The organism is Peribacillus sp. TH16 (assembly GCF_016651095.1).
Classification (GTDB): Bacteria; Bacillota; Bacilli; order Bacillales; family DSM-1321; genus Peribacillus; species Peribacillus butanolivorans.
On sequence record NZ_JAEKEM010000002.1, the window covers coordinates 2,076,175 to 2,133,845 of the forward strand.

General features: G+C 36.5%; 47 protein-coding genes, 2 pseudogenes and 2 riboswitches (2 of these 51 only partly in view). Of the genes and pseudogenes, 7 read left to right on the plus strand and 42 right to left on the minus strand.

Annotated elements, in window-relative coordinates:
* The 9 genes from JFV29_RS10035 to JFV29_RS10075 all read right to left on the minus strand — a co-directional run.
* A protein-coding gene (locus JFV29_RS10035; protein WP_201182928.1) for a non-ribosomal peptide synthetase crosses the window boundary here: on the minus strand, positions 1–4,942 show its 5' portion. It extends 2,597 nt beyond the left edge of the window; 4,942 of the gene's 7,539 nt are visible here — the first part of the coding sequence; it begins with the start codon at positions 4,940–4,942; its stop codon lies off the left edge, out of view.
* An 18-nt stretch (positions 4,943–4,960) separates the two neighbouring features.
* Positions 4,961–5,620, minus strand: coding sequence for a hypothetical protein (locus JFV29_RS10040; RefSeq protein ID WP_201182930.1), 660 nt, complete (start codon positions 5,618–5,620; stop codon positions 4,961–4,963).
* Between the two features lie 14 nt (positions 5,621–5,634).
* Positions 5,635–6,324 (minus strand): 4'-phosphopantetheinyl transferase family protein, encoded by a 690-nt coding sequence (locus JFV29_RS10045; RefSeq protein WP_201182939.1) that lies wholly within the window; start codon positions 6,322–6,324, stop codon positions 5,635–5,637.
* A 480-nt stretch (positions 6,325–6,804) separates the two neighbouring features.
* The gene (locus JFV29_RS10050) at positions 6,805–7,092 is read right to left on the minus strand and encodes a transposase (protein WP_201182941.1); all 288 of its coding nucleotides are present in this window, start codon (positions 7,090–7,092) and stop codon (positions 6,805–6,807) included.
* A 93-nt stretch (positions 7,093–7,185) separates the two neighbouring features.
* On the minus strand, positions 7,186–8,778 hold the full coding sequence (locus JFV29_RS10055) for a hypothetical protein (RefSeq protein WP_201182943.1): 1,593 nt from the start codon (positions 8,776–8,778) through the stop codon (positions 7,186–7,188).
* A complete protein-coding gene (locus JFV29_RS10060; RefSeq protein ID WP_201182945.1) occupies positions 8,753–9,469 on the minus strand; it encodes an ABC transporter ATP-binding protein in 717 nt (238 codons plus the stop codon). Before JFV29_RS10060 ends, JFV29_RS10055 begins: the two co-directional genes overlap by 26 nt.
* Positions 9,470–9,518: 49 nt before the next feature.
* Positions 9,519–10,307, minus strand: a complete 789-nt coding sequence (locus JFV29_RS10065; RefSeq protein ID WP_201182947.1) for an ABC transporter permease — start codon at positions 10,305–10,307, stop codon at positions 9,519–9,521.
* A complete protein-coding gene (locus JFV29_RS10070) occupies positions 10,304–11,209 on the minus strand; it encodes an ABC transporter ATP-binding protein (RefSeq protein WP_201182949.1) in 906 nt (301 codons plus the stop codon). Before JFV29_RS10070 ends, JFV29_RS10065 begins: the two co-directional genes overlap by 4 nt.
* Positions 11,206–11,445 carry a PLD nuclease N-terminal domain-containing protein gene (locus tag JFV29_RS10075; RefSeq protein WP_201182951.1) on the minus strand — a complete coding sequence of 80 codons (240 nt, stop codon included), beginning with the start codon at positions 11,443–11,445 and terminating at the stop codon, positions 11,206–11,208. Before JFV29_RS10075 ends, JFV29_RS10070 begins: the two co-directional genes overlap by 4 nt.
* A gap of 490 nt (positions 11,446–11,935) precedes the next feature.
* Here JFV29_RS10075 and JFV29_RS10080 point away from each other — a divergent pair, with 490 nt between their 5' ends.
* Positions 11,936–12,481, plus strand: coding sequence for a helix-turn-helix domain-containing protein (locus JFV29_RS10080; RefSeq protein WP_201182953.1), 546 nt, complete (start codon positions 11,936–11,938; stop codon positions 12,479–12,481).
* Between the two features lie 227 nt (positions 12,482–12,708).
* On the opposite strand, the gene JFV29_RS10085 is transcribed toward JFV29_RS10080, so the two are convergent.
* The 18 genes and pseudogenes from JFV29_RS10085 to JFV29_RS10170 form a co-directional block, all read right to left on the minus strand.
* Entirely contained in the window at positions 12,709–13,269 is a 561-nt protein-coding gene (locus JFV29_RS10085; protein WP_201182955.1) for a thioredoxin family protein, read from the minus strand.
* A 416-nt stretch (positions 13,270–13,685) separates the two neighbouring features.
* Positions 13,686–15,029 carry an LLM class flavin-dependent oxidoreductase gene (locus JFV29_RS10090; RefSeq protein ID WP_201182957.1) on the minus strand — a complete coding sequence of 448 codons (1,344 nt, stop codon included), beginning with the start codon at positions 15,027–15,029 and terminating at the stop codon, positions 13,686–13,688.
* A 12-nt stretch (positions 15,030–15,041) separates the two neighbouring features.
* The gene (locus JFV29_RS10095) at positions 15,042–15,893 is read right to left on the minus strand and encodes a MetQ/NlpA family ABC transporter substrate-binding protein (RefSeq protein WP_201182959.1); all 852 of its coding nucleotides are present in this window, start codon (positions 15,891–15,893) and stop codon (positions 15,042–15,044) included.
* Positions 15,894–15,928: 35 nt separating this feature from the next.
* Positions 15,929–16,579 carry a methionine ABC transporter permease gene (locus JFV29_RS10100; RefSeq protein WP_053344412.1) on the minus strand — a complete coding sequence of 217 codons (651 nt, stop codon included), beginning with the start codon at positions 16,577–16,579 and terminating at the stop codon, positions 15,929–15,931.
* Entirely contained in the window at positions 16,521–17,600 is a 1,080-nt protein-coding gene (locus JFV29_RS10105) for a methionine ABC transporter ATP-binding protein (RefSeq protein WP_201182961.1), read from the minus strand. Before JFV29_RS10105 ends, JFV29_RS10100 begins: the two co-directional genes overlap by 59 nt.
* Before the next feature lie 50 nt (positions 17,601–17,650).
* A complete protein-coding gene (locus tag JFV29_RS10110) occupies positions 17,651–18,484 on the minus strand; it encodes a MetQ/NlpA family ABC transporter substrate-binding protein (RefSeq protein WP_201182962.1) in 834 nt (277 codons plus the stop codon).
* 66 nt (positions 18,485–18,550) lie between these two features.
* Positions 18,551–19,585, minus strand: coding sequence for an LLM class flavin-dependent oxidoreductase (locus JFV29_RS10115; protein WP_201182965.1), 1,035 nt, complete (start codon positions 19,583–19,585; stop codon positions 18,551–18,553).
* A 589-nt stretch (positions 19,586–20,174) separates the two neighbouring features.
* Positions 20,175–21,317: an amidohydrolase gene (locus JFV29_RS10120; RefSeq protein ID WP_201182967.1), complete on the minus strand. Its 1,143-nt coding sequence runs from the start codon at positions 21,315–21,317 to the stop codon at positions 20,175–20,177.
* A gap of 14 nt (positions 21,318–21,331) precedes the next feature.
* Entirely contained in the window at positions 21,332–21,841 is a 510-nt protein-coding gene (locus tag JFV29_RS10125) for a GNAT family N-acetyltransferase (protein ID WP_201182969.1), read from the minus strand.
* Between the two features lie 16 nt (positions 21,842–21,857).
* Complete coding sequence (locus tag JFV29_RS10130) at positions 21,858–22,628, minus strand: amino acid ABC transporter ATP-binding protein (protein ID WP_201182971.1); 771 nt, start codon at positions 22,626–22,628, stop codon at positions 21,858–21,860.
* Positions 22,625–23,335 (minus strand): amino acid ABC transporter permease, encoded by a 711-nt coding sequence (locus JFV29_RS10135; RefSeq protein WP_201182972.1) that lies wholly within the window; start codon positions 23,333–23,335, stop codon positions 22,625–22,627. Before JFV29_RS10135 ends, JFV29_RS10130 begins: the two co-directional genes overlap by 4 nt.
* Before the next feature lie 20 nt (positions 23,336–23,355).
* A complete protein-coding gene (locus JFV29_RS10140) occupies positions 23,356–24,063 on the minus strand; it encodes an amino acid ABC transporter permease (RefSeq protein WP_201182975.1) in 708 nt (235 codons plus the stop codon).
* A gap of 32 nt (positions 24,064–24,095) precedes the next feature.
* Positions 24,096–24,920 (minus strand): amino acid ABC transporter substrate-binding protein, encoded by an 825-nt coding sequence (locus tag JFV29_RS10145; RefSeq protein ID WP_201182977.1) that lies wholly within the window; start codon positions 24,918–24,920, stop codon positions 24,096–24,098.
* A gap of 61 nt (positions 24,921–24,981) precedes the next feature.
* A pseudogene (locus JFV29_RS10150) lies at positions 24,982–25,476 on the minus strand (GNAT family N-acetyltransferase).
* Between the two features lie 150 nt (positions 25,477–25,626).
* Complete coding sequence (locus JFV29_RS10155; protein ID WP_056522413.1) at positions 25,627–25,887, minus strand: glutaredoxin family protein; 261 nt, start codon at positions 25,885–25,887, stop codon at positions 25,627–25,629.
* A gap of 38 nt (positions 25,888–25,925) precedes the next feature.
* A complete protein-coding gene (locus JFV29_RS10160) occupies positions 25,926–27,260 on the minus strand; it encodes an LLM class flavin-dependent oxidoreductase (protein WP_201182979.1) in 1,335 nt (444 codons plus the stop codon).
* A 74-nt stretch (positions 27,261–27,334) separates the two neighbouring features.
* Positions 27,335–28,363: an LLM class flavin-dependent oxidoreductase gene (locus tag JFV29_RS10165; RefSeq protein WP_201182982.1), complete on the minus strand. Its 1,029-nt coding sequence runs from the start codon at positions 28,361–28,363 to the stop codon at positions 27,335–27,337.
* A gap of 142 nt (positions 28,364–28,505) precedes the next feature.
* Positions 28,506–29,399, minus strand: coding sequence for a LysR family transcriptional regulator (locus JFV29_RS10170; protein WP_201182984.1), 894 nt, complete (start codon positions 29,397–29,399; stop codon positions 28,506–28,508).
* Between the two features lie 655 nt (positions 29,400–30,054).
* Here JFV29_RS10170 and JFV29_RS10175 point away from each other — a divergent pair.
* Entirely contained in the window at positions 30,055–30,267 is a 213-nt protein-coding gene (locus tag JFV29_RS10175; RefSeq protein ID WP_053344397.1) for a hypothetical protein, read from the plus strand.
* 94 nt (positions 30,268–30,361) lie between these two features.
* Here the strand turns inward: JFV29_RS10175 and JFV29_RS10180 are convergent, their stop codons facing one another.
* Positions 30,362–31,738 (minus strand): FAD-binding oxidoreductase, encoded by a 1,377-nt coding sequence (locus JFV29_RS10180; RefSeq protein WP_201182986.1) that lies wholly within the window; start codon positions 31,736–31,738, stop codon positions 30,362–30,364.
* A gap of 372 nt (positions 31,739–32,110) precedes the next feature.
* On the opposite strand from JFV29_RS10180, the gene JFV29_RS10185 reads away from it, so the two are divergent.
* Complete coding sequence (locus tag JFV29_RS10185) at positions 32,111–32,794, plus strand: adenine nucleotide alpha hydrolase (protein ID WP_201182988.1); 684 nt, start codon at positions 32,111–32,113, stop codon at positions 32,792–32,794.
* Positions 32,795–33,148: 354 nt separating this feature from the next.
* Here the strand turns inward: JFV29_RS10185 and JFV29_RS10190 are convergent, their stop codons facing one another.
* The 3 genes from JFV29_RS10190 to JFV29_RS10200 form a co-directional block, all read right to left on the minus strand.
* A complete protein-coding gene (locus JFV29_RS10190; RefSeq protein WP_056522429.1) occupies positions 33,149–34,741 on the minus strand; it encodes an APC family permease in 1,593 nt (530 codons plus the stop codon).
* A 54-nt stretch (positions 34,742–34,795) separates the two neighbouring features.
* Positions 34,796–34,874, minus strand: a riboswitch (ZMP/ZTP riboswitch).
* Positions 34,875–35,568: 694 nt separating this feature from the next.
* The gene (locus tag JFV29_RS10195; RefSeq protein WP_116821393.1) at positions 35,569–36,957 is read right to left on the minus strand and encodes an amino acid permease; all 1,389 of its coding nucleotides are present in this window, start codon (positions 36,955–36,957) and stop codon (positions 35,569–35,571) included.
* Between the two features lie 436 nt (positions 36,958–37,393).
* On the minus strand, positions 37,394–38,320 hold the full coding sequence (locus JFV29_RS10200) for a ketopantoate reductase family protein (protein WP_201182990.1): 927 nt from the start codon (positions 38,318–38,320) through the stop codon (positions 37,394–37,396).
* A 555-nt stretch (positions 38,321–38,875) separates the two neighbouring features.
* Positions 38,876–38,954, plus strand: a riboswitch (glycine riboswitch).
* A 179-nt stretch (positions 38,955–39,133) separates the two neighbouring features.
* Between JFV29_RS10200 and JFV29_RS10205 the strand changes: the two genes are divergently transcribed.
* The 3 genes from JFV29_RS10205 (at position 39,134) to JFV29_RS10215 (ending at position 42,326) form a co-directional block, all read left to right on the plus strand.
* Positions 39,134–40,474, plus strand: a complete 1,341-nt coding sequence (locus JFV29_RS10205) for an amino acid permease (protein ID WP_201182992.1) — start codon at positions 39,134–39,136, stop codon at positions 40,472–40,474.
* Positions 40,475–40,662: 188 nt separating this feature from the next.
* Positions 40,663–40,863: a DUF3311 domain-containing protein gene (locus JFV29_RS10210; RefSeq protein ID WP_053344391.1), complete on the plus strand. Its 201-nt coding sequence runs from the start codon at positions 40,663–40,665 to the stop codon at positions 40,861–40,863.
* Positions 40,860–42,326, plus strand: coding sequence for a sodium:solute symporter family protein (locus tag JFV29_RS10215; protein ID WP_201182993.1), 1,467 nt, complete (start codon positions 40,860–40,862; stop codon positions 42,324–42,326). The genes JFV29_RS10210 and JFV29_RS10215 overlap by 4 nt, the downstream gene beginning before the upstream one ends.
* Positions 42,327–42,787: 461 nt before the next feature.
* Here JFV29_RS10215 and tnpB read toward each other — a convergent pair.
* From tnpB to JFV29_RS10250, 7 genes and pseudogenes are all read right to left on the minus strand, one after another.
* Positions 42,788–43,992: pseudogene (gene tnpB / locus JFV29_RS10220) on the minus strand (IS200/IS605 family element RNA-guided endonuclease TnpB).
* Between the two features lie 236 nt (positions 43,993–44,228).
* The gene (locus JFV29_RS10225; protein WP_201182995.1) at positions 44,229–44,822 is read right to left on the minus strand and encodes a MepB family protein; all 594 of its coding nucleotides are present in this window, start codon (positions 44,820–44,822) and stop codon (positions 44,229–44,231) included.
* Positions 44,823–45,112: 290 nt separating this feature from the next.
* Complete coding sequence (gene argH / locus JFV29_RS10230) at positions 45,113–46,597, minus strand: argininosuccinate lyase (protein WP_201182997.1); 1,485 nt, start codon at positions 46,595–46,597, stop codon at positions 45,113–45,115.
* Positions 46,598–46,612: 15 nt separating this feature from the next.
* Entirely contained in the window at positions 46,613–48,301 is a 1,689-nt protein-coding gene (locus tag JFV29_RS10235; RefSeq protein WP_201182999.1) for an ABC transporter permease, read from the minus strand.
* A complete protein-coding gene (locus JFV29_RS10240; RefSeq protein WP_201183001.1) occupies positions 48,298–49,410 on the minus strand; it encodes an ABC transporter ATP-binding protein in 1,113 nt (370 codons plus the stop codon). Before JFV29_RS10240 ends, JFV29_RS10235 begins: the two co-directional genes overlap by 4 nt.
* 15 nt (positions 49,411–49,425) lie before the next feature.
* Entirely contained in the window at positions 49,426–50,517 is a 1,092-nt protein-coding gene (locus tag JFV29_RS10245; protein ID WP_056522461.1) for an extracellular solute-binding protein, read from the minus strand.
* Positions 50,517–51,743 (minus strand): ROK family transcriptional regulator, encoded by a 1,227-nt coding sequence (locus JFV29_RS10250; protein ID WP_201183003.1) that lies wholly within the window; start codon positions 51,741–51,743, stop codon positions 50,517–50,519. The genes JFV29_RS10245 and JFV29_RS10250 overlap by 1 nt, the downstream gene beginning before the upstream one ends.
* Positions 51,744–52,014: 271 nt before the next feature.
* On the opposite strand from JFV29_RS10250, the gene JFV29_RS10255 reads away from it, so the two are divergent.
* Positions 52,015–54,522, plus strand: coding sequence for an NEW3 domain-containing protein (locus tag JFV29_RS10255; protein ID WP_201183005.1), 2,508 nt, complete (start codon positions 52,015–52,017; stop codon positions 54,520–54,522).
* Positions 54,523–54,819: 297 nt separating this feature from the next.
* Here the strand turns inward: JFV29_RS10255 and JFV29_RS10260 are convergent, their stop codons facing one another.
* From JFV29_RS10260 to JFV29_RS10275, 4 genes are all read right to left on the minus strand, one after another.
* Positions 54,820–55,554: an amino acid ABC transporter ATP-binding protein gene (locus tag JFV29_RS10260; RefSeq protein WP_207205099.1), complete on the minus strand. Its 735-nt coding sequence runs from the start codon at positions 55,552–55,554 to the stop codon at positions 54,820–54,822.
* Entirely contained in the window at positions 55,551–56,195 is a 645-nt protein-coding gene (locus tag JFV29_RS10265; protein WP_053344381.1) for an amino acid ABC transporter permease, read from the minus strand. The genes JFV29_RS10260 and JFV29_RS10265 overlap by 4 nt, the downstream gene beginning before the upstream one ends.
* A 57-nt stretch (positions 56,196–56,252) precedes the next feature.
* Positions 56,253–57,029 (minus strand): transporter substrate-binding domain-containing protein, encoded by a 777-nt coding sequence (locus JFV29_RS10270; RefSeq protein ID WP_056522466.1) that lies wholly within the window; start codon positions 57,027–57,029, stop codon positions 56,253–56,255.
* Positions 57,030–57,656: 627 nt separating this feature from the next.
* A protein-coding gene (locus tag JFV29_RS10275; RefSeq protein ID WP_053344379.1) for a DUF1456 family protein crosses the window boundary here: on the minus strand, positions 57,657–57,671 show its 3' portion. It continues 504 nt past the right edge of the window; the window shows 15 of its 519 coding nt (coding positions 505–519); its start codon lies off the right edge, out of view; it ends in the stop codon at positions 57,657–57,659.

Sequence of the window (57,671 nt, forward strand, 5' to 3'; positions counted from 1 at the left end):
TTCCAAAAACATCAGACTGGTTTATTGTTAAATCGCCCTTCAATTCCACAACCTTTGCCAGTTCTTCAATGCTTTGTTTTTCAAAGATGTCTTTTGAAGTAATAAAAAGATTTTCTTTCTTTGCAAGTGAACAAATTTGAATACTTAGGATGGAGTCTCCTCCACATTCAAAGAAGTTATCAAAGATAGTTATTTCCTGATTATTCAGCACTTCTTTCCATATATTTAACAATTTTTGTTCCGTGCCATTAATGACACTTTTTTTGTTAGTCTCTTCCTGATTAGTTCTTGGATCTGGCAAGCTCTTTATATCCACTTTTCCATTAACTGTTAGGGGAAAAGAATTCATTTTAATAAAGTAAGCAGGAATCATATAATGAGGAAGATGATTTTTCATATATACACGGATATGATCTTCTTCCAAGTCATTGTCTGAAATATAATACGCAATAATAAATTTCTTCAATTTAGATTCATCTTTTACTGTGATAAAACAATCCTTTATACCTGTACATTTTTTAAGAACAGCATTGATTTCACCTAGTTCTATTCGATATCCCCGTATTTTCACTTGGTCATCCACTCTACCTACAAATAGTAAATTCCCATCTTCTGTATACTTAACTAAATCCCCAGTTTTATATAGTTTCTTAGAGTGATTAAACGGATTTGGAATAAAACTTTCAAGGTTCTTCTCTGTATTATTTATATATCCTCTTGCAATACCTTTACCGCCAATATACAGTTCACCTATTTGCCCTTTAGGAGTAAGCTTCATTCCAGAATTAAATACGAATGCCTCTACATTTAAGATAGGCTTTCCAATGGGAATCACTGTATCGTCACTTGGAAGTATCTTATATGATGTTGAAACAACAGTACCTTCTGTTGGCCCATAATTATTATATAAATCAAAGCTCAAGCGATTAGGTATCGTTTTTAAACGATCTCCACCTGTCAAAACAGCTCTTATTGATTTTGGAAATTTCATTTCGTTAATAAATAATTGCTCAAGCAACCCCGTTGAAAAAAATGCGAGTGAGACACTCTCTTTTTCTAACTTCTCTGAAAGGATTTCTACATCAAGTAAATCATAGTAATCTAGTATCACGAGTTTATTCCCATTTGTTAAATACGGGAATATCTCCCAAACAGAAGCATCAAAAGAAGTATTTGAAACTAGTGTTGCTGCGTCTTTTTCATAAACAGAATAATGATTAATATGCCAGTCACAGAGGTTTGCTAATCCACCATGCTCAATCATGACCCCTTTAGGTTTTCCTGTTGTTCCTGAAGTGTAGATGATATAGGCTAAATTATTTTTCGAAATTCGTATAGAATGGAACTCTTCTACTTCACTTTTTTGTTGCTTTAGTATTTCTTCGACCAATATTAGCTTACTTTCTTCGCCAGGATATTTTGAAATTCCCTCATCGTTACTCAAACAATACATGATTTGAGAATCCTCAATCATGTGTTTTAGTCGCGACTCTGGTTGTGATGGGTCCAAAGGTACATATCCCGCTCCAACCTTCATAATGGCTAAAATAGCCGTAACCATATTAATTGATCGATCCATAAAAACACCAATTTTATCTTCTATACCAACATGGTTTCGGAATAAGTGATGTGCAATCTGATTTGCACGAGCATTTAGCTCGCCAAATGTTATTTCGTCATCGCCATGAACAATGGCAATATCTTCGAAATTTGTTTTTACTTTATTCTCAAACCTAGTAATTACATCTTCAAAGTGATGATCATCCATTATTTCCAGATTTACTTTACTTGTACTCATTTCAATTATTGTTCGAAACTGTGCGGGCTCTAAATAAGACAAATCCCTTAGCTGCTTGTCATCCTGCGTTGTAATTTCTTGCAGCCAATGTTGAAAATTGTTAGCCATTCTTTGAATCGTAGTTTTATTAAATAATGATTTGTTAAATTCAAAAGAAATGACTAATGCATCATCAAATTCTTCTACTTGTACAACCAAATCAAATTTTGCTTTAAATGCATTAATTTTTTTAGGTTTTAATTTTAAAGTTTTATATGTTAACTTTTCTTTTTGGTTATTTTGTAGTACAAAAACAGTATCGAACAAAGGCGTTGAATCTATGGTCCTATCTAATGATAAATGTTTCAAAATTTTCTCTGTCGGTAAATTTTGGTGGTCAAAAACAGCTGTTATATTTTTTATATTTTTTCTCAAAATCTCTTCAAATGAATCTTCCAGAAAAACATTAATTTTAAAGGGCAAGGTGTTAACGAAATAACCTATTAATTGTTCCGTATCGACATTGTTTCTCTTCGCCAATGGGCTTCCTACAACAACTTCTTCTTCATCAAAATATACAGATAAAAAGGTTTGATATGCGGTTAGTAAACTCATAAACAAGGTTGATTTTGTTCTTTTGTGAAGATCTTCAAGATTTTTTTGAATATCTTTTGGTAATAAAAAGCTGATAATATCGGAAGTATTTTTACTATCATCTGTTTTTTGATAATCATATTGTAATAGGGACTTTTGACGCATTGTAGCTATTTCATTACTCCAGAACTCGTTGTCCTTGCTACTTATATAATTTGGTGAGGTTTTTTGCCATAAAGCATAATCTCCATATTGAATAGATCTGTTATCTAAATCATTCTTTTTTCCATTCTCGATTTCCTCATAAATAGCAAACCAGTCGTTGATCATTAATGGAATCGACCAACCATCAAAAATAATATGATGGATATTACATATCAATTGATATTCACATTCGTTTGTCTTCACTAATGTAACCGACAATAGAGGACCATTTTCTATATCAAATTGTCGTTCCGTTTCTTCTTTCACCCATTGATTTATTTTTTCTTCCTTTTTGTCTAAAGGAATATTCGAAATATCAAAGTAGTTAATAAAATGATAAGTCGACTCATCAAAAGCTAAGATACCTTTTCCAGATTGTTCTTGAATCACACTTTTTAAAATATGATGTTTCCTGCTCATCTTATCTAACGATATTTCCAGATTTCCTTTATTCACTCCTCCTGATATTTCATAAGAAAAAACTATGTTATATAAGGATTTGTCTACATTTGTTTGGTGAATAAACCACAAGTTTTCTTGCTCATATGATAAAGGGTATGTTCTCGTATCATTTATTTTTATAGGTATATACTCTTGCTTTTCCTCTTCATTTTTCCGAGTTTCTATAACTTTGGATAATTTTGTAATCGTGTCGTTTTCCAACATCTCTGATGGAGCAAACTCGATATTAAATAGATTTTTTATATTGACAATTAATCTCATTATCGATAATGAGTTCATTCCACTTTCAAGTAGTGACTGATTGTTTCTTATAGCCTCATTACCTATAATACTTACAACCATTTCTCTTACTTTCTCACTTATTTTTTCATCTACTACCAGACTCTCAGTAGTAGAGGTAGTTTCACAATCTTTTTTACTATCTACTTTGGGTAATAATAATTTATCTAGTTTCCCATTTACAGTTAAAGGAATTTTTTCTATCTTGATAAAAAAACTTGGGATCATATAAGCTGGCAACGAGCTTCTTACACTTTCCCTCAAATAGTCAGCAGCTAATTCTTCATCCGCAACATAGTATAAAAATAAATGCATATCATCGTTAAATGCTGTATCCGTTGTAACAACAGCATTTTTGATGTGTTTCACATTGTTGTACGCGCTCTCTATCTCTCCTAATTCAATTCTAAAACCTCTTAACTGGACCTGCTCATCATTCCTGGAAACATATTGAAGTTCATCATCATTTAAAACTTTCACTACATCCCCGGACTTATAGTAACGAACGTTATCAATATATGTAAATTTCTTCTCATTCATTATGATATTTTTATAGTAACCTAACGAAACACCTTTTCCTGAAATATACAACTCGCCTTCTTCATCTGAAGTTACTTCTTCTCCAAGTTGATTTATTACTTTAAACCCAAGGTGTGGCAAGACTTTTCCGATATTTGTAATCCCTTTTTCAACATCACTTTTTTCAATCTCTTTGTATGTTACATGAACGGTAGTTTCAGTTATTCCATACATATTTATTAGTTTTGGTAACTTACTATTTTCTAGTGAAAACCAATGGGTCAACTTTTTGAAGTTTAATGCTTCTCCACCAAAAATTATGTATTTTAAATTCAATTCATTTTGACGATTTATGATTTCTTCACTCACCTCGAAGAAAGCGCTTGGAGTACAATTAAAAATTGTCGTTTGTGTACGTACCATTAAATCAACAAATGATATTGGATTTCGGCTTTCTTCAAATGAAACCACTACAACTTCTCCGCCATAAATCCATGCACCCCACATCTCCCATACGGAAAAATCAAATGCGTAGGAATGGAAAAATGTCCATTTATCTTTATTATTAAGGTCGAACAAATCCTCGCATCCTAAAAACAAGTTCATAACATTTTCATGTGACACACATACTCCTTTAGGATCACCTGTAGAGCCAGAGGTAAAAATAATATAGGCTGGATCCTTAGGGTCAACTAATGTGTTTGAATTATCACCTGTCATATCTTTTGATTTCTCTATCACTTCATCAATTGTTAAATAATCACAATCATTGTCGTTTATCTTACCTATGTCCCCTATTAATAACTTTAATTCTGAATTTTTTATAATATGTTTTACTCTTTTATTCGGACTTTTAGGGTCAATTGGTACATAGGTTACACCCAATTTAAGTAATGCTACTATTAAAAATAAAACATACTCGGATTTTTCAATATAAATCCCAACATTGTCTCCTTTTTTTATCCCTTTATTCTTTAAGTACATTGCCATTTTATTTGCTAAGATATTCGTTTCTTTATATGTAAAGTGCTTATCCTTATTTCTTATCGCAATATTATCCTCATGTCTTCTTACACTTTCTTCAAACAAATATACTAAAGAATTCATATTCACTGTTTTCCCCCATTATTTTAAATATGTGCCTGATGCGACCGTCAACATATGAAAAACTAAAGAAATTAAGGCTATGATAATTGTTATGATTAATGCATTTTTCCTTTTAATAAGTGCTAATTTTTCTAAGCTATAACTAAATACAATTAAACTAATAATATAAAACAGTTCAAACTCTGCCATGAATGTGTGAAGTAAAGAATTTTCATCATGCACTAGTAAAGCTAAACTAGTAAATGTTGTTTCTTTGCTCTTCACTAAGAGAGCGATGATTGCATTAACACCAGATCCAACTACAATGAATATCCCTGCATTTATAACAGCTTGACATATCCCTTTTATGTTTACAGGTCTTACCTTTAGAACTAAAAATAATAGACATACAATTAATATTTGAATAATAAATGTGACCAATAATCCTAAAGACCCCATTACAATTGTATTAATGACAAAATTCATAGCCCCTATCTCAGAAATGGACATGCCATTTAAAACACTCATCCCTTTTTGATCTGCAGAATATAATAAAAGTGTTGTTTCGATACCAGCAATTAAACTAAGCATTAATAGAGATATTATTAATTTGTAAACTTTTCCCTCTTTTTTAAAAAGAAATTGTGCTAGTTTGTTATTACTTTTACCTTGCGCATTTGATTCCATTTTTAATTCCATTGATATTTCCCCTATTAATTTATTTTTTTAGAATTTACTGGAAATGTAACGCTTCTTATTTCATCTTTCACGAGCTCAACAGTTGATTTGTATTGAGTAAAGTTTTCATAAAAAAGTGAAATACTATTATTTTTAATATCAAACTTCGAAATTTCATAGATTTGAAGTGGAGATGTTAATCCTGTTTTTAGTATTTTTGATAAACTTTCTTTTGCACTAAAGAAAATTTCTTTACTTAAAACACCATTGCTTTCCTTAATCAGCTTTTTCTCACATTCTGTTAGATATGTCTCTAAAAATTCAGAATCAGTTTTCGTTTTAGTTTCAATATCAATTCCCATTGGATGTAATTGATCAAAAATTAATATTCCGAAAGTTTTATCTGTATGTGTGATGGAAATCCCTAAATTAATTGACGGTAATAGGTTATTAACAATAACCGGTTGTCCAAAGACACCTTTCAACAGGGATATATTCTTTATTTCACTCAAACCGATATCTAGAAATTCCATAATTGCTAATTTTCCACAGTATAAACTTTTCTTTGCTTCTATGATTCTTTTGATTCCCTTTTGCAAATTTAAATATTTCCATTCTTGTTCGTTGAATATTTCATCAGCATATTCCAAATTAACTGAAGTTGATTCATAAAACTTGATGAAAGATTTGTAAATATTGCTTCTATTCATAAAATATTCAATCAATTACTATATTCCTCCTCTTCAACTGTTAGAATCACTGAAAAAGTCCTCACTTTTCATCCACTTTCTTACATAAAGGTTATACTTTTTATACAATAAATGGTTTTTATGGATGAATTGTTACCTATTATCATTATCGATAACACTTTATCACAACAATTTTACAGAGTCTATTAAAAATTTGTAAATTTTCTACAATACATAGCAACTTTACCAATTTTTCGAACTTTTTTCTCTAAAAGAGTATTTTCATAACATTTTTTGTGCGAATTTTGTGATTAAAAATTTCTTTTTCATAAGTTCGTTTAATAATTTATGGATAGTCAACAGATCAAAAAACATCAAAAATCAAATTGATTGCTTTCTTACTAAACAACAAAAAACCATATTTTATTTTTTTCCACTTTAATTTTGTGAAAAAAATAAAATATGGTTTTTCGTAATGTCGTATATATTCAATATCCGATCCTTTATGGTTAAGAATCATTTTGGTTGTTTCGTAAAAATATACATTGCCTTTTTTAAAATCTCGTTCTCTTCTTTTAGATCTTTGATTATTTTGTCCTTTTCTTCTGTCAATCTAAGCTCCGAAGAAACATTATTTGCGTCTTCAAAGCCCTGTTCGTTATTTTCTTTATAGGTATTGATCCAATTTCGTAAAGTTGGTATAGAAATATCAAGCTCTTCAGCCAATTCTCTAGGCTTCCTGCCTTCTTCCAATACTAATCGAGCAGCGTAAATTTTAAAATCTTTATCATGGTGCTTCCCCATAAATAGACACTCCTTTTTTAAATTTATTTAGTGCTGCCAATTTTCTATATCTCCCTTTAACATAGTAAGAATATTTTTCTAATATAAAGATTTTTATAAAGCCACTTTCAACCTATTTATCAAAATAGAAATTGTTATTATTACGATCATTAATATTATCAGAGCTGCTAAGAGAGGTTGGACACTGAACCAAATCAAGCAAAAATGAATGGCTGCAATAATGATTAAAATTGGCAATCCATATAATAGACTTATTAATACATTTGGGTTTGATTTAATTGCCTCAGATGGATTCTCCCATTCTATACTTGGGTTTTTCATATCAAATATTGGTGTTAGAAGATTGTAGCAAACTACTAAACAAGAAATAATTATTAACATGACTACATTTTCTAATTTCCAATGACCAAACAGTGCAAAGAACAAAAAGCTAACTACTACGGCTATAATACTCATTATTGATGAAAATATTACTTTAGAAAAATACACATATCCTTTATTAAACGGTGCACTCTTCAATAAATAATGGTATTTCCCTTCTCTTGAATAAGGGGTTCCACTTATATTATTTATACAACACAAGAAAAGGACCGAATATGAAAAGTATTTATCAAAAACTCCTTCTTTTGTTATGTTTAAATAATTCGGAAGCACTTCATTCTGTATTAACAATAGCATTACAATTGAAAATATTGGCGGTAATAAAAGACCTAAAGCTACTTGCATTTTAAAATAAGCTTCAGACTTAATAATCCATATCTCTCTTTGTAAATAGTTATTCCATTGATTTTTAGTGATATGAACCCTTGAGTTTTTCAAGCTCGTTTTGTTATTTTCTAATAACCCATTTTTAAAATAATTCACAGAAATATTTTCTATAATAAAAGAAAATAATAAGAGACTAAGTATTACTATAGAAATATAAATTATAAAAAATTGAACAGTTATTTGATTTGAAGCAAAAGCATTGATGATCCACTTTATCACTGGAATCATGTTTGCGGTTTCATAAATGTGTTTTAGTATAAATTCTATCGAGTTTTTTAGCCCTTCAATAGAAGTTATATCAATTCCCGAAAAAACCTTTGACATTTTAATTGTTGATTTGCTAGCAAAATAAATAATTGAAATAATCGAAAGCAGTATAATGACAGCAATGTTCACCATTAAATATGCTACTTTATTTTTAAATTTATAATAATATCTATTTATACAAGATAGAATAAATAAAAGGAGCAATGCTATTAATCCATTGACAACTGGTATAAATAACAACAATTTAATCGCTTCCACAAACTTTAGATCGATTATCAAGAACCCTAAGGTCGGTACTTGGACTGCCATTGATAAGACGATAGGCACCCATAAGCTACTGATCACTTTTGCTGTTGAAATCTTCTTATATGAGAGTGGGAGAGGTGCTAGTACGTTAAATTCATAATAAGCAAAAACTTGTGAAGTAGATAAATAGCAAACCAATGCAAAGACGAGAACACTAGAAATTGTTAGATTGTAAAACATAAAAACTTGAGTGTTTCCAAGAAAATAAACAAAGGCGTTTACAACAGTTAATTGTAAAAACATATAAAAAACGGCTATTATTAATACAACCTGTAGCATTGTCTGCTTGGGCTTTTTATAGAAGGAGGAAACAATAAATCTAGTTAATTGAAGTTTTTCCTTCATATACTTGCGCCTCCATAAAGATAGATTCTAATGAACTTTCACCTATAATATTTTTTATCTCATCATGCAAGATGATTTTTCCCTCTTTTAAAATAGCCACTGTATTACAAACTTTCTCTGCTACATCTAACAAATGTGTTGAGAAAAATACTGTACCACCCTTTTCAACGTATTGTTTGATTAAACCCTTATAAACTAACACTGCGTTTGGATCTAATCCATTTAATGGTTCATCCATAATGATGATCGGTGGATTTATTGTAAAAGCTGCTATCAATGATACTTTATGCATCATTCCATAGGAATAGCTTCCCATTGGCTTATTAATGGACTCTTGCATACCAAACCGACTGATATATTCATCCAAACTTTCGTTGTCCTCATTATCATATAGGTTCATCAAAAAACGAATCCAGTCCAACCCCGAAACGTTTTTAAATACATTAATGGTATCAGGGATGAAGAAAAATTGTTTTTTATATTCTATGCCGTCTTCTTTGGTCAGCCCATTTATTTCAACCATTCCATTTTCATAATCTAATATGCCCGTAATAATATTTAATGTCGTTGTTTTCCCTGCACCATTTGCTCCTATAAAACCTAAAATTTCCCCTTTTTTTATTTGTAAATTTACACCGTTTAAAATTTTCTTGGTTGAGTAACTTTTTTCTAAATCTGTGATGCTTAACAATGTTATCATCCCCCCATCACTTCATGATTAACACATTTCTGCCTTCTACTTATTCATTATTAAATTTCTTTTTAGAAATCCATATGTTTGTTACTAAGATTGTTAGTGCTGACAATACAATTGTCGATATTACACTCCAGATTACATCTGTATTGACTGTTCCTAAAATAAGTACTTCCATAGCATGTTTACTCATACTTGCCGGGTTCACATTGTCTATAACAGGACTTAAACCCACTACGATTCTACAGCCCAGTAAAAATACTATTGATATTAATGCAATAATACCCTGACTATTAAAAATAGTACTGATCATTGTCGTGAATGAAACTATAAATAGAATCCACATCAGATAGAACAACAAAGCTACTAATAAGTCCACAAAATCAACTCTCGTAAACAATAAAATAACATACAGATATGAGACCAAGTATCCTAGCACTACACTGCAAGCAACAAACAAATAATTGGAAATAACTTTTCCACTTATATAAGAAACAACCGTAACAGGTCTTGTAAGAATAAAGGCTAACATACCATTTGCTTTATCAGACTGTACGACCCCCATCATGGAAACGATTATAATCATGACCCCTAATTGATCAAATTGAGACCCTAATGTACTAGCAAGTACTTCGCCGCCTTTTTGAGCAGCCATACTTGGATCAATAGTGATCCCTTGGCCTCCACCTAGTGCCTTTAATATTGAAGGTAAGTAATAACTAACAACTGGTTGAGTTAATCCTAAAAATATAAATACAAGAGGCAGCCAAATAACTTTGAATTCACGTACCATCTGCACAAATTCCTTTTTCGCTAAAACGGTAAAATTATTCATTTTCCCACCACCAATTTTAAGAATATCTCTTCCAATGTATCGTTATCTATTTCAAACCGTACAAGATCAACATTGTGTTCCAGAGCACTCGCCAGTAATAAATTCTTATTTAATTCTATATTTTCCACTTCTATTTTTAATTTATTTCCAATTACCTCTACACCTTTTACAAAGTTTAAGCTTTTAACGATTTCAATCCATTCTTGATTTTTAACTGTTAAATCAACATTAATTTTATTTTCACTATTCCTGTTTAATAATTCTGTCATTGTAGTATCTTCAATTTTTTCACCATTCTTTATAATGACAAATCTCTCACATATTTCTTCTGCATCACTTAATATATGTGTTGATAATAAAATGGTCGTCTCTTTCTTTATTTCTTCTATTATATTTAGAACTTCTCTTCGACCAATTGGATCTAATGCCGAAACCGGTTCATCCATTACAATCAAAGATGGTTTATGTAACAATGCTTGTGCAATTCCAAGTCTCTGTTTCATTCCACCTGAAAAGGTTCTTACCTTTGAATTCTCTTCCCCACTTAACCCTACTTTCGACATTATTTCTGGAATACTTCGTGTTAATTCTTCCTTCTTTATTCCTGATAGCTGTCCCATAAAAGTAAGGGTTTCTTTGGCAGTCATCCATTGAAAAAAGTTTGGGTATTGTGGTAAGTAGCCTATTTCCCTTTTCATTTTAGAAATTTTCTTACCACCAAGTAAGACTTCTCCCATGCTTGGATCTATAATATCTGCAATAACTTTTATTAGTGTCGATTTACCTGCCCCATTAGGCCCTATCAATCCAACACATTCCCCTGATTGTAGTTCCATTGAAAAATTATTAACCGCTGTTTTTTCTTTAAATTTTTTAGTAACATTTTTGATTTCTAATTTCATATTCTGTCACTGTCCTTTCTACCAATAACAAAGTACAGTATTGGACCAAGAGTGTTTACAAAAATAATAATGAGTGTCCACAATAAAATATTTTTCCTCGTTTTTCGATGTCTGTATAAATCAATTAAAGCTATAAGGACTAAAATAAATCCAATAGCAATTACCGGTAAAATAATCGGCAGAAAAGACATGAAATCAATATTCTTAAATTCGTCCCATCCGTAATGCAATTGCATAACTACCACTCCTATAATTTAATAACTCAAAATAAAATGTTATCATTATTGATAATGATAACATGATAATTGGAATATTGCACCTATTTATTTTCTTTTAAAAATATTGTTTTAGTTTTTATTGTTATTTATAATGATAATATTATCATTATAAATAATAACAAAAATATAGTGGGATTTATGTAAGCTAAAAGCTAGGATTTTTTAATCCTATTGTATGAACTCATTTCATCTTTTTAAAAAATAATTACATATATTTTTAAAAAAATGCATATTACTTTCTTCAAAATACATTACGATAAAAATTTTCTAATTTGATTAAATGTATTCTTCTACTATTATCTTACTTAAATGAAAATGATTTAACCATACACTATATGACAAAATGAAGTTATTATTCGTGATCTATATGATAAGAAAAGAACAATATTGGGATTATCGAATTGATTATCATTATGTAGTATCAAATTTCTAATGTAAGGAGAATAAAATGGTTAATAAAGCTGAAATTTTAATGCACCCCGTAAGAATAAAGATCTCCCAAGCTTTAATGAGAAACAGAGAAAATGGATTAACACCACTAGAAATGTTAAAAATCATTAAAGATGTACCTCAGGCAACATTGTATCGACATATACAAGTTTTGTTAGATTCTGGAGTTATTCGCATTGTGAAAGAGAAAAAAGTGAGATCAGTTTCCGAAAAATACTACGTTTTGAATGAAGAAGAGGCACGACTTAGTGGAGAAGAGTGGAAAAAATCTTCTAATGAGAAAAAGTTGAACTATTATTCGTATTATCAATTATCACTTATGACTCAATATCAAAATTACCTTACTAAATTAGAAGAACGAGATTGCTCAGAAGATGGTTCAACCTTTTCACTTTTAGAACTAAAGCTTGATGATGAAAGTTTTATTAACTTTCAAAATGAATTAAACGATCTAATGTTAAAATACTACAAAGCCACGAACCAAAGTGCTAAACAGGATTCTCCAATTCGAACCATTGGCGTTACCATTATTCCAGAATCATAAACAAATGAAAAAAGGCTGCCCCAAAACAAGGCGCCATGAACCATATCCTTAACATATAGAAAAAAACACTACAAATAACAAAACGAGTGTAAAACAGCCTACGTTTTACACTCGATTTTTCGGGTTACACCGACGCTTCTCTTCTTATCGGAGAGGCTTTCAGTAAGGTAGTCGGGTTTATAGAACAATAAAATATCCGCGTTTTAAACGAGGAAGTAATTCAGATTTTATATCTTTACTAAGGCTTCTTTTATACTGCTGTATACTTCGTTCCAAAGCTGTTTATCTTCAGAAAAAGCTTTAGTCATTTTTTTAAATACTTCTTTTTGCTCAGCCTCGAAGCTTTCGTCATCCTTAGCTGGCAGAACTGATCGCAACTCCATTACTTTCTCTTGTACCTTTGGTGCACGAGGCCCCCAAACCGCTTTTTCTTCACCATTCTTATCAATAAATATAAAAATAGGAATTGAACGCGCTGTTCCATTTGTTAAGTATTGATCTATCAGCTCAAGGTTTTGATCACGTAAAACCATGTGAGTTTCAATATTTGCGGCTTCTGCAATGTTTAAAAGAATAGGTATATTCATCATCGCGTCTCCGCACCAGTCTTCAGTAATGATAATAACTCGAAGGTCTTTCGCTTTTAAATCATTAAAAAAATCTTGGTCTACCTCCGAAACAGAAAACCGATCATAAATCGATTGTAAGCTTTCTTTATGAACATTCATCGATGCAACAAAGTCTTTAGCAGGAATCCCCTTTTCAAACCATTCATTCAAAGTCGTCATCATAATTCTCCTATCTTTATTTATTTAAAAGTACCATAAACAACTTATGATTTCATTGTTTCCACTCTAATAATCAACAAGATTTTCCGAGTTGTGGATCACTAACAGCAGCCTGATAAGTAAAAACATGTTTTCTTTCTCGTGTGAAAAGGGAAAACTCTAATTACAATTAAAAGCTAGGGCTAACTAACTATTATATTTTGAGCATTCAGTCAGTTATTTGCTGTGTACCGGTAATTTCCGGCAGCATCATGATTGGTGATTCTTCTATAAACAAAAAAGTCATATATATAGGTAGGAGAAAAGAATGGAGGGGCTAGGATTTCTCCTTGTCTCTCTTTCCTTTGTCCGCACCTAATATAAGCCTTCATTTGATGGATATAACGAAGATGTGAGAAATCTAATCCTTACTCCCCTTAATTTGCTATTTCTTCATTAACAAAGCGATTTTTTGGATTCTTTAATCCAAGGTGATCACGGAGAGTGTCTCCTTCGTAGTCCAAACGGAACAAGCCCCTCTCCTGTAAAATTGGAACAACCATCTCGACGAAATCCTCTAAGTCACCTGGTAACAGTGGAAATTGAAGCATAAAGCCATCTGCAGCTTTTTCGGTAAACCATACCTCCATTTCATCGGCTACTTGAGTTGGTGTACCGACAAATCTATCACGTCTGGCAGGACTGAAAAATCTCGCATATAATTCACCGACTTTTAAGTCTTCTTCATCAATAATTTTCTTCATTTCATTAAAGTGACTTTGTATGCTATTTACTGATGGAAACTCAACATCCTTCGCTAGCGTATCTAAAGAATATTTAGAAAAATCAACATTGCCCATATAACCAGAAACGAATTTCAAACTCTCATAAGGGTCGACGAGACTTTGGAGTTTGAGATATTTTTGAATTGCTATTTCTTCGGTTTCTCCGATAATAGGGGAAATGCCGTGAAGGATGTGGAGCTCCTCTCCGCTTCTTCCAAAATCCATTAAATACGATTTTAATTCTTGATAATATCGTTTCGATTCTTCAATGTTATCCCAATGTGTGAAAACGACTTCGGCTGTTCGAGCGGCTAATCTCTTCCCTGGTATAGAGGCACCCGCTTGAATAATAACCGGCTGTCCCTGCACCGAGCGTGCAATATTCAACGGACCTTTAACCGAAAAATAGTTGCCTTTATAATGAAGCTCATGCACTTTATCAGGATCAAAAAATTGTCCCGTTTCTTTGTTATACACAAATGCATCATCTTCCCAAGAATCCCATAATCCTTGCACAACGTCGATGAACTCCTCTGCTCGTTCATAACGATGATCGTGCGCCCAATGTTTATCGCGACTGAAATTCAAGGCTGTCTCTCCGGTCGCATCAGCTGTTGTAACAACATTCCACCCCACACGTCCGCCACTTATATGGTCAACAGAAGCAAATTGGCGAGCGAGTACATAAGGTTCACTGTACGTTGTAGAAGCTGTCGCCCCAATGCCAATTTTTTCTGTCGCTGCAGCTAATGCTGTAATTAGTACAATCGGATCAAATCGATTAAGTATTTGAGGATGCGATTCATGATTAATGGCCAAACTATCTGCCACAAAGGCAAGATCAAATTTCCCTTTCTCCGCAATTTTTGACAGTCTTTGCAAAGCTTTCACATCAATACTTGCATTCGGATTTGATGCCGGATGTCGCCACGACGCAACATGCATACCTGTTCCAATCAGATAAGCAGCTAACTTCATCTGTCTGTCTTGAGCCATTCTAATCTCTCCTTATTTATTAGAATATATCTCCTTATAACTGCTCAATTCTTTCAAGGTAATGAATGTTGGAATATAGTTTCCATTATAGGTATCTTCAATAAATTTAGCTGTTTCCTCTGATTGATAGAGATCAACTAATTTTCGGAAAATTTCATTGTCTTGATCTTCACTCCTAGCTGCTATGATATTAATATAAGGCTTTGCAGTATTATTTTCATGAACAAGAGCATCTTTTAAAGTGAGTCCCGCTTCTACCGCAACTCCATTATTAATCACCGAACCAGCTGTATCTTCCATCACACGTGGAGCACTGGCACTATCGACAGGAACAATTTCGATTTTCTTCGGATTTTCTTTTATTTTGTCCTGTCCACCACTTCCGTCAAAGTCATCAACAACCTTTAAGAGTTTTGCTTCTTGTAATAACAATAAAGCTCTTCCCCAGTTTGCTGGGTCATTGGGCACAGCAATTTGTGCACCATTTGGAATTTCTTCCACCGATTTATATTTACTTGAATACAAACCGAGAGGAGCAATAATTGTAGTCCCAATTGGAACGATGTCTGTATCGTTCTTCGCATTAAATGAATCTAAATAGGCAACATGTTGAAAGGCGTTGATATCAATATCCCCTTCTGCCAGCGCTTCGTTCGGATCATAAGCCGATGAGAAATTAACAATTTCAATTTCCACCCCTTCTTTTTCAGCCTGTTCCTTTAAAAATTCCCATGTTCGAAGTTCAGAATTTCTAATCCCGACCTTCACTTTCGTTTGTTTCCCTCCCGCATTAGTTGAATCACTTGAGCAACCTGTCAATAACACCCCCAAGATAAGCAATAAAGGTAAAATACATTTTTTCATCATTTATTCCCCTCTCTGTCTGTTCAGTACCACCACTACACTCTTCTAATTTTTCGTTCGAGTATATTTCCTAAACTTTGTACTCCCTGAACTACAATTACTAGAATTACAACGGTGACGAATATCGTAATAGTGCTAAAGCGTTGATAGCCATATGTTATCGCTACATCACCAAGTCCACCGCCACCTATAGCTCCTGCCATAGCTGTAGCGCCTACTAAACCAATTGTTGCAGTTGTTATACTCAGAATTAACGACGCAAAAGCCTCAGGCATTAAAAACCTGAAAATAATTTGTAACGGTGTTGCTCCCATAGCTTTCGCAGCTTCAATAATGCCTTCATCTACTTCTAATAGCGAATTCTCTACAAGTCTTGAGATATATGGGCCAATATGAAGCACGAGTGGTACAATTGCTGCTGTCGTACCAATCGACGTACCAACAATTAGTCTTGTAAATGGAATAATCGCCACAAGCAAGATAATAAACGGAATCGATCGGAAAATGTTGACAATTGGATTCACTATAGAAAAAATAAATCTATTTTCATAAATATGACCTTTTCTTGTTACAACCAATAATATGCCTAAGAATATTCCAATGATGCTTCCAAAAAAAAGTGAAATACTAACCATGTACAGCGTTTCCCACAATGCGTTTAAAATGAGCTCTTTGCTGACTTCCATCCTTCGTAACCTCCTTCACTTCAACCTTTTGATTCTTTATAAACTGTAATGCCCGATTTATTTCATCATCATTTCCTATTATTTCAACAATTAAATTACCAAATGGGATGCCTTGTAACTCAGTAATATTGCCGAACAGAACGTTTATTTCCACACTAAACCTCTTCGCTGTTTTTGAAACGATAGGCTGCCCAGAGCTCAACCCAAAAAAATCAATTTTAAAAATACGGCTGAAATAGGCATCCTCTTTTAGCAACCCATATACACTTGATGGCACTTCATCGCGAACAACCGATCGAATGAAGTTACGTGTTGTTTCTGTTCGTGGACGGGCAAAAATATCGAACACATTTCCTGATTCAATCACGCTACCATCCTCCATCACTGCAACCCGATTACAAATTTCTTTAATCACTTCCATTTCGTGCGTGATAATTAGAATGGTAATTTTATATTCATCATTTATCCGTTTCAACAGATTCAAGATTGATTTTGTTGTTTGTGGATCCAATGCCGATGTTGCTTCATCACATAATAGAATCGAAGGGTTTGTAGCCAACGCACGGGCAATCCCGACACGCTGCTTTTGTCCACCTGATAGCTGATTTGGATAATTCTTTGCTTTGTCTTCTAGACCAACAAAGCGGAGAATCTCATAAACTCGTTCTTCAATCTCTTTTTTCTTTTTTTTACTTAACAATAATGGCATCGCCACATTATCAAAGACTGTTTTGGAATTAAGTAAATTAAAATGCTGAAAAATCATGCCAATATTTTTCTTAGCTTCACGCAAATCTTTTTCAGACATCTTTGCTAGATCTTTTCCTTCTACAATCACTTCACCTAAAGTAGGATATTCTAATAGATTCACAGTTCGGATGAGTGTACTTTTTCCTGCTCCACTAAAACCGATGACTCCGAATATATCCCCTTTTTCAACGGTTATATTAATCTCCTTTAACGCTTCAATTTTCTTCTCTCCGTCATCAAATACTTTTGAAACCTGACGAAATTCAATCAAAGTGGCCACTTCCTCTTTTTAACTAGTTTGGTTTAGAAAACTCACTTCACTTAAAACGCAGGCACGACGGCTCCTTCATATTTATCTAAAATAAATTCTTTGACCTTTTCCGTCGTTAATGCATTCGCAAGCTTTTGGATCGCTTTATCGTCCTTATTGTCTGGACGAGCAACTAAAATGTTAACATATGGGGAATCCTTTCCTTCAATTATCAGTGCATCATCGAGAGGTTTTAACCCTCCTTCTAGCGCATAGTTTGTGTTAATGGCCGACGCTTCCACATCGTCAAGCGAGTGAACTAAAAGAGGGGAATCGACTGGAATGAATTCCATTTTTTTATCATTTTTTGTAATATCCTCAATCGTATAATCCCCTGACTTAGACGAATCCAACTCAATGATATTATTTGCCGCAAAAAGCTGTAACGCTCGTGAAAAGTTTACTGGATCTTTCGGTACGGCTACTTTCGCTCCGTCTGACAATTCCCCTATAGACTTAATTTTCTTGGAATAGACACCAAATGGTTCAATATGTACGCCCTTCACATTAACCAAATTTAAACCACTATCTTTATTTACTTGCTCTAAATACGGTGTATGTTGAAAGAAGTTTGCATCCAATTCTTTGTTTGCTGTTTGTTGATTCGTTTGAATACCATCCGTAGAAATCACTACTTCTAGTTTCACGCCCTGTCTTTCTAAATCCGGTGCGATAAACTCTAAAATTTCGGCATGTGGAATCGAGGCTGCACTAATTTTCAAAGTCACTTCCTCATCTTTGTCTCCTTTACTCTCCGATGATGTTTGCTCATTATTTCCACAAGCTCCTAATACCAGTAATACTACTGTTAAAATCGTCACTGACAGCCATTTAATTTTCTTCAATGTTCCTCACTCCTTTTTTTATCATTTTATATTGGAATAAATACTTGCAAATATTTATCAGCTGATTCATATCCGCTGGATGTTTTCTTTTCCTTCTATATGTATAGTCTCTTCCCCTAAGAGAAGCGGACTCAACAACTGAAATGATTGGATCCGTTCTACTTCTTTTCGGAGCGGTGTATGCAAAATAAATTCATCCACTTGATAAGTTTTATGAAGTTCCTTTAAAATTCCGTTTACATATCCTGGAGTCCCAGCAATAACACTTGCGGACTGCTCTTCTATTTCGTAAGCCTCACCAGCCTGCTTCTCAAATGATTCAGCCTGTTCACGTGATTGAACTGTCAACGTTCGGCCACTTTGAAGATGAACTTTAAATAGTTTGTGATCGCTTGCCAGCTCCTCTGCTTTTTGTTGGGTAGGAGCTGCCACAACGGCTACAGATACGATAAAACGACCATCTGGGTACTTGCTTCGGTAAGCAGAGGAAGCTTCATTCAGCATGGTATCATCACTATTAATAAATCTGGCGAATACAAAATCCATTCCGAGGTTAGCGGCTAGTTGAGCACTGTTTGAACTGGCACCAAGCAGAAAAGTTTCGGGCTTCTCAGGCGGTATCGGTGTTGCTTGAATACCAGAGAGCAAGTGATCGTCATTGATTGAATTTTCAATAATCTCTCGCAATAAGGATGCACGTTCCCCAAAATCTTTTCCATCATTTACAGTTCCAAATTGTAATGCCTTTGTTGATAAAGGAAATCCACCTGGTGCTTTACCAATGCCAAGATCTACCCTCCCCGGGGCAAGAGTGGATAAAACATGAAAATTTTCAGCGACTTTATAAGGACTGTAGTGCTGAAGCATGACACCTCCCGAACCTACACGAATGGATGTGGTTTGCGATAATAAATAAGAAATTAATACTTCCGGTGAAGATCCAGCAACTTGTTCCATATGATGATGTTCCGATACCCAAAAACGGGTATATCCCCATTCTTCAGCTTTTTGAGCTAGGTTTACGGTTTGCTTAAGCGCATCAACTGCCGAATTCCCAGGAAAAATGGGGCTTTGATCTAATATTCCAAGCTTAAAACTCATATATCTCTCTCCAATCATCAATACCAAGTTAACAAATCGAATTAGTTGTTTTAATTCGATTGAAATTCATCCTAACATTGTAAACAAGCACTTGACAACACCTTATTTGATAGAAAAATTTATTTAATTGATAAAAAAACTCTATCATTCGCTTATGAGTATGGAATACCTTTGCCAAATTACTTAAACTCACTTTCGCCTATTAGGGTTAAGAAATATTTTTATAGAGACCTAATCTTCTAAACCCTATCAGAACTAAGAATCATCAATGAGAGGAAGAGAAAAGGATAGAGGAATCTATGAAAAACTTGAATGAATTAATGAACGAAGAGTGGCTATGTAGTTAAGGAAAAATGGAGGGGGCAATGTTCGCATCAGCTGACTTGCAGAAGAGAAAAGAAGCTCCCAATCGGATAAGTCATTCACGGAGCTTCCACAACACAAAAGCAGCTATCTGAATAGTTAATTTGTGGTGGATATATCATGCCTTTGCTTGAAATTAAGTTGCAGATATCCTTGGAATTACGACAACTAGGGTGCTAGGCACGAACCAATTTTAGATCGTGTCTGACACCTTTGTCATGTATGTTCACCACTTACCCTGGTTATGTAATAAATCCTTGGCACTTTCATATAAAAAATAAGCGGCTTTAATAATGGATTTTTCATCAACAGTAAAAGCTGGATGATGCCAGTCTTCGTTTCCGTTTGTACCAAAAAAGGCAAAGGTACCGGGGATATGTTGAAGGTAATAAGCGAAATCTTCACCACCCATTGAAGATTCTGGATTGATTACATGCAATGATTGCTGCCGAGCAGACACGCGTGCCATCTCTGTAACTGCAGGATGATTAAGTAGCGCAGGGGGCCCAGGAAACCAACCAATCTCAGCTTCCTGTGAAAAAGCAGCTGCAATATGATTCACAATCGAATAAAACTTTTCTGTTACTTCTTCGCGGATCCCAGAATTAAAGGTTCGAATCGTTCCTTCCAATATGACGTCACCCGGAATTACATTCCAAGTGTTTCCACCTGTTATTCTCGTAACACTCACCACAGCACAATCTAATGGGGATACATTCCGGCTGACGATAGTTTGAAGAGCGGTAATAAGCTGAGCCGCTGCCGCTATTGGATCTTTTCCGTTTTGAGGGATGGCCGCGTGGCTCCCCTTCCCTTGAAGAACAATATGAAAACGGTCCACTGCCGCCATTAACGGACCATCTTTTATCCCAATGGTGCCGACAGGCAAATTGGGTTTATTGTGCAGTCCAATCACAGCCGCTACATCGTCAATTTGACCATCTTTTATCACATGCACCGCTCCACCACCTAATTCTTCTGCGGGTTGAAAAAGCAATCGCACTGTCCCGGACAACTCTGATTGATATTCTTTTAAAAGGTAGGCAGCACCTATTGCAGCTGCCGTATGAAAATCATGGCCGCAAGCATGCATCACTCCTTTTACTTTCGAAGCAAATGGAAGCCCGGTTCGTTCCTCAATCGGAAGAGCATCGATATCCGCCCTTATGGCTACTGTCGGTCCGGGTTTACCACCCTTTATATCTGCAAAAACACCTGTTTTCAATCCTGTATGACGGATCTCAATGCCCTCTTCCTCGAGCCACGTTTGTATCGATTTTGTCGTTTCAAATTCTTCATTTGATAACTCCGGATATTGATGTAAATGGCGCCGTATCGATATTAAGCGATTTTCCAGCTCTCGACTCATACAGTCGCCTCCTTCTATAAATCTAAGCGATAGCATTTTACTAAAATATCATGATTTTGAAATTCTTTCGTTCGATCCCGTTTAAAGCCAAACCATTCGTATAGTTTAATGGCTTTATGCATCTTATCAGTAGAATGTAGATACAAACTGGACGCACCTTGCGATTTTGCATAAATTACACTAGCTTTTAATAATTCCTGTGCGATACCGCGTCCCCTTGATTCGGGATGAACGGCCAACAACCGAATGATTGGTGAAAAAATCCCAAGTTCCGGCTTTTCATATGCTTTTTCAGATGACTGAAAAAGCTGTAATGTACCAAGGATATCCTGATTGCACTTTGCAACCAACACCTTATCAACATGTGGATTATCCACCGAGGATTCTATATTTTTTAAATATCCTTCCCAAGCTTCCGGGTTCGAATATTCATGTTCATATTGTTGATAACTTTCTACCAATAAGCGGCGCACCATCTCTTTATCTTCTTCAATCAATTCATCGACTACGATTGTATTAATCATACTTTTGCCCCTTCCTTTAATTGGCCCTTTCTTCTAAAAACGATACGGAAAAATCTCTTGATATCCGGTTTAAAAATTGACGTGTTCGCTCTTCCTTTGGAGCATTGAAAATCTCCAATGGTGAACCTTCTTCTACAATGACCCCGCCATCCATGAAAAGAACACGATCCGATACCTCTTTAGCAAAACTCATTTCATGGGTTACAATCACCATCGTGATGCCTTCCTGTGCAATTGCTTTTATGACAGAAAGCACCTCACCGACCAACTCAGGGTCGAGTGCCGAAGTTGGCTCGTCAAATAGAATGACCTCCGGATTTAAAGCAAGTGCCCTAGCAATTCCAACACGTTGCTGTTGACCTCCTGACAATTGCGAAGGGAAATAGTTATGCTTATCTCCCAAACCTACTTTTTCCAATAACAGCTCGCTTTCCCGTTTCGCTTCAGCTTTCTTATATTTTTTTGTAACAATTAACCCTTCCATTACATTCTCCAAAACAGTTTTATGAGCAAATAAATTATAATGCTGAAAAACCATTGCCGATTGTCTTCTAAGGGATAAGATTTCCCTTTTGGTCGCCTTCTTAGACTTCACCTGTATATCTCCCACTTGAACAATTCCCTCATCTGGTTTCTCCAGAAAGTTCAAGCACCTAAGCAGGGTTGTTTTCCCTGATCCACTTGGTCCAAGTATGGTAACTACTTCTCCCTTGCCTATTTTCAAATTAATTCCTTTTAAAACGGGCTGCTGGTTAAATGATTTTTTTATATCTTTTAAATAAATCATTGTACTCCTCCTCGATTATAGGCAGTGGCCTTTTTCTCAATTAAAAACGAAAGCCCCTCTGCAATGATTGTGAGGCCCCAATAAATTAAACCAGCAGCGATAAAAGACTCCAAAAATTTCAAATTGGTGGATGCAACTATATTGGCTGCTCCTGTCATTTCTTTTTGCGATACAATGAAAGCAATGGATGACGTATGCAAGAATCCAATGAAAATATTCGTGAAATTCGGGATGGACTGGGCAATGGCCTGTGGCAAAACAATTCGCGTCATGGCTTGAAACGAATTCATACCCACGGAATAGGCTGCCTCCATTTGGCCATTGGAGACACTGATAATTCCCGATCTGAATATTTCTGATAAATAGGCACCCGCACTCAACGATAAGGCGGTTAAGACAAATAAAATAATCGGAATGGAATTAGATTGAATACCCAAATCAAATTTTTTGGAAATTTGATCGATTAATAATGGAAAACCGAAATAAATGAGCATTATGTGCATAATAATCGGTGTTCCTCTAAAGAAGGAAACATATCCATTTGCAACTCTACATAGAAATTTCACTTTATATACCCTAATCAAGGCAACAGCGAGACCGATAATAAAACCTGCAAGAAGAGGAAGAATCGTTAAGATAAGTGTGATCGGAAGTGCTTTAATAATCTCCTTAAAAGCAGTCCAAATAAATAGAATATCAATCGTCAAGTCCTTCTCTCCTCCCTTTGTTATCCAGTAACAGACACATCAACAGTTTGATGCCGATTAATGCGATTTTCATAAAGTCTGAATATTTTCTCAAACAATAGCACGACTGCATAATAGATAACAGCTAATGAGAGATAGACTTCGAGAGCATGTGCAGTTGCAGCAATTAATGTCTCCCCCCTACCCATCATATCCATTACGCCGATGGTAAAGGCAAGTGAGGTATCCTTCAAGGATCCGATAATAGAGTTTGCGATATTCGGAAAAGCAATCCGTAATGCCTGCGGAAGCACAATTCGAAAAAAACTTTGACTATTATCCATACCAACAGAATAGGCTGCTTCCGTTTGCCCATAATCGACAGCCTTAATCGCTCCTCGGAATATTTCTGTGAAATGCGCCCCATTACTTAATGCATACGTAATAATGACAAAATAAAGAGCATCCATTCTTGAAATATCAATATTAATGAATAAAAGGATTGCAGGCAGTCCATAAAAAACTAGAAATAATTGTATTAAAATAGGAGTTCCCCGAATGAATGAAATATACAAAATGACAAATTGATTCAAAACAGGGATACGAAATAATCTCAGGATGGCTGCCGCTATCCCGATGACCATTCCTAATAAAACGGATGCTGCCAGAATTTGCAATGTTACTCCAAGGTAATATATTAACGTCGGAATGAAATCGACGATTAATGAAGGATCGAATGCTTTCCCCATGCTTTAGCACCTCCGCGCTTACTACTATCTAATTAAAATCCTACTGAATAGTCTGCGCCCAGCCACTTTTTACTTAGTTCGCTAACTACCCCTTCTTTTTTCAGCTCCACAAGTGCTTCATCAATTCTCTTCTGTAAAGGCGTTTCGTCTTTTCTTAGCAAAAAGTATACTTTTGAATTAAGAAGTGGCTCACCCACAACCTTTTGCTGTGCATCTGCTTGTTTATTTAAGAAGTTGACTGCAAATGGGGTAGTAATAGTAGCATCCGCCCGACCAGTTTTGATTTGATTCTTCGTATCATCTACGCCTTGGCCAGAATAGACAATTTCAATACCGGCATTATTTTCTTTATTATACTTTTCAAGAAAAACAGCAGAATTGCTCGTTGCACTCACTATCGCTTTTTTTCCTTTTAGATCTTTAATGGAATGAATATCATTGTTGTTCTGATGAACTGTAACTTGAAGCGGAAAGACATTATATGGTTCTTTATTAAATAGAAATTTTTCTTCTCGTTCATCATTCACCTCCATTTGGTGAGCAACAAAATCTATTTTGTTCGTTTCTAAACTTAATAATAGATTCGAAAATTCCATCGTTTTAAATTCAAATTCATATTCAGGCAGCTTTTCATCGATTTGACGAACCAACTCGACATCATACCCTGTCAACTTACCATTCTTATCCAAAAAGCAAATATTCGGGAATTGCGTCCCTGTTCCGACAATGATTTTCTGAACTTTTTTATCTTCTGAATCTCCAGAACTTGATTTTGCTGTACTCGTTGTTTCTTTCGAAGAGCAAGCTCCCAAAAAAGTTAGTAGCAGTGCCATAACAATTAATAATATTTTTTTCATCTCAAATTCCCCCGTACCCTTTTTAATTACTAACAATTGGTTCTTTATTTTCACTAATGCGTTACAACGTTTCATCTAGAATTTTACGAAGATACACAATTTTTTCTCCATCGTGATCTCGATCAGCAAAAATCTCATAGTCTCTTCTTTCATAAATTGAAACAAGCCAAGGGTGACGATCAGATGTCGCCAAATAGACAGCCGGCGCTTTCACCTGATCCCGAAGTACATTTTCTTCCACCCAAGTTAACAAAGTCGAACCTATGCCTTTTTGTTTGTATAGGGGATCGACCGCAAACCACCAAATGAATGGGTACGGACTGAAATAATCAGGATCATTCCATGGATGACGAACTGTAACAGTGGAAATAATATGGCCATCCTGTTCTAAAACGTAAGTGAGATTCCGCCGAATATTATTCGTCACTAGCTGCAAATCAGCTGTCGCAGCCAGAAATTAAATATTCAATTCTCGAATTGGTTCATAAGCCCGAAGTGTAAGGTTCATCACTTCTGGAGCATCCTCTACAGTAGCAAGACGGATTAGCTGTGTCATGATTAACTCCCCGTTTCTATAACATATTATTTACACAAGAATAGTCGGATTTAAATCAACAATTTCTCCTTTAACACTCGTTCTATCTCTATTTCATCATGTTCATTTCCATTTAAGAATATGTCAACTTCTTAAGTCCGCTAAATTTTGTTATTGTAAGCGTTCGAGTACTTTTTCAAGATTAGGTATTCCAATTTCCGTAACACTCTCGTATACGTTACCTCGCCCAATTTCAATTATAGGCACATACCGAACACCATATTTGATTTCTAAAATATCTCGCCGTTCATCATGATCGGTAACATCCACTGTTTGATAAACAATGTTCTTTTCTTTTAAGTATTGTTTAACCTCTTCACAATAGTGACATCCTTGTTTTGACCAAACGACGACAGATAACGCTTCTCCCATTTCGTATTCCTCCTTCATTTTTTTAAATGATACTTCAATTATTGGTTAATCTTTTCTTTGGCATAACGATTTTTCGGAAATGGAAGCCCCAAGTTGCCTCTTAATGTTTCTGCTTCATATTCAGTACGATATATTCCCTTTTTTTGAAGGATAGGCACCACATAGTCTACAAAGTCGCGCAAAGCATTTGGAACACTTGAAGTAAAAATAAACCCGTCCGCACCCTTCTCTTCGAACCATTGCTGGATCAAATCCGCTATTTTCTCTGGAGTTCCAATAAAAGAAGTCCGAGGTGTAGTCTCCTTAAGTGCTACTTGACGGAGCGTTAACTGTTTCTCCTTGGCTTCCTGTTTAATTCGGTCAGTCGTACTTCGGAAACTGTTTTTTCCGATGTGTCCGAGATCTGGGAAAGGCGCATCCAGTTCATATTGAGAAAAATCATGATGATCAAAGTATCGTCCCAAATAGTCAAGCGCCTTATCTATAGAAACTAGGTTAGCGAGTTCTTGATATTTGTTCTCTGCTTCTTCCACAGTTGCACCAATGATTGGAGCGATTCCTGGCAGAATTACAAGTTCATCAGGATTTCTCCCAAATGCAATAGCTCTGTTTTTTACATCTTGATAAAAGTTCTGCGCTTCTTCCAATGTTGGTTGACCCGTAAAGATTGCATCCGCTTCTTTAGCCGCAAGACGTTTGCCTGCTTCTGATGAACCTGCTTGGAAAATGACAGGCCGCCCTTGTTTAGATCTAGCAATGTTAAGTGGTCCCTGCACTGAGAAAAATTCTCCTTTATGATTTAATTGATGCAATTTAGAAGGTTCGAAAAACTCACCGGTCTCTTTATCCCGAGTAAACGCGTCATCCTCCCATGAATCCCAAAGTCCTTTGGTAACTTGTAAATATTCTGATGCTATCCGATAGCGTTTGGCATGATCAGGGTGTTCTTCAATCGTTTTGTTATAATTCAAGGCAGTACTCTCTAGAGGTGTAGTAACAAGGTTCCATCCGCCACGACCATGACTAATGTGATCAAGTGAAGCAAATTGCCGAGCTACAGTAAATGGTTCACTGTATGAGGTGGAAACAGTTCCAACAAGCCCTATTCTTGATGTGAAAGCAGCAAGTGCGGATAAAATGGTAAGTGGCTCAAATCGATTTAAAAAATGCGGAATTGATTTATCATTGATAAATACACCGTCAGCAATGAAAAGTAAATCGAACTTTCCCTCTTCGGCCTTCTGAGCCTGCTCCTTATAAAATTCAAGACTAACACTGGCATCTGCTTGAATGTCAGGATGCCTCCAACCAGATATACTCCCTCCAACTCCATGTATAAGTGCTCCCAATTTCAACTTTCTTTGCATGGACATTGATACTCCTCCTTTAATTTTCATAGAAAACAAGTGAATCCATTTTTAACTTTGCAGCTATCTACTGAACATCTTTAATTAATGAAGGCTTTCTTTTGGCCCGTAAAGTGATCCTCTTCAGGTAAAAGTGGACTTAACAGCTGAAAAGACCTGAATCGTTCTGCTTCTTTTAAAACCGGCGTATGTAAGATAAACTCATCTACCCCATAGTTTTCATGAAAATTTGTTAATATCCCTTTCACGTAAGAGGGAGTTCCAGCAATAATATTGGAATCCTGTTCTTCTATTTCGAAAGACTCCCCAGACTGCTTCCCAAATAACTCTGCTTGCACAAGTGTTTGGACCGTAACAGAACGACCACTTTGGAGATGAACTTTCACAATCTTTTGATCACCTGTTAACTGTTCTGCTTCTTGTTGTGAAGGAGCAGCAATCACTGAAACTGATACCTTAAAACTCCCAGTTGGATAGATACTTTGGTAAATGCGTGCAGCATCTTCGAGTACAGTCTCATTACTATTGATAAATCGAGCAAATACATAAGCTATACCAAGATCGGCTGCTAGCCTGGCACTGTCAGCACTCGCACCAAGCAGAAACATTTTTGGTTTTTTCGAAGGGAGTGGTGTCGCTTGAATACCTACAAGCGGGTGAGTTTCATTAACCGAATTTTCAATTATTTTTTGCAAAAAAGATAACCGCTCTTCGAAATCTTTTCCATCATTCACAGTACCAAACTGTAGCGCCTTCGTTGATAAGGGGAGACCACCTGGTGCCTTTCCAATACCAAGGTCTACTCTGCCAGGTGAAAGATTTGATAACACGTGAAAGTTTTCCGCTACTTTATATGGGCTATAGTGCTGAAGCATTACACCTCCAGATCCCACCTTAATCGATTTTGTTTGGGCCAACAAGTACGATATCAATACTTCTGGGGAAGATCCAGCCAGCTGTTCTGCATGATGATGCTCTGATACCCAGAAACGGGTATACCCCCATTCCTCAGCATGTCTAGCTAGATTAATAGTTTGCTGTAGTGCATCAAAAGCCGAAGTTCCTGGAAATATCGGGCTCTGGTCTAAAATGCCAAGCTTATAACTCATACTATCTCCTCCACGTTAATTCATAGCTTACTTATAAGAATAATGGTTTATTTGTAATTGTGATTTATCCTATCACCTTAAACATGCTAATGGCAATACTTAAACTGATAGAAAGAATTATTGTATGGATAGGAAATCTCTATCAATAAAGGAGCAATTTTTCAAATTTCTGAACAGAAGACAGGATTTCATTCCATAATAAAGGAGCTTCAACCCCATATTTTAAATGTGTCAAATGGATGTGCTGCTTTATCTTGATTAAATGCGACACATCCACTTCAACCAGGGTTCCCTGTTCTAACTCTTTTTTAATACATAAATACGGTAAAAATCCAATACAACTCCTGCTAAGAATTAGAGATTTAGCCACCTCCAAATGATCTACCTGAAATTCAATACGTGGCTCTACATGTGACACCTCAAAGATTTTATGAACTTGGTTCCAATCAAATGCGCCGCATTCAAAAAATACTAGCGGCTCAGTTGCCAATTGCTGCGCTGACAGGTCTTTTTGAAATTGATAATGATGGCCTGGATACACAACTAAACGAATCGAATTATCAAGGACCTTATGATTTTGGAGACCACTATGCGTAACATCCTTCATAAATGCGATATCCACCTGTTTCTGAAGCAATTTATCAACTAATGCATCGTTTGGAGCAGAAATAAACTTAAAGCGTAAATCAGGGTTTTCTTTTTTCCATAAAGGAAGAGCATATGGAATAAAGTATTGCGAAGTAATGATATTGGCGCCAATCGTTATTTCTTCGCGATAACTTCCTTTTTTTAACTGTTTTTTTCCCTGTTGATAGGTACGAATAATCTGATCCGCAAATGGAATAAATGCTTTCCCTTTTTCAGTTAATATAATCCCCCTGCCTTGCCGCTCAAATAATACCGAATCGAGTTCATTCTCGAGTGTTTTAATTCTTGCCGTAACCGTTGGTTGTGACAAGAACAGTGCCTCTGCAGCTTTATGAAAACTGTTAAAGTGAACAACATATAAAAATGCTTCAATATGATCAATATTCATCTATCCAACTCCTTATCTCCAATATGAAAGCAGGCTCCTTCGCTTGTCGCTTTATGGAGCAATGAAAGATTTTTCCATTTTATAGAGACTTTATTCGATTTTAATCATATAATTCCAATAAGTAAAGTGTATTTTATTTAGTTGAAAGACCAACAATTCACAATTTAAAAAGTATTGGCGCATACCTTATTGGAGAAAAGTGAATTAAATACCACCCACTTCATTGTGTAAACGGACAATCTGAATCCAGTCTAGTGGCTGTATTGATCACCTTAATGGCTATTTTATTAATAGGAATTGTTATTCCATTTGGGATAGTTATGGAATAACACCAACAAATTTCTACTTTGTATCATGGGATGCATATGCTAAAATCGGGCTGGAACTTTCCAGGTATCTAGGTCTTTGTAGAATTAACTCCTCAGACATTACTTTCATTTGTAAGGTGGATTAAAATCAAGAAAGATGGAACATCCATCATTCGTTAGAGATTCTCGTATCCATCAATTGAACTCAGTAAGCTAGAATAGCTCCGACTTCTCCTTTTATTATAAAACTGACATATTTACGTTATTATTTTTTTCTCCTTATAAAAAAGAAAAGAAGGGTCATCCTAAAGGAGTAATTCAAAATAGGAAATAAGGAGAGAAAATAAATGCCTCAACAACAAATCGATGTCAATCAATTAAATCAAGCAAAAGCAAATGTTACTCTTACACAAACTTTACTTAGTCAAGCAATTGAAAAATCCTCATCGGACCCAACATTGGCACAAGAAGCAATTAAACAAGCTGCTTCGGAAATCGCACAAGCCCAATCATATGTAAGTCAAGTTTACAGTGTAATGCAAACTCAAAAAACGGAGTAAATTAAGAATAGAATGTCACAAAAGCTATATGATAAGAGGCCTATCCCCATAAGTGGATTAGGCCTTTTTAGTTATTCACATAGTTTAGCAAACCTTATAAAAAAGGAGCGCCCCTGTTTTTCTTAAAACCACTATTATAAGGTGGAATGCTTTGAGGAAATTTAAACGTATTAAATGGATCATATGCAGTTTTTACTTCTCGAAGCCGTTTAAAATTTTCTCCATAATACGCTGTTGGCCAATCTTTGATTTGCCGATCAGGCCAATTCACATAGTCACCAGTCGTATACGGTGATAAGGCACTCCTTAATTCTTTGATCCAACGTATGTTTTCCCTTTCTTCTTCAGGATTGTTCCAAGTAGCTAGGTATTCCTGTGCAATAATGGCGTCCCGGTAATAGAAAGCCGTTTTCTTTGGTTCGACCTTGCCTGCTGCTCCTCCAAGAGATTGGTGCCAAATGCCTGAATTTTCATTTGGTGCTTTTTCTAAAAATTGTTTCATCGTCAAGATCGCTTTCTTTGGAAAAGGTTTATTAAGAAAAGATCCTGATCTCTTTCGATGGGCTGATTGGTTTCCACTCGGGTCGTCAAAGAACCGTACAGCTTCAATATATGGAACTTCCTTTATCAATACACTAGTTGGTGAACCGGTTGTCGTTAAAGGCTGAAGAAGTTGCTTTAACCTAGATGACGTACCGACAAATTCACCTTGAGTGATAATTTGATTTACTTCCTTTGACTTAAACTCTATTTCTGATGTTAGTCGGTCATCCGTGTGAGGTGCCCAATTTTGCCATGCATTAAATACTGCTTCGAAATCTTCCCATCCCCATGTAATGGAGAAAACTGAAACCCTAGAAATGGGGTGCACCTTGAATGTAAAGGACGTGACAATGCCAAAGTTTCCGCCTCCCCCGCCGCAGCAAGCCCAAAATAAATCACTATTATGATTCTTGTTTGCTTTAATGAGTTCGGCACCTTTACTCCCACTCGCTCTTACCATTTCTATTTCAATAAGATTGTCACAAGTAAGTCCAAACAACCGCGTTAACATGCCAATTCCCCCGCCGAGCGTAAGGCCGACAAGGCCTACACTGCTTTCGGTACCTGCAGGGATAGTCGTGCCGTATTCCCATAATTTATTATATACCTTCCCTAAATTAGCTCCGGCTTCTATTTTTGCAATCATTTTTTCACGATTGACCTTGATTCTATCCATTTCGCTGACATCAATAATAAGACCGCCATTTACTAATGAAAAATTTTCATAGCTATGTCGGCCGCTCCTCACCCGAAAAGGTATATGATTCTCCCTCGCCCACTTCAATGCATTTTGTACATCCTTTGTATTCTGACAAAATACAATTATCTTTGGGAATTTTGGGAAGCTTAAATTATTATTTATTCTTGCCTGCTCATATTCAGAATCACCAGGTGTAACGATCCGCCCGGTAAGCTTTGTCTTTCCCAAAATATAACCCCCTTTCTCAGATGATATAGAGAAGATGCTATATACTATGAAAATCTTTAGGAGAAGACACATTCTATAGGCAGGCAAGGATTTAAATTAATCTAATTCATACTTTTAACTCAACATCCGTACCTTAAAAAGTAGGATATATAGTTTTTCTATATGATAGAGCACACTTAACTCGCAAGTTTTCATGTTTTACTCGTGAATTTTGCAGTTTTACTCGTGAATTCCACCAATTTAATCGTAACAATTTCAATTAACTTAACAAGTGATGACTGTATGCACTCTACTCGCCCCCCCCTTCTTTGTTGATTCACGCAGCTAAAGTGCGTACGATAGAAATAAACGGAACAAAAGGGAGATGGATTGATGTTGAAAGAAAAGATCATTGCTTGCTTTAGTGGTGGCAAAGATTCCACGTATATGCTTCATAAGATGTTAAAAGAAAACAAATATGAAGTCGTATCTTTGCTTACAACCGTAACAACTGATGATGAAACATCCGGACACATGGTTGATTTTAAATTGATTCAAGCTCAAGCAGAATCCATTGGAATTCCATTATACAAAATTCAATATCCTTTATATAATGGAAAAGGTTTTGAAAAAGGCCTTATTGACGCCATGAATTTTTTTGGCAATCAAGGTATCTCAAAAATTGCATTTGGAGATCTTTTTCTGGAGGATTGTATCGAATACAAAAAGAACTTAGTTGAGTCTAATGGTTATGAACTAATCCTTCCTTTAGCGGGAATCAACACGAAACAGTTAGTCCAGGAGTTTATTGATTTAGGGTATAAAGCGAAAATTGTCAGCATTCGTTTAGATAAGCTCGATCCTTCTTTTTTAGGAAGAGATTTGGACCAAAAATTTATTGAAGATTTACCAGATGATGTAGATCCATGTGGTGAGTTTGGTGAATATCACTCATTCGTATATAACGGAGACATTTTCTCTAATCCGATACAACTAGACTTGGAAGATGAAATGTTTGTACTTCCTGCCAATCAATTTTTCAGCGAGGTTGGCTATAAACGTGTGGTAAAAGTGTAAATTCTTCATTACTATTGTCAGGTATCTTAAGGACAAAAACCCAAAAGGATGCCTGACACCTTTTTTTATGATCTCAATTCAGCTTTTACATTAATTGCGGATTTAATCTTATCAAGATACAAACTGAGTAAATCCCCATTTTCCATTATAATTACGATGAAGATTTTGTATAGCTCACTATTAACTGATTATGGATTGGTTTTATATCTGGCAAAATACGCTATTTTTTTTAACTATAAAATTTTCCATGCCCATTAATGGGAATACCCTTCCAATCGCCAGCACACAAAAAAAACATGGTCATAAAGTAACCATGTTTTCATTCTACTCATATAGCGGTGTCTACACTAAAAGTTATTTATTGAAAAATTCTTTGTTAATTTTTTCAGCCTCAGCCATGTATTCTGTTTTAATCCCGCTTTTAACTCCCCACCAATAGAAGCCAAGTGCTAGACATGCGATGACCACCATATCCCAGCCAAATGTAAGAATATTTTTTCCGCCGAACTTCTCACTACCAATATAAGAAATCAAAATCATACAACCTAAGTAAAGAAGCATCCAAACACCTGATAAAAATTGTTTTTTGAATCCATTCCATTTATTTTTCGCTTGATAATAAAAGTAAATAGGAAGTCCAATGGCAATGATGAAAACCACTTCTCCTGTTAATGGCCAACGCGCCCAATATAAAGTAAGCGATGCAAAAACAAATCCACATGGTGCAATAATAGAAGCACCTTTTAAGTAAAATGGACGATTAAAATGAGAAGCTGTACGTCTTAATGTTGCCAATGCAACTGGCCCCATGATATACGAAATAAGTGTAGCAACTGAAATCACTTCAGCAAGTACGCCCCATCCGCGGAATAAAAATAAAAAGATAAAACATACTCCTAAGTTTAATAACATCGCTGGACGAGGAACACCATAAAGTGGATGTAATGTACCAAAGATATTCGGTAAGTACCCATTTTTCTGCATTCCATAAAGCATACGCGAAGTTGTCGCTGTATAAGTAGCACCTGTACCAGACGGTGATACAAATGCATCTACATACAATACAATCGCTAACCAGTTAAGACTAAGAGCAATTGCCAAATCAGCAAAAGGTGAATTGAAATTCAGATGACTCCATCCGTTCACGATCATAGACGGATCAACTGCACCGATAAACACAACTTGTAATATAACGTATATAAAACCTGCAATTAGAATAGACCCAATAACAGCAATAGGTATAGACTTATTCGGAGACTTAGCTTCTCCTGCCATATTAACGGGACTTTGAAATCCATTAAACGCAAACACGATACCAGAAGTAGCTACTGCTGTTAAAACGCTTGCCCAACCATATGGTGCGATCCCTTGAGAACTTGTAAAGTTTTCACCATGAAATCCAGCAAAAAATAACGATCCTGCCATTACACCTGGAACAATTAATTTAAAAATAGTAATAAATGAATTTGCCTTAGCAAAAAGGTTAACTGTCCAATAGTTGACGAAGAAATAGAACAATAGTAGTAAAGAAGCTATGAATAATCCTTTGATCGTTAAGATATTGTTATCAACTAAAGAATGAGTCCATCTGGCCCATTCCCAAGGCCACGTACTCATATATTGTACTGAAGCAATGGCCTCAACGGTAATAGTCGAAGCGATAGATATCCAGTTTGCCCACGCAGCTAAAAATCCAATAAAAGAGCCATGCGAGTATTGAGGATACTTAACCATTCCTCCAGCTTCAGGAAACATTGCCCCAAGCTCTGCGTAAGATAATGCGATAAATAAAATTACAACCATACCGATAATCCAAGAAAAAATAGCTGCTGGTCCTGCAATCTGGGCAGCTTTCCACGCTCCGAACAACCAACCTGAGCCGATAATAGAACCAATACCTGTCATAGTTAAAGCAAAAGTCCCCATCTTTCTATGCATATTACTCATCCCTACCTACACCTCTTCCTAGGAAAATAAAAAACACTTGATCTAAAAAAATCAAGTGTTTGCCCAGGCGCGCGGCTTATACTCTATATGCTCCCCCATGGTACTCCATGTTGCGCCAGTTACATATAGAAAAATAGTTTTTTTTTAGTATATAGGATTATATTTAATTTCACAATACTTGAAAAACATTTATATTTTATAAATAATCCCATTGTTTTTTTCGGAATTCACTATTAATATTCTTTTTAATTTGAAAAAATTAGGTGGATTAAGCTCCAAAAAACAAACATTCGATTTCTAGAACTATATCCTTCAACAATATAATCATTTCCCTTTAACATTATACTTAAAAATCTTTAATAGCTTATATGTGCAAAATAAACCGTTCCAAATTAATGGGTTTCCCGATTTTCTTTATTCCTTTTAAGGTTCGGGTTTATTGCAATAATATCAAAGCAACTTTGTTCGAAATAACCGATTTGCTAGAATCAACCATAACGGTGGGGAGGTTCCATGACCACAATGGGATATAAATCCCCCATATTTCTAAAATACCTTATCGGTTTTCAATTTCACTGGATTATTCCCCCTTTACTCCCAGTGTTCTTTTCTTCCGCAAAAAAAGTCATGCACAAGTTGGGGAAAAAGCCTGAGGGATGAAGACCTCTCTTTGCTTTGTCCACAATTTATGCACAACTTTAATTAGTATCTATTATATTTAAACTAACAGTGAAACACACTCAGCATAGCTAGAATGATGAACGTAGATTAATAGTATTTTAATGTTTCCTTGAACAAGATGATGTCCCTAAATCCTTACTTGCTTCTTAGCTGGAAATATCATCATCGGTCTTAGCCTCTAATGGTACTCGCTTCTCCATTTTTAAAATGTAATAACTTGCTACGACTATAGCTAGGAAAACGACCCCAACAATCAGGGAAATACGAGTACTAGGGTTAATCCACATACCAACCAGCACCATCAGTAAAAATGCAATTGTTGCATAGTTGCTGTAAGGGGCAAAAGGCATTTTGAACGGGTGGTTTTCCATTTCCGCAGCTCTTACCTTTCTGAATTTAAGCTCACTAATAAGTAAGACAAACCATGGAATCATTCCAGGTAGAACACTAGCACTGTAAACATAAAGGAATAGTTGTGGCGGTGCAAGGTAGTTCAAGACAACACCAATTGCTAAACCTAAAAGGACAGCAATCGTACAATAAGCTGGCACTCCATTTTTAGATACTTTCGCAAAGATTTTAGGAGCTTGACCGTTCATTGCTAGAGTGTAAAGCATACGACCTGCACTGAAAATCCCACTATTACATCCAGACATCGCCGCTGTGATTACGACAAAGTTAATAATACCTGCTGCTGCAGTAATACCTATTTTAGCAAAGGTTGAAACAAACGGACTACCGATGTCATCTAGTTGGTTCCAAGGAAAGACTGTCACGATGACAAAAATAGCGCCAATATAGAATATTAAAATACGCCAAATGATGCTTTGGATAGCTTTTGTTACAGTCTTCGTTGGATTTTTCGCTTCACCCGCAGTGATACCGATAAGTTCAACGCCCTGATAGGATGCTACAACAAGGGAAAGCGCAAAGAAGAACCCTGTCCAGCCCCCGGTGAAGAAGCCGCCATTTGCCCAAAGATTTGATAATCCAATTGCATCACCGCCATTTCCAAATCCGAAAAAGATAAGACCTAGTCCAGCAATAATCATCAGTACAATCGTTATAATTTTAATAAGCGCAAACCAAAATTCAAATTCCCCGAAAGATTTTACAGAAATGAGGTTTGCAGCCCCTAGGATAACCATGGCAATCACACCTGGTATCCATGCGGGTAAATCTGGGAACCAATACTTCATATACATTCCAACGGCAATTATCTCGGACATTCCGACGATTACCCACTGAAACCAATTACTCCATGCAGTCATATAACCTGCTAAAGGATGAATATAGTTACTCGCAAATGTTGCAAACGAACCCGTAGTAGGCTCTAAATAAAGCATTTCTCCCATAGAACGCATGATGAAAAATATAAAAAGACCAGCGATAGCATAAGCTAGCATTACAGATGGTCCAGTCCATTTAATCGTACTTGCTGATCCCATAAATAACCCAACACCAATGGTACCGCCCAAAGCGATCATCTGAATATGACGTGCCTCTAGCCCTCTCTTTAATTCTTTGTTTGACATGATTAATTCCTCCAGATGTAATATTAGCGACTATACTTCGTACAAGGTTATTAAAGTTTTTTTCTAGCCCCTAATTAACTCTCAATTTAGATCAAAACAACTGTTGATTCATTTTCCATACTTAGATTAGATTTAAAAAGTTCCAATTCTTTTTCATATCGCATAATTTATAATCTTATCTTATAATAATAAATATTCTGTAAAAAAACAAATGTATTTCTAGAGGAAACACTAACCAGTATAAAAAATTCAATCACTAAAAGTGATATTAGATATATTAGTATTTTAAGAAATCAATAAAATAACATGACCCTAATAAGATAAAGTAGGGAATTTAACACAACCAAAGGAAACCCAGTCTTTAAAGACTGAGCTCAGTTCAAATGGCCTTGTTCTAGAGCAAGGTGAGGGAGTTATCATAGAAAAAAGTCAAACTTTAGTTGAAATTATATTGACTTTCGAGAAATTCAATTCGTTCATATAACTCTTTGTTTACAAGTGTAGGCACTCCGTATTTCTCACCTAATTTTAATACCGTACCTGCAAATAACTCAACCTCACTGTAACGTCGAGCTTCGATATCTTGAGCCATGGATGGCTTTCCTTCTGGGCTTAATGTATCCAATACACTTAACCAATAATCCAGATCTCTTTCCGTTAAATGAATTCCTTCTTTCTCTGACAGAACGATAACCTCTCTCATGGCAGAAATCATCATTTCTCTTGCATGACCCTTTCGTTGAATTTCACCATAATTACTTTTATAGACAGCAACAGTTTGATTAACACCAACATTCAGCATAAATTTCCCCCATTGCCGCTTATACATATCCGTATCTATCTCATATGGGACCTTCATTTTTTCAAAAAAATCTGCCACCTGCTGAACCTTTTCTGAAACCAATCCAGGTTCCCGTTCACCAAGGCAGAGTATGCCCATATGGTCGTATGTCAACTTATTTTCTTCTTTAACAGCATCCATACCTTGCGCAACACAATATAAGACTTTATCCTTTCCATACGCCTCACCAATAATCGCTTCACTTGTGATCCCATTCAAAGCAGAAATAATAATCGTCTGTTTTCCAATTTGATTCTTCACCGCTTCAATAGCATCTTCCAATCCACTAAATTTAACAGTAAAAATCATCAAATCTGCAGGCTCGCATATTTCTTCAGGCGTTACATAATGAAAGTCACAAAGCTCACCATTGCAATAAACCCCATCCTGGACATATCTCTTTATTCTAGCTGTATCCGCAATAATCCTCACATTCTTCTTCGGCATTTCCTTTGATAAATGATGTCCATATAAAATGCCCAGTGCTCCTAATCCAACAATTGATACTGTCTTTATCGCCATAGCATCTCTAATTCCCTTCACCTTTTTACCTAAATATTATCACACTATTCGGAAAACGGTCGCGATTAAAATGCCAGTTCTATGGTATGAATTGTTTAGAAAAAAACCACCTAGAAAAGCTACAATATTGTGAAATACCAATAATGACACGAGGGGTTTGTAACATCCCTTACAGCTTCCTTTTGGTTCATATATATCACCAAAAGGAAAATTAAGGCTTAAACGAAGTCTACTTTTCTGAGGAACGATAACCACAAAATTTGTTGTTGTTTTTTGTATTGATTTTAAAGTGTACCCGTTAACTATCAGCTACAGTCATTATGGCTTTTCCAATCACTATTTTTAAAGAGTTGATATATACCAACTACATTACCCGCTAACTTTCCAATTTTCATATTGACCTATAGAATAAACAATGATAGAATTCCAATATTATATTGACGTTATTTAAGTATAATGACAAATGACCGAAGGAAGATTCAATTCTTCTACAAACGGACATTTATTACAACCGCATACTAGCAAGCGTTGAATGCTATGGATCACACTATAGCAGGAGCAGCTTCTGGAGAGACTGTACATAGTACAGCGCCGAAGGATTCACAATCTCAGGCAAAAGGACAGAAGAGTAACGAATGATGAATTGTTATTCTTAAACCTGACGAGATTGGTAGTATCCAATCTCTTTTTTTATTGTCCAAAATCCAAGATATTGCCATTCAATGGCATAAGCGAGGTGAAAACAACGAGCTACACGGAATGTGGAATAACGCTCCACACGACTAAGATCATATACAACGGGAGATGCTCAAATTGGCTAAACAGGAATTGAAAAGAGATTTAAAAAATCGCCATATACAATTAATTGCAATAGGAGGAACCATTGGCACCGGTTTATTTCTTGGATCCGGTAAAGCCATCCAATTAGCAGGCCCATCCATTATCTTTTCCTATCTTATTATAGGGATTGCCTTATTTTTTGTTATGAGGGCTTTAGGGGAATTACTTTTATCCAACGCCGGTTATACGTCATTCACCGAATTCGCTACCGAATATATCGGGCCGTGGGCTGGATTCGTAACCGGATGGACCTATTGGTTCTGTTGGATCATGACAGCCATGGCCGATATCATTGCGGTTGGTGTCTATATGCAATATTGGTTCGATATCCCTCAATGGATACCAGCTCTTGCATGCCTAGTCATTCTGTTAGGATTGAATCTATTGACGGTTAAATTGTTTGGAGAACTTGAATTCTGGTTCGCGCTCATTAAAGTCATCACGATTATTGCCTTGATTATTGTAGGCATCATCCTGTTAGTCATTGGCTTTAAAACCAATACAGGAACCGTTTCACTCACCAACCTTTGGAGCCACGGAGGCATGTTTCCGAACGGCGTATCCGGCTTCCTGCTATCTTTACAATTGGTTGTCTTCTCCTTTGTAGGGGTCGAATTAATTGGTGTTTCTGCAGCAGAAACAGCTAACCCGAAAAAAAATATACCATCAGCCATCAATAAAATCCCAGTCCGAATTTTACTTTTCTATGTAGGTGCCATACTCGTCATTCTATGCGTCAATCCTTGGACACAGCTGGATGCATCAAGCAGTCCATTCGTAGAAGTCTTTACACTAATCGGCATTCCAATCGCTGCAGGGATTATCAATTTTGTTGTCCTGACATCCGCTGCATCTGCCGGCAACAGCGGTTTATTTTCAACAAGCCGTATGCTTTATACATTAAGCAATAATAACGATGCTCCTGCAAAATTAGCAAAATTAAATAAACATGCTGTTCCAAGTAATGCCTTGGTTACATCGGCAATCGTCGTCTCCCTAGGGGCATTGCTAAGCAAAATGATACCTGAACAGGCCTTTACAATAGTAACTACAATCAGTGCCATCTGTTTTATTTGGGTTTGGAGCATCATCTTGATTTCACATATCAAATATACGAAAAAACGTCCGGACTTGAGAGCCCACTCTACATTCAAAGCTCCTTTTACACCCTTTATCAATTACGTTATTTTAGGATTATTTCTGTTCATCCTAATCGTTATGCTATTCGCTGAAGCTACACGACTTTCACTGTTAATGACGCCAATCTGGTTCATTCTTCTACTCGTACTCTATAATTATCAGAAAAAAAAGTAGCTATTTTTCATGGTCGCAGGAATTAAAAGGAAGGGACACTCCCTTCCTTTTTTTCAATTTATTTTGCTAACACAGAGAAGTGCTACTAAAATATATACTGCAGCCACAGTAAATTTTATAATAAAATAGTGTAAGGTACTGTAAGTCGATATGAATGACTTTTCACTTAGAATGGAGGGGTTGGATTAATGAAGATTATATATATACTTACTCTAGTTCCTTTTATAGGCATATTAGGATTTCTTCCGTTTGTTAACAGAATAGAACCTTATGTATTAGGGATGCCTTTTAATATGTTTTGGATGGCTATGTGGGTGGTCCTTACATCCGTTATTTTGGGCATCATGTATAAGTTGGACCCCAGAAATCGGGAAGGTGACCAGGAATGAATATTTCCCTCTTAATTATTTTAGGATTTTTACTTTTATCAATCTTTTTAGGTATTCGATCTTCAAAAGGAAAAGACATGAATTTGGAACAATGGACGGTTGGAGGCCGTGGTTTTGGTGCTATATTCGTCTTTCTATTGATGGCTGGAGAAATTTATACGACGTTTTCCTTCCTTGGCGGCAGCGGCTGGGCTTATGGTAAGGGTGCACCCGCTTTATACGTCCTTATTTACATTACTTTGTCTTATGTATTGTCATATTGGCTTCTTCCGGAAATATGGAAATATGCCAAAGAAAATAGTCTAATGTCTCAATCTGATTTCTTTGTAAGCAAGTATAAGAGCCCAAGCTTAGGAATTCTGGCAGCACTTGTCGGTGTGGTATCTATGATTCCAGTGATTGTCGTGCAACTTAAAGGATTAGGGATTATTGTTTCAGAAGCATCTTATGGAGCAATTTCAATGTCTACCGCGGTCTGGATGGGAGCAATCAGCCTTACCATTTATGTTATGATTTCTGGAATACACGGCTCAGTTTGGACAGCAGTCATTAAAGATATCATGATGATCGTGATTATAGGATTCTTAGGAATTTATCTTCCTATTCATTACTTTGGTGGTTTTCAACCGATGTTTGAGGCCGTAAATGCAGCCAAGCCTGGTTTTCTAAAGCTTCCTGAACAGGGGCTTAGTGTTTCATGGTTTATCTCCACGGTAATATTGCTTGTATTTGGTTTTTACATGTGGCCCCAAGTTTTCAGCGCTGTCTATTCGGCGCGCAGCGGGAAAGTATTTCGTAAAAATGCTATAATCAGTCCGTTATATACGCTCATGTTGTTATTTGTCTTTTTTGTAGGATTTACTGCTATATTGAAAGTGCCTGGACTCGTTGGGGCAGATGCAGACCTCTCGTTGCTGCGCCTTTCTATTGAGACCTTTGATCCATGGTTTATAGGCATAATCGGCGGAGCTGGAGTGCTGACCGCATTAGTACCAGGATCCATGCTTTTAATGAGTGTGGCTACACTGCTCGCGAAAAACGTCTATAAGGAATTTGCACCTACAGTATCCGATCGGAACGTTGTAAGATTAGCAAAGTTCCTCGTTCCTGTTATTGCATTAATTGCAGTCTACTTTACCTTAAACGGCGGCGAAACGATGTCAGCATTAATTCTCATGGGATACAGTCTTATCACACAGTTATTTCCGTCTCTTCTCTTTAGCCTGAAAAAGACTAATACCATCAACAAATATGGAGCGATCGCCGGGATCATCTGCGGATTGGCCATCGTAACCTACATTACGCTTAGTCATTCAACCATAGGTACCATGTTTCCATCCTTACCACAGGCAGCGAAGGATTTGAATGTTGGAATCATTGCCTTGGCGGTCAATTTCTTTGTTATGATTACTGTAAGTCTCGCTTTCAGAAAGCTCTCGGTTCAGGTAGATCCCGCAAAATAATCTAAATCTGTTAAAGATATATGAAGTACTTCTTTGACGGTGGTTTTTTGGGGATTAAAAGTGCACCGTAAATTATACAATCGAAAGGCTCAGTCAAATGACTGAGCCTTTCGATTGTTATGTATCTCATACCCCATAAAGGATACACACTTCTTTTTTCGGCGTTTTTCTCCCTTAAACCGTCTATTTTTCTCTTAATACACGTGTAATGAAAGACAGAAGAGCCTTGGCACTCAGCAGATAAAATGTTTTTCAAAAGATCATACTGATGAAAAGTACAAGATATAATTTACGGTTCAGTCAGCTGTACACTTTTTTCAGATTCAAGAAATCAAAATCCCTGAAAGAAAAACTCCAGGAATTCGTGTAAGTATACGTTGAACTACCCACCACTTATCGACCTTACGGTCTGATTGAAGTGGGGGATTCCTAAGAACATTAGCCTATCGACCAATTTTTAATTAGGCTACTCCCGTAGTTCCTACGGTTAGAAGCCTTATGGCTTCATTCATTAGATTGAGTCCTGCGTTAATATCTCGATCGTGGTGAGTAGTACAAAAAGGACAATCCCATTCACGAAGGTTCAGATGTTTAACGTCTTTATTTTGGTAACCGCAGCTAGAACACAATTGGCTAGAAGCAAACGTTTTAGATACGGTCACGATTTGTTTACCATACCATTTTGCTTTGTATTCCAACATTTTTTTGAATTGGTACCAAGATACTTCACTAATAGCTTTAGCTAGTTTGTGATTTTTCATCATATTCGACACTTGCAAGTCTTCCATTCCAATAACATCGTGGTTTTTGATGATTTCGGTAGAAACTTTATGTAAGTAATCCATTCGGGCATTTGAAATTTTTTCGTGTAGGATAGCCACTTTTCGTTTTTGTTTTTGATAGTTTTTGGCTTCAGCCAATGGTTTATTTTGATTCAAGGCTATTTCTTGTCGCCTTGAAAGAATCCGTTGTGCTTTGGCCAATTTCTTTTCGACCGTCCGGAAGAATTTTGGGTTTTGATAGACCGTACCATCTGAAAGAATAGCAAAATTCTTCAAACCAACATCTACACCGCACGAACGATTCGTTTTAGAAAGTACTTGTACATTGGTTTCCGCTAAAATGGAAATGAAATATTTACCCGAAGGGTTCCGCCTGATTGTGGCATTGATGATTCGCCCTTCGACTTCGGGCTTTTAGAAAAACGAACTAGACCGAGTTTTGGCAATTTGATTTTGTTTCCAACAATTCCAATATTCCCATTCGTATGTTTAGTCGTATAGGACTGGATAGGATTCTTTTTCGATTTGAAGCGTGGTGACTTGTTTTGCTTTTTATAATATCGACTATAGGAATCTGCTGAATTTTCCACCGATTTCTGTAAGGCAATACTGTCTACTTCTTTCAGGAAAGAATACTCTTTCTTTAAAGCTGGAAGTTCTTTGATTGTTGCGTATTTATTCAGAAAAGAACCTTTCCATTCATTAGAGGGTAATTGGCCGTTCTGCTTCATTTCTTCACAAATATACCAGCAGACATCTTTCTCCTTTTGTTTGCCTAAAAAGAAGTTATAGACAAAACGGGAGCAGCCGATCGTTTTATTGATTAGAACTAGTTGTTCTTTAGTTGGATAGATTCGAAATTTATAAGCTTTGTTTACGACCATTGGTATCACCCCCTTATAGTTATTATTAAACATCGAACGTTTGTTTGCCAAAAGATTACTTTGGCTTATGCCAACCGCCATTCATCTCGCCCTTCACACGCTTGAAGAGGGAGTCTTCTGGCGGGAAATGATAAAAAGATTCTTTTATTCATGCCTATGTTTAACGATACTGATAATAATTCATCAAATGCTAACAACTCTTTTGTACCATATTCCCAAATCCATAGAGACCATAATTATTTTTCTAATTGACTTGCGTGATTTGGACTGTAAAGCATTTGAACACGAACACAGTCTATTGGTGTATTTATAGGTATCTCTATGAAATATTTTAGCTGCCATATCTGAGTTTTTTGTGCCTGACGGCTAGTAGGCTTGTCCCAAGGTGGGTAAACGCGTATTGCTCGTTTACCACCTTTACCTTTATTAGATACTATATTCTGATCAAATAAAACCGCTTTTGGAAATACAAACTGACCAAAGTTATTACCTTTGCGAGTACTAATAACAAACAAATCAACTGGATCTGATATGTCATATGGTTGAATCGCTCCATCCCCAATTCTCTCCCACAAAGTCACAAATTGTCCAACCTTTGTAGGTGTAATTTTAGCCACACGAAATCTAATGGAAAGGGTATTCAACTTGAATATATAGGCTCCATATTCAGCGTTTTGTGCTTCTATTAGTGGTTGTGAGAACTCAAACCTGCACGGGCTATAAACAAGTTCCTTTGTTGCAAGAAGGTCACTATGAATTGTGTCAGAGGAAGCCCCGGAATTTTGAACGCTGAGATCTGATTCTAATAAGTCTTGATTTTTCTCATCCATCTGTTCTAATCCTCCATTTTAAAGCTTTCTAGTCAATTTACTATATTCTCTTATAAAGCCATTCGATACACCTCACTCTCGTTCTGTCCCCTCATTTTAGAACATTCGTTCGCTATATTCAATTATCAACAGCATTATTTATCAGAGCCCTAGCCCTGTAAATAGTTAGATGACATTTAAATAAAATGGAATGAACCTAAAAAAAACCCAGGCAACTTCCTCCCGGGTCTTTAATCATTATGCTGACTTTTCCACTTGTTCTGCTTACGGGATTTTCCAAAGCTGCAACCTCAATATTCCACTAAAGCTTTCCTTCTATCATTCAAAGCTTTAACAATTTCCTTATATTCCTGCACCTGTTGTTCTAGTTTTTGTTTTCTATTCACAATCATCCTCGAAACTTCTTTCGGACTAGGTCCACCTTGAATGCTTCTAATCTCCACAAAATATTCGGGAGAGATGATTTTTTTCCATTCGTCTTCTGCTATATTCACTGAAACGAATTCATTAATAATCTTATTAATGTCTTGTGTGTCCCAGTCATATAACTCTTTCCCTTCACTTATCGACCGTTTTGCAATATGACTAGCTATGGAATGAGCTTTCCTAAATGATATCTCGTAATCTCTTGATAGAGTATCTGCTAATTCAGTAACCGTGATACTTGATTTTGCGGCCATCTTTTTTGTATGTTCTTCATTTACTTTCAAGGTTGATATGACTGCATACATTAGTTTCATGACACGGCCTGCATTCGAAAATGCTCGATATAAATGCGGCTGTAAATCATCTTCCGTATCGACGATATCACCAAATGGAGTATTGTGGATCATATTCATTGCAGCAAGCGCATCACCATACGCACTGCTGGCAATCGATCGGGAATGTTCAATTGATACTGGATTTCTTTTTTGCGGCATGATACTGCTTACTTGAACATAAGGATCTGCCACATAAAATGTACCAAACTCTCTTGTCACATGCTGCAAAAAATCTTGAATCCATCTTCCAGTATTGACCATGCACGTCATAATTGCAGTTGCAGTTTCTAATAAATAATCGGCCCCGCCAATCGAGTCATAGGAATTTTCAACAACCGCCTCAAATCCAAGCAGTTCAGCGGTACGATTCCTGCTGATTGGAAAACCAGTTGTGGTTAATGCGGCCGCTCCCAGAGGAGATAGGTTCACCGTTTCATAGGCTGCCCATAACCTTCCAATATCTCTTTGAAGAACATCATAAATGGCTAGAAAGTAGTGGCCTAATGTAGTCGGCTGAGCTGGCTGAGTATGCGTGTAACCCGTAATATAGGTTTCTATATGCTTTTCAGCTTGCACCAAGAATGACTCACTCAATTGGTCTGCATAGCCAATTAATTGAAGAAGATGGCCCCTCAAAACAAGCCGATACATTGCAACTCCCATATCATTACGACTGCGACCGATATGAATCTTTCCTGCAAGCTCATGACCGATTTCTTCGCCAATCTTTGCCTCCATCATGAAAAATAAGTCTTCGAATTGGGGTTGATAGGTCAGGAGGGTGAGATCTGTTTGAGCCACTTTCCGAATCCCATCCAGCATAATTTTTGCTTCTTCTTCTTTAATAATCTTTTGTTCTGAAAGCATGATCACATGTGCTCGATGAATATCGAACATCACATGAAATAAGTAATCTCTTTGATCATTAAAAACTGGCATTAGAAGCTCTTCTACATATGTTTTTCCTGGAAAAACACTACCTTCATTTTTGATAAATTCATCCAGCTTACTCATCTTTTTACCCCCGATTTATAAGGCTTTTTCTGCTTTGATTCCAAAAAACTTGTTCGAAATAAAGAGAACAATAACAATCAGCGTGATTTGAATCATCCCATAAGCAGCTGCCTGCCCCATATTGAACATCCGAAGCTGATTCATAATTTCAATAGATATAGGTCTGTTAGAAATCGTATACAATAGGACTGAGGTTGGGAATTCTCCTACAGACTCGATAAAGGCTAATAATGTCCCTGATAAAACGCCAGGCATAATAATCGGTAAAATGACCTTTCTGAAGGTATAAAACCACTTTGCCCCCAAGTTTCTTGCTGCTTCCTCAATCGAGTCATCAAGCTGCTCTAGAACGGCGTTAGTTGAGCGGACAACAAGCGGAATATGTCTAACGAAATAGGCAAGGGGCAGAATCCAAAATGTTCCTACTAATATCTGACCGAAAGAAAAAACGCTAGGTTCATTAAATGCAAATATCAAGTTCATCCCAATAACCGTTGCAGGCAAGGCCCATGGAATCATGACTAGAATATCAATAAAGCTTTTCCCAATGAATTTCCGTTTGACAAGAACATAGGACGCTATGACCCCAAACACCAAATTTGCTAGTGTGGCAATAACAGCCATTAGTAAACTATTTCGTAACGGTTTAAAAATATTAGGGTCTTCAAACAAAAGCCGGTAATTTTCCACATTAAATACTGTTGGATACGTTTGAAACGTCCAGGTTCCATCCGGTACAAGTGAAAGCAATAGAATCGTAAAGTGCGGTAAAAGCAGAATAAGTACGCCGATGATACCCGTTACCACCATCACCCACTTCATAAGCGGATTTTTCACTTCACTCCTGTGTGCCCCGATTCCTTTTGAAGCCATGCGGTAATCTTTCCTATTCTGATACCAACGCATGAATAATAGAAATGAAATCGAAACAATGGAAAGAATTACAGATTGAGTAGCAGCAATTTCCATATCACCATTAATTTTCGAAAAATATATTTGCAAGCTCAACACTCTGTACCCACCAGCTAATAAAAACGGGGCACTGAATGAAGCCATTGAAATCATGAATACAAGTAAAGAAGCGGCAACGATGGCAGGTGTTAATAATGGAAATGTCACCTTCCAAAATACCTTGAACTTATTCGCACCTAAGTTATATGCAGCTTCTTCAAGAGACGGATCAATTTTATTGATCGCAGCGGATACGGTCATATAAAAATATACATACATCGTATAGGCATGCACGATTAGGATTCCCGAAACCCCGCCAATTTTAAAAGGAACTTTATCAAGACCAAACAAATCCTTAATAGCATTTGGAATTAATCCTGATTCTCCATATAAAAACATAAAGGCCATAACCCCTACCAATGATGGAAGAACAATCGGCAAAATCGCTGCAGTTGAAAAGAAGCTTCTGCCTGGAAAATCGTAACGGTTAAAAATAATCGCAAGCGGAATACCAATCAAGGAACTAGCCAATACACTTAAAATTGATATATAAACAGAGTTCCATAGAGCCTCTAAGTTCGTTTTCGATTCCTGCACGAAAAAATCCTGATAATTTCCGAAAGTTATCGATCCGTCTTTTTGCAAACTTTCAAAAAAGGTTCTCAATGATGGATAGAGAACATACGCTACGAGCACTAATACAACTGGTATAAGAAGCCAAATCGTCAACCTTGTATCACGATTTTTAATCATGGAGCATCACCGCTTATGACCGGGATGAGGCGCAACTGTTTCTCCGGAAGTTGTACATACACTTCCTTCCCTTGATAAAAGTATCCGAATTCGTGTGTGTTTAACACGTCCACCCTCAGTAACACGTTATGAACACCCACCATTACATTCACAACAGATCCAAAGAATTGGACAGATTCTATTTTTCCTTTTAAGATATTTGTTCCTTCTTTGACCTTATCAAGAATACGGATTGCTTCAGGACGAATCGAAACTGCAAGGTTCTTTTCATTCTGTTGAATTAACTCTCCTTCATTAGTGTGATTATGTACAAGTAATTTTACCGGTTCTTCACCGTTTTCTAGGGTAACCACTATATTCTCTTGTTGAACGTTCTTCACTTGAACGGACAATAGATTAATCTCACCAATAAAACTCGCCACAAAATCATTAGCGGGCTGATTATAAATTTCTGCCGGAGTCCCGACCTGGTGACACACCCCAAAATTGAACACGGCGATCCGATCACTCATGGATAATGCCTCTGCCTGATCATGTGTGACATAAATGGTGGTAATCTTATAATCACGCTGCAGTCTTAAGATTTCTGCTCTCATTTCATCACGAAGCTTGGCATCCAAATTGCTTAATGGTTCATCCAACAGTAATATTTCCGGTTCAATAACAAGTGCTCTCGCAAGGGCTACACGCTGCTGCTGTCCTCCGCTTAACTGGCTCACTTGACGATCCGAGTAGTTCTCCAGCCTGACTTTGCGAAGTGCATCCAGCACTTTCCCCTTTAAATCGCTTGAAGAAACTTTTCTCACGCGCAATCCAAAGGCTACATTTTCAAAAACCGTCATGTGAGGAAAAAGGGCATAGTTTTGAAAAACCATGCCAGTATTTCTTTTCTCCGGAGGGACTCGCGTCATATCTTTGTCGCCAAATCGGACGACACCCTTTGTTGGATAATAAAACCCAGCAATCATCCGAAGGGTTGTCGTTTTACCGCAGCCACTTGGACCTAAAAAGGTAAAAAACTCACCGTCTTTGATTTCCAGATTTAAATGATCGATAGCTATCGTTTTTCCGAAGGCTTTTTGGACATTCTCTATTTTTATTGACGCCATCCCAACGACACTTCCTTATTCTTTTATTTCTTTATCTCCACTTTTAATATTTTCGTCCCAATATTTCATCCACTCGTCACCTTTTTCTTGGAAAACATCCCAATCAATATCCATCGTTTTAATATCTGTTTCCGTGATCCATTCAGGTAAATCCGTCACATCACTTCTTGTCGGAATCCGATAAAATTCTTCAGCTAAAATTTTCGCAGCTTCTGGTGAGTTCACAAACTCATAAAACGCTTCAGCTGCTTTTGGATGCTTCGCACCTTCAACAATGGCAATTCCTTCTGTCAACACCGGTGTTCCGCTTTCTGGAATAACAAACTCAAACGGATAGTTTTTATTTTCTTTCAGCATGACAACGTCCGGCATTGCCCAAACAGATAGTGAACCCTCTCCTTTGGCTACTTTGTTATACATCATTTCCGGGTTGGCTGAATATTCTTTTGTATTTTGGTCGAGCTTCGTTAACCAATCATAGCCCTCTTGAGGATCATTTGTATCCTTATACGTGCGATAAATCATCGAAGAAAAAATCGTCCTCATCGTTCCAGATGCTAGCGGATAGCGAATGATAATTTCATCTTTCCATTTCGGGTCAAGCAGCTCATCCCAATCTTTTGGTACTTCGTCTTTTGATAGTTCCTTGCTGTTATACATGATGACTTCTGGAGTCTGGCTCGTTCCCGTCCAATACCATTCTGGATCGTGGAACCCTTCATCAAGACTATCAGAATAGGTAGGTTGGTAAGCAGCTAGCAGTCCATCATCCTTTGCTTGGTTAAAGTTCGTGGAAGGTGCTCCCCACCAAACATCTGCCTGCGGATTAGTTTTCTCTGATCGAACACGATCAAGGATTTCCTGAGACCCCATGTCAAGCCACTCAACATCAATGCTATATTTTTCTTCAAACTGAGTCTCGAATTTTGATAAAATATCTTTTCCATGCGGTGAATAAACTACAATCTTATCTTCTAATTCACTTTTTTCTTCTTTGGCACCGCCTGCATTCGAATTCGTTTTTGTATCTGTACTGCTACATCCAGAAATCAATAAAGCTGCCGATAAGGTTAGCACTGAAACAAACGACTTTTTCTTATTTTTCATTAATAATCCCCCTCATTATGAAAATTCAAAATGCTATCATGTTCTCTTAAAAATAGGGAAACCGCTCCCAAAACTCCTGCGTTTTCTCCCAGTTGTGAAGTTTTCATTTCTACTAAACTTGGCAGATATCGATCAACAATCTCCCGAATTCTAGGTAAAATGTATTCAGATGAATTTAATACACCACCTCCTAAAATAATGACCTCTGGATTTAGCAAGCAGGCTGCATTGGCAATTCCGTAGGCTAAATGTTCGATGGCGTCATTAATGACAGCTATAGCTGTCGAATCTCCTTTTTTTGCAAACAAAAAAGCATCTTCACCTGATAGTTCAGAAGACTGGGCCCGTTCAAAAAAGGAATGATGAGGATCCTTAAGAACTGCTCTAGTAAAATGAGCACCAATGGACTTTCCTCCTGCAACACTTTCTAAATAGCCATATCTGTGGAAAATCGGCTTAAATTCACGCTTCATATCCTCTTTATTAGTTACCATATATCCCATCTCTCCAGCTGCACTCGAAGCTCCTCTGTATAACTGGTTATTCAAGATAATGCCGCTTCCTATCCCTGTGCCAACTGCAATAAACAGTACATTTCGCTTATTCTGTGCGTTCCCTAGCCACTGTTCACCTAGCGCAGCAGCATTCACATCATTGTCGACAAAGATAGGGAAATCGAAATACCGTTTCGCTTCGGCTATAAATGGATACTGAATCCACCCTAAACTCGGTGCCTCAATCACTAGTCCACTTGCTGTTTGTGTAATACCAGGAATCCCAACTCCCATCCCTAAAATCCTATCTTTCGCGATCTGATTCTTTGCAATTAACCGCTCTGTTTCAATAGCCATTTGTTTAAGAAGACCTGATTGTAGATAAATATTTGTTGAAAAACTAGTATCAGCAAGGATGTTGCCACTTAAATCACATAAAACGATTTTCACTTTTGTTCCGCCAATATCGGTTCCTATGATATATGCCGCTCGCTCATTGAAAAAGAGCTGGATTGGCCGCCTCCCGCCTTGAGAAGAGGACTCTCCTATTCCTTTCTCAAATACCCATTTCTCCTGTATAAGTTCATCTACAACAAGAGAAACTGTCGGTTTACTAAGCTGAAGCTTAACAGCGATTTCAGCCCTTGAAATAGATGAACATTCTTGGATGCATTGAATGATTCTTTTTTTATTTACGTATTTTTGATGATTGGGTGTTCGCTTAAAACTCATCACATCACGGCCTTACATTATTTAGTTAGTAAATCTTACTAATTAAGTAAAAATATAACTTAAATCAAGAAAGTGCACAAGTTATTTTTTTATTATTTCGAATACTCTGTTTTTAGTAGTTATTTCGGTTCATTTACAATTATAACCTATTATGTTATTTATTAGATAAGCTTTTTCATCAAGTTAGTTAGGTAATATTACTAACATACTTTTCATAGTCTTCAAAAAAGCTTAGGATTTTTATTAAATTTGAAAGGGGTTAAAGGAAGGCATGAAAAAAATTTTGGTACCTTTGCTTTCACTTTTGTTAGTTTTTTCACTATTGCCGCTCGCAGGTAACGCAGCAAAAAAGGAAAAACCTAATGTTGAGTTATGGAATGCGGTCAAGCCACTCGAGACAACCGTTACATTCTTAAACAGCGGTGCCCATCCAGATGATGAGCGCAGCGACTTTCTCGCCTATTTATCGAGAGGGTTAGGTGTGAAGACCTCCAGCCTAATTGCGAACCGTGGTGAAGGCGGACAAAATGAAATTGGGGATGAACTGGACAATGCTCTTGGAATTATCCGTTCAAGAGAAATGATAGAAGCTGCAAAAATTACCGGGGTTAAAGCCTATCATCTCAGTGAAACAACCTCTGATCCCATCTATGATTTCGGCTTCTCGAAAACACCAGAAGAAACATTAGAAAAATGGGGCGAGGAACTCACATATGAACGGCTTATCCGGTTTATCCGAACATATCAGCCTGATATATTGATGCCATCCTTCCAAAATGATGATACCCAGCATGGACATCATCGTACAATGACAATCTTAAGTGAACGTGCTTTTAAGGATGCGGCTAATCCATCTGTTTTTCCACAACAATTGAAACAAGGTCTATCGGTATGGCAAGTGAAAAAATTATATTTACCTGTTTCCTCCGCAGATAAAGCCACCACATCCATTGAAATCGGTACCTATGACCCAATATACGGTATGACTTATCCACAGCTTGGAGAACAATCCCGCTATCTGCATAAAAGCCAAGGAATGGGCTCTGATATCCCTGCAGCACCTCGCCAGGTTCATCTAGATTTGAAACAAAGTGCAGTTGATACGAAAGGCCAGTCAGACCTTTTTGCAGGAGTACCTTATAATTTTACCGAATGGGCTGATAAACTCCCAGTTTCAGCTTCAAAGTTAAAATCTGATTTTAAAAATGTACAACGGGATTTGAACGCTGTTGTTGCGGCCTATCCGAATGATCAACGTGTTTTCACAACATCCCAAACAGCTCTTTCTCATGTACGTTCACTTACTTCGCAAATTAAAAAGGCAAAGCTAAACTCTGAGTTGAAGAACGACTTGCTTCATAAGCTCTCATTAAAAGAAGAGCAATTACAAAACGTTAGTTATGTCTCTTCAGGACTATATGTTCAAGCAAAATCAGCCTCCGCGATCCTTACAAAAGGTCAAAACACGAACGTAACCGTAACAGTGAAGAATACCGGAAAACAAACATTGAAAAAATTCTCTGCTAAATTGAACGTGCCTAAAGGATGGAAAGCTAAAACAAAATCTAAAGCAATCAATCTAGCACCAAATAAATCAGAGACCATCACCTACCAGGTTAACGTTCCAAAAGATGCTTCCTATTACCATGCTTATGACAAATCAGCTATTACAACCAACATTTCATATGAATCCGGTAAAACCAAGACTACCATCACAGAAGAATTGGAAGGAACAATCGCTGTCCTACCTGATGTGGGTCTTACCCTTTCACCTGAAGACATCGTGGTAAACACAGCAGATGTACAGGAAGAAATACCAGTAACCGTAACTGTAAAAAATTATACAGAAGGAAAAACATCAGCAAATGTCGCTTTAAAAATACCAAAAAATTGGAAAGTATCACCTACAAAAGCAACCGTATCATTTAATGAAAAATCAGAAGAAAAACAAGTAAAATTCACCCTTATACCACCGAAGACGATTCAAAATGGTGAATATCAGCTAAAAGCAGAAGCTACTGTCAATGGAAAAACCTTTGATTCTACCATTCAAGAAATTTCCTATGACCATATTGGAACATTCTATTACCAATACCCAGCAGCAATCAACACCGTTGCATTTGAGCTTTTAATGCCAGCTTCACTAAAAGTAGGTTACATTGAGAGTGGATTTGACAAAGTAGCCGATTACTTAAGCAACGCAGGTCTTAATATTACAAAGCTAACAGCTGATGATTTAGCATTAGGTGATTTGAGCCAATACGACACGATTGTTACAGGTATACGCGCTTATCTATCTCGAGAAGATCTAAAGACAAATAACGCGCGCTTACTTCAATACGTAGAAAACGGCGGTCACCTTGTCGTTCAATACCACAAACCTGGTGATGGATGGGATGCCCTGACGACTGCTCCATATCCACTTACAATCGGAAATCCCTCCATTCGCTGGAGAGTAACCGATGAAAAAGCCACAGTAAACGTATTGAAACCAGAATCAGCGCTTTTCAACTATCCAAACAAAATAACAACGGACGATTGGAACAATTGGGTTCAAGAAAGAGGATTGTACTTCCCAATGAAATGGGACGAACGATTTGAAACTTTCATTTCCATGGCTGATCCAAATGAAGAACCATTTGATGGTGGAATCCTAATGGCCAATTACGGTAAAGGAACCTATCTCTACACCAACCTTGTCCTCTACCGGCAAATTCAAAGCCAAGTACCAGGAGGATATCGAATCATGACGAACTTGATTAGTTACGGAGCCCAGTAACTAGAGAAGTAACCTGTGCAGGTGTTGAATGCATAGGTTACTTTTTTGTATGAATGCTTAGCCTTATTGAAGCTTGGCGCGGAACACGATTAACCTTTACCTCTAAAACAAAAAAAGTTATGCACAAGTATGGAAGATAGGCTTGAGGGATTAGGATTTCTCCTTTTTCTCTCTTTCCTTTGTCCACACGTTATGCACAACTTTAATTTATTTTAACTTCTACGTCGGTGAGTTTTATAAGCCTCTTAAGTGATAAGCATTCACTCTTTTAGCCATTCATTCCCACACTCTACCTTCCTAAAGCACCTTACTTAAGAAGGCTTTGGTTCGAACATGCTGAGGGTTACCGAATAATTCATTCGGTTCATTTTCTTCTACAATATACCCTCCGTCCATGAATATGACACGATCTCCAACTTCCCGGGCAAAGCCCATTTCATGGGTAACAACGACCATTGTCATACCTTCTTTAGCAAGTTGTTTCATTACCTCTAAAACATCTCCGACCATTTCAGGGTCAAGTGCAGAAGTCGGCTCGTCAAATAGCATAATCTTCGGATTCATGGCCAATGCCCTTGCGATGGCAACCCGTTGTTTTTGTCCTCCGGATAGTTCTCCTGGATAGCTATTTGCTTTTTCCCTTAGCCCAACCTTATCCAGTAACTCAAGCGCTAATCTTCCCGCTTCAGCTTTATCGGTGGCACGAATTTTAATAGGCCCCAACGTTATGTTTTCCAACACGGTTTTATGAGGGAATAGATTGAAATGTTGAAAAACCATTCCAACCTCTTGTCTAACTTTGTTGATATTGATTTTCGCTTTAGGGTCAGTAATATCATGTCCATTAATGACCACCTCACCGCCCGTAACTTCCTCAAGAAGATTCAGGCAGCGCAGAAATGTACTCTTTCCAGATCCAGAAGGTCCTATTACACAAATTACTTCCTTTTCTTTTATTTCTGCATTAATATCTTTTAAAACCTCGATAGTTCCAAATGATTTTCTCAGGTTTTTTACAGTAATGATGCTCATCGAACTTGTACCCTCCTTTCTATGAAGTTAGCAATAAGGGTTAACAAATAGATGATGATAAAGTAAATCACACCAACAACAAGCCAAATCTTGAACGCTTCAAAGGTTGCCGAAGCCTGAATCTGCCCTTGCTGTGTTAAATCCGCTATACCGATAACGGATAATAGAGATGTATCTTTTAGACTAATGATCGATTGGTTCGTAATGGTAGGAAGCATCCTTCTAAAGGCTTGTGGCAGTACTACATATCGCATTGTTTGAGTACCAGTGAATCCGATTGATCTTGCCGCTTCTGTTTGCCCTTTATCGATGGATTGAATTCCCGCTCTTATTATCTCAGCAAAATAGGCCCCTGCATTGATGGCAACGGTAATTATTCCAGCTGTAGTACTGTTTAAAGAAATCAAATTCAGTGAATTCACACCGAAATATATAAAAAACAATTGCACAATAAACGGCGTTCCTCGTATCGCATCTACATAAACCTTTGCAATCCAGTTCAAGATCTTGATAGGAGCAAGTCGCAGCAAGGCCACCACTAAACCAATCAAAAAACCTAGGATAATGGCAATTACAAAGATATAAAGTGTCACCTGAAGTCCTTTTAATAAAATAGGCAATGCCGCAACAATTATATCCATTCTATTCACCCCTTAGAAAAAGAAAGCGCGCTTTAAGCGCGCCTAATAAGCATAAATCTATTCACCAAGATAAGTTTTTAATATTTCATCGTATGTTCCATCTTTTTTAAGATTAGCAAGACCGTCATTTATTTTTTTCAATAAATCCTGGTTTTGCCCTTTCAATACAGCAATTCCATACTGATCTCCATTCAAACGATCACCTACGATTTTTAACCCAAGGTCCTTTTGAGCAATTGCATAGGAGATAACAGGATAATCTTCTATAAGTGCTTCGGCATTACCGTTTGCTACTTCCTGGAACATAGCTGGACTATCATTAAATTGAACAACTTTAATTCCTAGTTCCTTGGAATTATCCTGTGCATATTTAGCACCGGTTGTCCCTTTTTTCACTGCTATGGTCTTTCCTTTAAGGTCATCGACTGATTTAGTACTTGTATTATCTTTTTTAACAACCACTGTTAATCCTGCATCAAAATACGGCGTTGAGAAATCTACTACCTTTTTTCTTTCCTCTGTAATGCTCATTCCTGCAATAGCGACATCAAGCTGATTGGCTTGCATCGCTGGAATAATTCCACCGAAATCCATTGGAGAAAATTTGATTTTAAAATCCTGGTCTTTTGCTATTGCATTGATTAATTCAATATCAATACCTTTATAGTCGTTTCCCTCTTTAAATTCAAAGGGAGGATATGTCGTATCCACACCAACTTTATATACCTTTTGACTTTTCTCTTTCTCACCTGCATTTTTTTCATCATTGCTTCCACAAGCTGAGATAATGATAGTAAGAATCAAAAACATACTAAATAAACCAAGTTTCTTCATTCAAATCACTCCAATTCTTAGATTATACGTGATAATTAATAATTCTCCCTATAATATAGCATAAGTATAAAGTATTATAATATGAATTTTTTGAATATATATTATTTTCTTTAAATAATATTAATGGATGTTTTTCCTAATCTTGTCTATCTGATGGTAATTAGAAACTGGTATTGAAACGTATACTAAAAAAAGTTTCAATAGAATGGGCTTTTTACAATGAAACACCCTCATTGCTGTACTTCATTTTTCTCCATAATATATAAGGTCGTTCTTTCTCCCCTCTAAAAAAAGTTATGCACAAGGATAGGAGAAAGGCTTGAGGGATTGGGATTTCTCCTTCTTCTCTCCTTCCTTTGTCCACACTTTATGCACAACTTTAATTAGTGTCTACTATTTTATTTTAAAACTAATTTTGTTACTACTTCAACATGTGTAGAGCGTATGTGGCGGAACATTGGATTTTGGTGAAGTTTGCAAAAAATCCTAATTTTCTCAGGGTCATAAATGAGAAATTAGGATTCTTTTATTTCTTATTAACGGTTAAGTAACTTTCCAAAAAAATTGAGCATTGGTATGAGCATCTCATTCATATAGTAGTTTTAGTTCAACTACTTTACTGCTCCCTTATCCCCTATATTT

Bases quoted from the DNA above. Each gene is read 5' to 3' on its own strand.
- JFV29_RS10040 (WP_201182930.1), bottom strand. From the start codon at position 5,620: ATGGAATTAAAAATGGAATCAAATGCGCAAGGTAAAAGTAATAACAAA.
- JFV29_RS10050 (WP_201182941.1), bottom strand. From the start codon at position 7,092: ATGGGGAAGCACCATGATAAAGATTTTAAAATTTACGCTGCTCGATTA.
- JFV29_RS10055 (WP_201182943.1), bottom strand. From the start codon at position 8,778: ATGAAGGAAAAACTTCAATTAACTAGATTTATTGTTTCCTCCTTCTAT.
- JFV29_RS10065 (WP_201182947.1), bottom strand. From the start codon at position 10,307: ATGAATAATTTTACCGTTTTAGCGAAAAAGGAATTTGTGCAGATGGTA.
- JFV29_RS10070 (WP_201182949.1), bottom strand. From the start codon at position 11,209: ATGAAATTAGAAATCAAAAATGTTACTAAAAAATTTAAAGAAAAAACA.
- JFV29_RS10075 (WP_201182951.1), bottom strand. From the start codon at position 11,445: ATGCAATTGCATTACGGATGGGACGAATTTAAGAATATTGATTTCATG.
- JFV29_RS10080 (WP_201182953.1), top strand. From the start codon at position 11,936: ATGGTTAATAAAGCTGAAATTTTAATGCACCCCGTAAGAATAAAGATC.
- JFV29_RS10085 (WP_201182955.1), bottom strand. From the start codon at position 13,269: ATGACGACTTTGAATGAATGGTTTGAAAAGGGGATTCCTGCTAAAGAC.
- JFV29_RS10090 (WP_201182957.1), bottom strand. From the start codon at position 15,029: ATGGCTCAAGACAGACAGATGAAGTTAGCTGCTTATCTGATTGGAACA.
- JFV29_RS10095 (WP_201182959.1), bottom strand. From the start codon at position 15,893: ATGAAAAAATGTATTTTACCTTTATTGCTTATCTTGGGGGTGTTATTG.
- JFV29_RS10100 (WP_053344412.1), bottom strand. From the start codon at position 16,579: ATGGAAGTCAGCAAAGAGCTCATTTTAAACGCATTGTGGGAAACGCTG.
- JFV29_RS10115 (WP_201182965.1), bottom strand. From the start codon at position 19,585: ATGAGTTTTAAGCTTGGAATATTAGATCAAAGCCCCATTTTTCCTGGG.
- JFV29_RS10120 (WP_201182967.1), bottom strand. From the start codon at position 21,317: ATGAGTCGAGAGCTGGAAAATCGCTTAATATCGATACGGCGCCATTTA.
- JFV29_RS10125 (WP_201182969.1), bottom strand. From the start codon at position 21,841: ATGATTAATACAATCGTAGTCGATGAATTGATTGAAGAAGATAAAGAG.
- JFV29_RS10130 (WP_201182971.1), bottom strand. From the start codon at position 22,628: ATGATTTATTTAAAAGATATAAAAAAATCATTTAACCAGCAGCCCGTT.
- JFV29_RS10140 (WP_201182975.1), bottom strand. From the start codon at position 24,063: ATGGGGAAAGCATTCGATCCTTCATTAATCGTCGATTTCATTCCGACG.
- JFV29_RS10145 (WP_201182977.1), bottom strand. From the start codon at position 24,920: ATGAAAAAAATATTATTAATTGTTATGGCACTGCTACTAACTTTTTTG.
- JFV29_RS10155 (WP_056522413.1), bottom strand. From the start codon at position 25,887: ATGGGAGAAGCGTTATCTGTCGTCGTTTGGTCAAAACAAGGATGTCAC.
- JFV29_RS10160 (WP_201182979.1), bottom strand. From the start codon at position 27,260: ATGTCCATGCAAAGAAAGTTGAAATTGGGAGCACTTATACATGGAGTT.
- JFV29_RS10165 (WP_201182982.1), bottom strand. From the start codon at position 28,363: ATGAGTTATAAGCTTGGCATTTTAGACCAGAGCCCGATATTTCCAGGA.
- JFV29_RS10170 (WP_201182984.1), bottom strand. From the start codon at position 29,399: ATGAATATTGATCATATTGAAGCATTTTTATATGTTGTTCACTTTAAC.
- JFV29_RS10175 (WP_053344397.1), top strand. From the start codon at position 30,055: ATGCCTCAACAACAAATCGATGTCAATCAATTAAATCAAGCAAAAGCA.
- JFV29_RS10185 (WP_201182988.1), top strand. From the start codon at position 32,111: ATGTTGAAAGAAAAGATCATTGCTTGCTTTAGTGGTGGCAAAGATTCC.
- JFV29_RS10190 (WP_056522429.1), bottom strand. From the start codon at position 34,741: ATGAGTAATATGCATAGAAAGATGGGGACTTTTGCTTTAACTATGACA.
- JFV29_RS10195 (WP_116821393.1), bottom strand. From the start codon at position 36,957: ATGTCAAACAAAGAATTAAAGAGAGGGCTAGAGGCACGTCATATTCAG.
- JFV29_RS10200 (WP_201182990.1), bottom strand. From the start codon at position 38,320: ATGGCGATAAAGACAGTATCAATTGTTGGATTAGGAGCACTGGGCATT.
- JFV29_RS10210 (WP_053344391.1), top strand. From the start codon at position 40,663: ATGAAGATTATATATATACTTACTCTAGTTCCTTTTATAGGCATATTA.
- JFV29_RS10215 (WP_201182993.1), top strand. From the start codon at position 40,860: ATGAATATTTCCCTCTTAATTATTTTAGGATTTTTACTTTTATCAATC.
- JFV29_RS10225 (WP_201182995.1), bottom strand. From the start codon at position 44,822: ATGGATGAGAAAAATCAAGACTTATTAGAATCAGATCTCAGCGTTCAA.
- argH (WP_201182997.1), bottom strand. From the start codon at position 46,597: ATGAGTAAGCTGGATGAATTTATCAAAAATGAAGGTAGTGTTTTTCCA.
- JFV29_RS10235 (WP_201182999.1), bottom strand. From the start codon at position 48,301: ATGATTAAAAATCGTGATACAAGGTTGACGATTTGGCTTCTTATACCA.
- JFV29_RS10240 (WP_201183001.1), bottom strand. From the start codon at position 49,410: ATGGCGTCAATAAAAATAGAGAATGTCCAAAAAGCCTTCGGAAAAACG.
- JFV29_RS10245 (WP_056522461.1), bottom strand. From the start codon at position 50,517: ATGAAAAATAAGAAAAAGTCGTTTGTTTCAGTGCTAACCTTATCGGCA.
- JFV29_RS10250 (WP_201183003.1), bottom strand. From the start codon at position 51,743: ATGAGTTTTAAGCGAACACCCAATCATCAAAAATACGTAAATAAAAAA.
- JFV29_RS10255 (WP_201183005.1), top strand. From the start codon at position 52,015: ATGAAAAAAATTTTGGTACCTTTGCTTTCACTTTTGTTAGTTTTTTCA.
- JFV29_RS10260 (WP_207205099.1), bottom strand. From the start codon at position 55,554: ATGAGCATCATTACTGTAAAAAACCTGAGAAAATCATTTGGAACTATC.
- JFV29_RS10265 (WP_053344381.1), bottom strand. From the start codon at position 56,195: ATGGATATAATTGTTGCGGCATTGCCTATTTTATTAAAAGGACTTCAG.
- JFV29_RS10270 (WP_056522466.1), bottom strand. From the start codon at position 57,029: ATGAAGAAACTTGGTTTATTTAGTATGTTTTTGATTCTTACTATCATT.